Annotated in this window: 56 protein-coding genes and 1 riboswitch (2 of these 57 running past the window's edge); of the genes, 16 read left to right on the top strand and 40 right to left on the bottom strand. The window is 65.2% G+C overall.

Going from position 1 to position 57,671, the window contains the following annotated elements; all coding sequences use genetic code 11:
- On the bottom strand, window positions 1-882 hold the 5' portion of the coding sequence (locus tag AB0P23_RS03615) for a proline--tRNA ligase (protein WP_167327077.1). The gene continues 870 nt to the left of window position 1, outside the view; 882 of the gene's 1,752 nt are visible here — the first part of the coding sequence; its start codon is at window positions 880-882; the stop codon falls past the left edge of the window.
- 70 nt (window positions 883-952) lie between these two features.
- Here AB0P23_RS03615 and yaaA point away from each other — a divergent pair, with 70 nt between their 5' ends.
- The 4 genes from yaaA (at window position 953) to mgtE (ending at window position 5,259) form a co-directional block, all read left to right on the top strand.
- Entirely contained in the window at window positions 953-1,696 is a 744-nt protein-coding gene (gene yaaA, locus AB0P23_RS03620; protein ID WP_027496738.1) for a peroxide stress protein YaaA, read from the top strand.
- Window positions 1,693-2,904 (top strand): DUF2786 domain-containing protein, encoded by a 1,212-nt coding sequence (locus AB0P23_RS03625; protein WP_027496737.1) that lies wholly within the window; start codon window positions 1,693-1,695, stop codon window positions 2,902-2,904. The genes yaaA and AB0P23_RS03625 overlap by 4 nt, the downstream gene beginning before the upstream one ends.
- 64 nt (window positions 2,905-2,968) lie before the next feature.
- Window positions 2,969-3,868, top strand: coding sequence for a nuclear transport factor 2 family protein (locus AB0P23_RS03630; RefSeq protein WP_027496736.1), 900 nt, complete (start codon window positions 2,969-2,971; stop codon window positions 3,866-3,868).
- A gap of 44 nt (window positions 3,869-3,912) precedes the next feature.
- Window positions 3,913-5,259, top strand: a complete 1,347-nt coding sequence (mgtE, locus tag AB0P23_RS03635; protein ID WP_051365126.1) for a magnesium transporter — start codon at window positions 3,913-3,915, stop codon at window positions 5,257-5,259.
- 13 nt (window positions 5,260-5,272) lie between these two features.
- Here mgtE and AB0P23_RS03640 read toward each other — a convergent pair whose 3' ends face one another.
- The 10 genes from AB0P23_RS03640 to mqo form a co-directional block, all read right to left on the bottom strand.
- Window positions 5,273-6,760, bottom strand: coding sequence for an MFS transporter (locus tag AB0P23_RS03640; RefSeq protein ID WP_032372610.1), 1,488 nt, complete (start codon window positions 6,758-6,760; stop codon window positions 5,273-5,275).
- A gap of 7 nt (window positions 6,761-6,767) precedes the next feature.
- Window positions 6,768-8,048 (bottom strand): uroporphyrinogen-III C-methyltransferase, encoded by a 1,281-nt coding sequence (cobA, locus tag AB0P23_RS03645; protein WP_048318323.1) that lies wholly within the window; start codon window positions 8,046-8,048, stop codon window positions 6,768-6,770.
- Window positions 8,015-9,697, bottom strand: coding sequence for an ATP-binding cassette domain-containing protein (locus AB0P23_RS03650; RefSeq protein WP_032366426.1), 1,683 nt, complete (start codon window positions 9,695-9,697; stop codon window positions 8,015-8,017). The genes cobA and AB0P23_RS03650 overlap by 34 nt, the downstream gene beginning before the upstream one ends.
- Window positions 9,698-9,769: 72 nt before the next feature.
- Window positions 9,770-11,437: an alkaline phosphatase D family protein gene (locus AB0P23_RS03655; protein WP_363796821.1), complete on the bottom strand. Its 1,668-nt coding sequence runs from the start codon at window positions 11,435-11,437 to the stop codon at window positions 9,770-9,772.
- Between the two features lie 37 nt (window positions 11,438-11,474).
- Window positions 11,475-11,864, bottom strand: a complete 390-nt coding sequence (locus AB0P23_RS03660) for a cobalamin biosynthesis protein (RefSeq protein WP_052062837.1) — start codon at window positions 11,862-11,864, stop codon at window positions 11,475-11,477.
- Window positions 11,855-13,249, bottom strand: a complete 1,395-nt coding sequence (locus tag AB0P23_RS03665) for a cobyrinate a,c-diamide synthase (protein WP_032372613.1) — start codon at window positions 13,247-13,249, stop codon at window positions 11,855-11,857. Before AB0P23_RS03665 ends, AB0P23_RS03660 begins: the two co-directional genes overlap by 10 nt.
- Window positions 13,243-13,863, bottom strand: a complete 621-nt coding sequence (cobO, locus tag AB0P23_RS03670; RefSeq protein WP_027496729.1) for a cob(I)yrinic acid a,c-diamide adenosyltransferase — start codon at window positions 13,861-13,863, stop codon at window positions 13,243-13,245. Before cobO ends, AB0P23_RS03665 begins: the two co-directional genes overlap by 7 nt.
- An 11-nt stretch (window positions 13,864-13,874) precedes the next feature.
- The gene (locus tag AB0P23_RS03675; RefSeq protein WP_363796824.1) at window positions 13,875-15,818 is read right to left on the bottom strand and encodes a magnesium chelatase subunit D family protein; all 1,944 of its coding nucleotides are present in this window, start codon (window positions 15,816-15,818) and stop codon (window positions 13,875-13,877) included.
- Between the two features lie 39 nt (window positions 15,819-15,857).
- A riboswitch (cobalamin riboswitch) is annotated at window positions 15,858-15,993 on the bottom strand.
- Window positions 15,994-16,044: 51 nt separating this feature from the next.
- The gene (locus AB0P23_RS03680) at window positions 16,045-16,521 is read right to left on the bottom strand and encodes a GNAT family N-acetyltransferase (protein WP_027496727.1); all 477 of its coding nucleotides are present in this window, start codon (window positions 16,519-16,521) and stop codon (window positions 16,045-16,047) included.
- An 11-nt stretch (window positions 16,522-16,532) separates the two neighbouring features.
- On the bottom strand, window positions 16,533-18,053 hold the full coding sequence (gene mqo / locus AB0P23_RS03685) for a malate dehydrogenase (quinone) (RefSeq protein ID WP_027496726.1): 1,521 nt from the start codon (window positions 18,051-18,053) through the stop codon (window positions 16,533-16,535).
- A 191-nt stretch (window positions 18,054-18,244) separates the two neighbouring features.
- Between mqo and AB0P23_RS03690 the strand changes: the two genes are divergently transcribed.
- Together AB0P23_RS03690 and mtr are read left to right on the top strand one after the other, a co-directional pair.
- Entirely contained in the window at window positions 18,245-19,285 is a 1,041-nt protein-coding gene (locus AB0P23_RS03690) for an alpha/beta hydrolase (protein WP_032372615.1), read from the top strand.
- The gene (gene mtr / locus AB0P23_RS03695; protein ID WP_283550149.1) at window positions 19,282-20,667 is read left to right on the top strand and encodes a mycothione reductase; all 1,386 of its coding nucleotides are present in this window, start codon (window positions 19,282-19,284) and stop codon (window positions 20,665-20,667) included. Before AB0P23_RS03690 ends, mtr begins: the two co-directional genes overlap by 4 nt.
- A gap of 7 nt (window positions 20,668-20,674) precedes the next feature.
- Here mtr and AB0P23_RS03700 read toward each other — a convergent pair whose 3' ends face one another.
- Window positions 20,675-21,241, bottom strand: coding sequence for an alpha/beta hydrolase (locus AB0P23_RS03700; RefSeq protein WP_206497917.1), 567 nt, complete (start codon window positions 21,239-21,241; stop codon window positions 20,675-20,677).
- A gap of 106 nt (window positions 21,242-21,347) precedes the next feature.
- Here AB0P23_RS03700 and AB0P23_RS03705 point away from each other — a divergent pair, with 106 nt between their 5' ends.
- The 3 genes from AB0P23_RS03705 to AB0P23_RS03715 are packed head-to-tail and all read left to right on the top strand — an operon-like array spanning window position 21,348 to window position 23,349.
- Window positions 21,348-21,710, top strand: coding sequence for a GntR family transcriptional regulator (locus AB0P23_RS03705; RefSeq protein ID WP_027496722.1), 363 nt, complete (start codon window positions 21,348-21,350; stop codon window positions 21,708-21,710).
- Window positions 21,707-22,657 carry an ABC transporter ATP-binding protein gene (locus tag AB0P23_RS03710; RefSeq protein WP_032372618.1) on the top strand — a complete coding sequence of 317 codons (951 nt, stop codon included), beginning with the start codon at window positions 21,707-21,709 and terminating at the stop codon, window positions 22,655-22,657. The genes AB0P23_RS03705 and AB0P23_RS03710 overlap by 4 nt, the downstream gene beginning before the upstream one ends.
- Complete coding sequence (locus AB0P23_RS03715; protein ID WP_027496720.1) at window positions 22,654-23,349, top strand: hypothetical protein; 696 nt, start codon at window positions 22,654-22,656, stop codon at window positions 23,347-23,349. Before AB0P23_RS03710 ends, AB0P23_RS03715 begins: the two co-directional genes overlap by 4 nt.
- Here the strand turns inward: AB0P23_RS03715 and AB0P23_RS03720 are convergent.
- Window positions 23,333-24,862 (bottom strand): cobyric acid synthase, encoded by a 1,530-nt coding sequence (locus tag AB0P23_RS03720; protein ID WP_363796827.1) that lies wholly within the window; start codon window positions 24,860-24,862, stop codon window positions 23,333-23,335. The genes AB0P23_RS03715 and AB0P23_RS03720 overlap by 17 nt on opposite strands.
- 78 nt (window positions 24,863-24,940) lie before the next feature.
- Window positions 24,941-25,816, bottom strand: coding sequence for a type I methionyl aminopeptidase (map, locus tag AB0P23_RS03725; RefSeq protein ID WP_045841850.1), 876 nt, complete (start codon window positions 25,814-25,816; stop codon window positions 24,941-24,943).
- Window positions 25,817-25,955: 139 nt separating this feature from the next.
- On the opposite strand from map, the gene AB0P23_RS03730 reads away from it, so the two are divergent.
- Entirely contained in the window at window positions 25,956-26,825 is an 870-nt protein-coding gene (locus AB0P23_RS03730; RefSeq protein WP_032370795.1) for a LuxR C-terminal-related transcriptional regulator, read from the top strand.
- A gap of 22 nt (window positions 26,826-26,847) precedes the next feature.
- On the opposite strand, the gene AB0P23_RS03735 is transcribed toward AB0P23_RS03730, so the two are convergent.
- The 5 genes from AB0P23_RS03735 to dxr all read right to left on the bottom strand — a co-directional run bounded on the left by AB0P23_RS03735 (window position 26,848) and on the right by dxr (window position 33,251).
- On the bottom strand, window positions 26,848-28,638 hold the full coding sequence (locus AB0P23_RS03735) for a penicillin-binding transpeptidase domain-containing protein (protein ID WP_155289462.1): 1,791 nt from the start codon (window positions 28,636-28,638) through the stop codon (window positions 26,848-26,850).
- Window positions 28,639-28,742: 104 nt separating this feature from the next.
- A complete protein-coding gene (locus tag AB0P23_RS03740; protein WP_206497919.1) occupies window positions 28,743-29,579 on the bottom strand; it encodes a GNAT family N-acetyltransferase in 837 nt (278 codons plus the stop codon).
- 116 nt (window positions 29,580-29,695) lie between these two features.
- Entirely contained in the window at window positions 29,696-30,859 is a 1,164-nt protein-coding gene (gene ispG / locus AB0P23_RS03745) for a flavodoxin-dependent (E)-4-hydroxy-3-methylbut-2-enyl-diphosphate synthase (RefSeq protein ID WP_027496714.1), read from the bottom strand.
- A gap of 37 nt (window positions 30,860-30,896) precedes the next feature.
- The gene (locus AB0P23_RS03750; RefSeq protein WP_032372620.1) at window positions 30,897-32,108 is read right to left on the bottom strand and encodes a M50 family metallopeptidase; all 1,212 of its coding nucleotides are present in this window, start codon (window positions 32,106-32,108) and stop codon (window positions 30,897-30,899) included.
- A 3-nt stretch (window positions 32,109-32,111) separates the two neighbouring features.
- On the bottom strand, window positions 32,112-33,251 hold the full coding sequence (gene dxr, locus AB0P23_RS03755; RefSeq protein WP_032372843.1) for a 1-deoxy-D-xylulose-5-phosphate reductoisomerase: 1,140 nt from the start codon (window positions 33,249-33,251) through the stop codon (window positions 32,112-32,114).
- Window positions 33,252-33,373: 122 nt separating this feature from the next.
- On the opposite strand from dxr, the gene AB0P23_RS03760 reads away from it, so the two are divergent.
- On the top strand, window positions 33,374-33,895 hold the full coding sequence (locus AB0P23_RS03760; protein ID WP_032366411.1) for a DUF1990 domain-containing protein: 522 nt from the start codon (window positions 33,374-33,376) through the stop codon (window positions 33,893-33,895).
- A gap of 1 nt (window position 33,896) precedes the next feature.
- Here AB0P23_RS03760 and puuE read toward each other — a convergent pair whose 3' ends face one another.
- Window positions 33,897-34,796, bottom strand: coding sequence for an allantoinase PuuE (gene puuE / locus AB0P23_RS03765; RefSeq protein ID WP_206498045.1), 900 nt, complete (start codon window positions 34,794-34,796; stop codon window positions 33,897-33,899).
- Between the two features lie 217 nt (window positions 34,797-35,013).
- On the opposite strand from puuE, the gene AB0P23_RS03770 reads away from it, so the two are divergent.
- Entirely contained in the window at window positions 35,014-35,283 is a 270-nt protein-coding gene (locus tag AB0P23_RS03770; RefSeq protein ID WP_027496710.1) for a DUF2631 domain-containing protein, read from the top strand.
- A gap of 4 nt (window positions 35,284-35,287) precedes the next feature.
- On the opposite strand, the gene rlmN is transcribed toward AB0P23_RS03770, so the two are convergent.
- On the bottom strand, window positions 35,288-36,439 hold the full coding sequence (gene rlmN, locus AB0P23_RS03775; RefSeq protein WP_206497920.1) for a 23S rRNA (adenine(2503)-C(2))-methyltransferase RlmN: 1,152 nt from the start codon (window positions 36,437-36,439) through the stop codon (window positions 35,288-35,290).
- A gap of 166 nt (window positions 36,440-36,605) precedes the next feature.
- On the opposite strand from rlmN, the gene AB0P23_RS03780 reads away from it, so the two are divergent.
- Entirely contained in the window at window positions 36,606-37,046 is a 441-nt protein-coding gene (locus AB0P23_RS03780; protein ID WP_032372845.1) for a lipopolysaccharide assembly protein LapA domain-containing protein, read from the top strand.
- A gap of 78 nt (window positions 37,047-37,124) precedes the next feature.
- Window positions 37,125-37,979, top strand: coding sequence for a CoA ester lyase (locus AB0P23_RS03785; protein WP_027496708.1), 855 nt, complete (start codon window positions 37,125-37,127; stop codon window positions 37,977-37,979).
- Window positions 37,980-38,000: 21 nt separating this feature from the next.
- Here the strand turns inward: AB0P23_RS03785 and AB0P23_RS03790 are convergent, their stop codons facing one another.
- The 6 genes from AB0P23_RS03790 to rpsB form a co-directional block, all read right to left on the bottom strand.
- A complete protein-coding gene (locus AB0P23_RS03790; RefSeq protein WP_197077486.1) occupies window positions 38,001-38,720 on the bottom strand; it encodes a class I SAM-dependent methyltransferase in 720 nt (239 codons plus the stop codon).
- Window positions 38,721-38,736: 16 nt separating this feature from the next.
- Window positions 38,737-39,651: a phosphatidate cytidylyltransferase gene (locus tag AB0P23_RS03795; RefSeq protein WP_027496706.1), complete on the bottom strand. Its 915-nt coding sequence runs from the start codon at window positions 39,649-39,651 to the stop codon at window positions 38,737-38,739.
- 36 nt (window positions 39,652-39,687) lie between these two features.
- Window positions 39,688-40,245: a ribosome recycling factor gene (gene frr, locus AB0P23_RS03800; protein ID WP_027496705.1), complete on the bottom strand. Its 558-nt coding sequence runs from the start codon at window positions 40,243-40,245 to the stop codon at window positions 39,688-39,690.
- A 55-nt stretch (window positions 40,246-40,300) separates the two neighbouring features.
- The gene (gene pyrH / locus AB0P23_RS03805; RefSeq protein ID WP_027496704.1) at window positions 40,301-41,029 is read right to left on the bottom strand and encodes a UMP kinase; all 729 of its coding nucleotides are present in this window, start codon (window positions 41,027-41,029) and stop codon (window positions 40,301-40,303) included.
- 164 nt (window positions 41,030-41,193) lie between these two features.
- Window positions 41,194-42,018 carry a translation elongation factor Ts gene (gene tsf / locus AB0P23_RS03810; RefSeq protein ID WP_027496703.1) on the bottom strand — a complete coding sequence of 275 codons (825 nt, stop codon included), beginning with the start codon at window positions 42,016-42,018 and terminating at the stop codon, window positions 41,194-41,196.
- A 159-nt stretch (window positions 42,019-42,177) separates the two neighbouring features.
- On the bottom strand, window positions 42,178-43,068 hold the full coding sequence (gene rpsB, locus AB0P23_RS03815; RefSeq protein WP_032366407.1) for a 30S ribosomal protein S2: 891 nt from the start codon (window positions 43,066-43,068) through the stop codon (window positions 42,178-42,180).
- 387 nt (window positions 43,069-43,455) lie between these two features.
- Between rpsB and AB0P23_RS03820 the strand changes: the two genes are divergently transcribed.
- Entirely contained in the window at window positions 43,456-43,911 is a 456-nt protein-coding gene (locus tag AB0P23_RS03820) for a M23 family metallopeptidase (protein WP_256988781.1), read from the top strand.
- A gap of 3 nt (window positions 43,912-43,914) precedes the next feature.
- Here AB0P23_RS03820 and AB0P23_RS03825 read toward each other — a convergent pair whose 3' ends face one another.
- The 13 genes from AB0P23_RS03825 to AB0P23_RS03885 form a co-directional block, all read right to left on the bottom strand.
- Window positions 43,915-45,108 (bottom strand): AAA family ATPase, encoded by a 1,194-nt coding sequence (locus tag AB0P23_RS03825; protein ID WP_241257856.1) that lies wholly within the window; start codon window positions 45,106-45,108, stop codon window positions 43,915-43,917.
- Between the two features lie 222 nt (window positions 45,109-45,330).
- Complete coding sequence (locus tag AB0P23_RS03830; RefSeq protein WP_032372622.1) at window positions 45,331-46,257, bottom strand: tyrosine recombinase XerC; 927 nt, start codon at window positions 46,255-46,257, stop codon at window positions 45,331-45,333.
- A gap of 69 nt (window positions 46,258-46,326) precedes the next feature.
- On the bottom strand, window positions 46,327-47,109 hold the full coding sequence (locus AB0P23_RS03835) for a siderophore-interacting protein (protein WP_283541513.1): 783 nt from the start codon (window positions 47,107-47,109) through the stop codon (window positions 46,327-46,329).
- 98 nt (window positions 47,110-47,207) lie between these two features.
- The gene (gene dprA, locus AB0P23_RS03840) at window positions 47,208-48,329 is read right to left on the bottom strand and encodes a DNA-processing protein DprA (RefSeq protein ID WP_283541514.1); all 1,122 of its coding nucleotides are present in this window, start codon (window positions 48,327-48,329) and stop codon (window positions 47,208-47,210) included.
- A complete protein-coding gene (locus AB0P23_RS03845) occupies window positions 48,326-49,831 on the bottom strand; it encodes a YifB family Mg chelatase-like AAA ATPase (protein ID WP_032391538.1) in 1,506 nt (501 codons plus the stop codon). The genes dprA and AB0P23_RS03845 overlap by 4 nt, the downstream gene beginning before the upstream one ends.
- Window positions 49,831-50,187 (bottom strand): YraN family protein, encoded by a 357-nt coding sequence (locus tag AB0P23_RS03850; RefSeq protein ID WP_206497923.1) that lies wholly within the window; start codon window positions 50,185-50,187, stop codon window positions 49,831-49,833. The genes AB0P23_RS03845 and AB0P23_RS03850 overlap by 1 nt, the downstream gene beginning before the upstream one ends.
- 351 nt (window positions 50,188-50,538) lie before the next feature.
- Window positions 50,539-50,883: an Lsr2 family protein gene (locus AB0P23_RS03855; RefSeq protein WP_027496695.1), complete on the bottom strand. Its 345-nt coding sequence runs from the start codon at window positions 50,881-50,883 to the stop codon at window positions 50,539-50,541.
- 397 nt (window positions 50,884-51,280) lie between these two features.
- Complete coding sequence (locus AB0P23_RS03860; protein ID WP_008717288.1) at window positions 51,281-51,586, bottom strand: DUF2469 domain-containing protein; 306 nt, start codon at window positions 51,584-51,586, stop codon at window positions 51,281-51,283.
- A gap of 37 nt (window positions 51,587-51,623) precedes the next feature.
- Window positions 51,624-52,385, bottom strand: a complete 762-nt coding sequence (locus tag AB0P23_RS03865) for a ribonuclease HII (RefSeq protein ID WP_080729283.1) — start codon at window positions 52,383-52,385, stop codon at window positions 51,624-51,626.
- Complete coding sequence (gene lepB, locus AB0P23_RS03870) at window positions 52,382-53,173, bottom strand: signal peptidase I (RefSeq protein ID WP_027496693.1); 792 nt, start codon at window positions 53,171-53,173, stop codon at window positions 52,382-52,384. Before lepB ends, AB0P23_RS03865 begins: the two co-directional genes overlap by 4 nt.
- A 184-nt stretch (window positions 53,174-53,357) precedes the next feature.
- Window positions 53,358-53,699, bottom strand: a complete 342-nt coding sequence (gene rplS, locus AB0P23_RS03875; RefSeq protein WP_027496692.1) for a 50S ribosomal protein L19 — start codon at window positions 53,697-53,699, stop codon at window positions 53,358-53,360.
- Between the two features lie 133 nt (window positions 53,700-53,832).
- A complete protein-coding gene (locus AB0P23_RS03880; RefSeq protein ID WP_032366591.1) occupies window positions 53,833-54,687 on the bottom strand; it encodes a hypothetical protein in 855 nt (284 codons plus the stop codon).
- A gap of 116 nt (window positions 54,688-54,803) precedes the next feature.
- The gene (locus AB0P23_RS03885) at window positions 54,804-57,155 is read right to left on the bottom strand and encodes a Tex family protein (RefSeq protein WP_032400568.1); all 2,352 of its coding nucleotides are present in this window, start codon (window positions 57,153-57,155) and stop codon (window positions 54,804-54,806) included.
- A gap of 68 nt (window positions 57,156-57,223) precedes the next feature.
- On the opposite strand from AB0P23_RS03885, the gene AB0P23_RS03890 reads away from it, so the two are divergent.
- Window positions 57,224-57,671 carry the start of a serine hydrolase gene (locus AB0P23_RS03890; RefSeq protein WP_052061548.1) on the top strand. It continues 509 nt past the right edge of the window, so 448 of the gene's 957 nt are visible here — the first part of the coding sequence; the start codon lies at window positions 57,224-57,226; its stop codon lies off the right edge, out of view.

Raw genomic sequence — 57,671 nt, forward strand, 5'->3', positions numbered from 1 at the left:
CACCTTGAGCAGGATGTTCTTGAGCGTGTCGGCACCGGTGACGGCACGACCCAGATCTGCGCCGTTCGCCCACTCGACCAGCGTCGCGATGGTGGGAGTGTTGCCCGTCTCGTAGTCGACCGCGGCAGGCTGCCCCTCGATGGCGATGGGGTCCGGTGCCGGGGTAGTGACGGCCTCGACGTTGGCCGCGTATCCCGATTCGATGCACCGAACGTAGGTGTCCTCGCCGATGTCGCTCTCGGCCAGGAATTCCTCGGACGCACTTCCGCCCATCGCGCCGGACGTCGCGGCGACGATGACGTAGCTGACCCCGAGCCTGGCGAAGATGCGCTGGTAAGCGTCGCGGTGTGCGGCGTAGGACCGCTTCAGTCCGTCCTCGTCCATGTCGAAGGAGTAGGAATCCTTCATGACGAACTCGCGTCCGCGCAGAATGCCGGCGCGAGGACGCTCTTCGTCGCGATACTTTGTCTGAATTTGGTACAGCGTGACCGGCAGGTCCTTGTAGGAGTTGTATTCGGCCTTGACCGTCAACGCGAACAACTCTTCGTGGGTCGGACCGAGCAGCATGTCGTTGCCCTTGCGGTCCTGCAACCGGAACAATGCGTCCCCGTATTCGGTCCACCGGTTCGTCGTCTCGTACGGCTCACGCGGCAGCAGGGCGGGCAGCGAAATTTCCTGTGCCCCGATGGCGTTCATTTCCTCGCGCACGACGCGTTCGACCTGTCGCAGCACTCGGAGACCCAGCGGCAGCCACGAGTAGACGCCCGGCGCGATACGACGAACGTAGCCGGCGCGAACCAACAGCTTGTGGCTGTCGACCTCGGCGTCGGCCGGGTCGTCGCGAAGGGTACGAAGGAACAGCTGCGAAAGACGGGTGATCACGGGTTGTCAGACTAGTCGGTGGTGCAGCGCCTGCGGATAGGCGGCCGCGAAGTGAGTAGCCTTGACCCCCGTGCTGATTCTGCTGCCTCCCTCCGAGACGAAGTCCGACGGCGGTTCCGGAGCACCTCTCGATCTGGACCGGTTGTCGTTGCCGTCCCTGCTTCCGCTCCGCCGAACGCTTGCCGACGCCCTGGTCCGGCTCTCCGACGACGTCGACGCGTCCATCACCGCTCTCGGTCTCGGTCCGACCCAGGTGGACGAGATCGAACGAAACGCTCGCCTGTTCGCCTCGCCCACCACTCCGGCCCTGCGCCGGTACACAGGAGTGCTGTACGACGCTCTCGGGGCGTCGACCTTCACCCGTGCCGGACGCGCGCGTGCGGATGCCAGGCTGTGGATCGGGTCGGCACTGTTCGGGGCCGTTCGCGCGTCCGACCCGATTCCGTCCTATCGACTCTCCGGCGGGTCGTCCATTCCGAACTTCGGGACGTTGCGAGCGCACTGGAAGCCTCGACTGTCCGAGGCCCTTCTCACCGAGGCCGAGGGAATCGTCGTCGACCTCCGGTCCGGCACCTATCAACAGCTCGGGCCCATCCCCGGGGCGATCACGGCAACGGTGCTCACCGAGAAGCCCGACGGCAGTCGTTCGGTGGTGAGCCACTTCAACAAGCATCACAAGGGATTGCTCGCACGCGCGCTGACCCTGACCACGGCCGAGCCCAAAGATGTGAAAGCTGTTGCGCGCGTGGCGTCGAAAGCTGGTCTTCGAGTCGAAGTGGCGTCGGACACCGAACTGATCGTGCTCACCGAATGAGCGCCGTTCCGGAACTGCTGCGACAAGGAGCCGACGCATCCGTCGGCAAGAACAAGAGTCAACGCATCGCCGACGACATCGCCGATCGTCTGGTCTCGATGCAAGCGAACGAACTCGGCACGCTGGCACTGACCAACATGGTCGGCACGCTGTACGAGAACGGTTGGCAACCACTGGATCTGATGCATGTGGTCCGGCGTCAGCACACGGTGGCCGTGACGAATCTCGCTGCCGCGGCGCTGCTGCACCATGCCGATCTCATCGAAGCGGACTCCCGCGCCCCGCACGATTGGGTCGATCAGATGTCGGCGATCTGCGAACAGTTCCCGACGGTCGCAGCCCGAGTGGACGCCACTCCCGACTTCCTCACGGCGTACCTCGTGGCGTCCGGCAAGTCCGACTACATCGCCGCCAGCGATCAGTGGCTCGACGTGCTCACGCTGCTCGGCCAGTGGCAAACCCTCCCCCGTTGGCCGCAACTGGGTGCCAAGCCTTCGCAGTGGCCCCGCACACGCTCGTCGGTGCCGACGACCACCGGCTCGGATTCACCGAACAGCAAGATGCTGGCCAAGATTCGCGGTCTGCTGGCCAAGGCCGATGCCACCGATTTCGCGGAGGAAGCCGAGACGCTGACCGCCAAGGCGCAGGAGTTGATGACGCGATACTCGATCGACACGCTGCTGTTGGCCGAGGGTCATCTCGACGTTCGCGGTCGACGGGTGCACATCGACGGTCCGCACGCACCCGCCAAAGCCCAGCTCTTGCACGTCGCCGGTACTGCCAACCGGGTCAAGACGATCTGGGACGCGGAGTACGCCGTTGCGACGCTGGTGGGCGCGCCGGTAGACGTGGAACAGGCCGAGCTCGTCTTCACCTCGTTGCTGGTGCAGGCAACCCGAGCTCTCGGCCACTCGCCCGAAGCCAAGAAGCGAAAGAAGGCCGGCTCGGCCGCATTCGGCAAGGCGTTCCTCTACGCCTACGCCATCCGAATCGGAGATCGTCTCACCGATGCCGACGCGCATGCCCTCGACGAGGCGAGACAGGAATCGGGCGACCTGCTGCCGATTCTCGCGGCACAGACCGTTGCCGTGGAAGCGGAGTTCGACCGCCTCTTTCCCACCGCCAAGCCGATGCGCGGCCCGCGCCTCGATGCCGAAGGATGGGATTCGGGACGAGCCGCGGCCGACCGAGCCGATCTGTCCCGCTGAAACATTCCACGAGGTTCGTCGACCGATTCGGGAACTGTTGTAGCTTCAAGTCAGTTGAGCAGACATGAACCGAACACGCGCAGCTGCTCGACTCACCGTGCCCGTTCTGGTCGCACTGTCCGCCATCGCGGCGTGCGGTACGTCGCCCTCCACCCCGGAGCCGAACGACGTCTCCGTCGCCGCGCAGTCGCCCGACGACCGCTCCGACAGCGTCACCGAATCACGCAACGAAGAAGCAGCGCTGACGCTCTTCGAATCTGCATTCACGGCCGAAGAACCCGCCGCCGCCGCGTCGGTCGTGGCGGAGAACGCCGTCGATCGACCTGGACCAGCGGTGGGGCCCGACGCGATCGTCGCCCGATTCGAGGCCACCCGGACACGGATTCCCGGTGCACGAGCCGTCGTCAAGCATGTCGCGGCCGATGGCAGATGGGTCGCAGTGCACTGGCAGGCCACCGCTGATCCGGAATCCGAGACCACCGGTGAAGCGAACATCGACCTCTTCGCCTTCGACGGCGGCAAGGTCACCGAGCACTGGGCCATGACGCAATCCGTGCCGGCGACGTCGATGAGCGGCAACACCATGTTCAGTGACCTCTACCGCTACCCGACCGCGCCCACCGAGCCGACCGAGGACGAGGAAGAGCGCCGACGCATGTCGGTGACGGCTACCTACGACGCGCTCTTCCGCGAACACGACGCGTCCGTGCTCGCGACCGACTTCGCCCCGTCCTACCTGCAACACAATCCGATTGCGGGCAACGGCACCGCGGCACTGCAACAGTTCTTCGCCGGCGGCGCGCAGTTCCCTGCCTCGGAATCGGTCGTCTCGCTGGCCGACGGCGATCTGGTGTGGACGTTCGCGAAAGCGCCGGGCGCAGCAGAATCCGACCCCTTCGTCGCGGGAGACATCTTCCGGTTCGACGGCGCCATCGTCGAGCACTGGGACGTCGTTCCGGAGTAGCGACCGCTGTCGGTCGATGACCGCCGGCAAGGCAAAATGGACCGGTGCCCGAGACTCTCGACGACATCGTGACCAGGACATCGGAACTACTGGCCGAGCGCGACGTGGCCGCGTTGTCGACCCTGATGGCGGGTCTGTCCACGACGAACGCGGTCAGAATGCTCGAACGGGTCGACTCGGCGCAGCGGGCGGTTCTGTTTCGGCTGTTACCCAAGGACGAGGCCGTCGTCGTGTTCGAGCGCTTCGACGCGACCATTCGCAGCGAGCTGTTCGAAAGTTTGCGTAGCGACGACGTCATCGCCCTGTTCGAGAACCTCGATCCCGACGACCGAGTGGAACTGCTCGACGAGCTGCCCTCCAACATCGCGCATCGCATGATGCTCGGCCTGTCGCCGGCCCAACGGGCGCTCACTGCACCGATGCTGGGCTACGACCGGGGTTCGGTAGGCCGTCGAATGAGTCCGGAGTACGTGCGCCTACGCAACGACACCACGGCAGCCGAGGCTCTCGACGCGGTGCGACGGACCGGTCCCGACGCAGAATCGGTGTACCTGCTGCCCATCACCGACGACCGTCGTACGTTGCTCGGTGTGGTGACGCTCGCCGATCTCGCGACGGCGGATTCGACCACGCCGGTGGGAGAGCTCCATTCGTCGCACCCTGTGGTGCGGGCGGACTCGTCGGCGGAGGTCGCGGCACGTCTGTGTTTCGAGCATCGCAGTCCGGCGGTGGTGGTGGTCGACTCCGAACAGCGCCTGATCGGCATCCTCACCCTCGAGCAGTCCTCTCGCATTCTCGAGGAGGCCGAGGACGAGGACGCAGCCAGGGCGGGCGGTGCGGAACCGCTGCGTCGGCCGTACCTGTCGACGCCGGTCCTGTCCATCGTTCGTTCGCGCGTGGTCTGGCTGCTCGTGTTGGCGTTGTCGGCCATCCTCACCGTGCAGGTGCTCGAGATCTTCGAGCACGCGCTGGCCGCGGTAGTGACGCTCGCGCTGTTCATTCCCCTGCTCACCGGCACGGGCGGAAACACCGGTTCGCAGGCCGCGACCACGGTGACCCGCGCGCTCGCCCTGGGTGACGTCCGCCCGCGCGACATCGCCGCTGTGCTGTTTCGCGAGGTCCGCGTCGGCGCGACGATGGGAGCGATGCTCGGGACGTTGGGGTTCGTCATCGCCGGACTCGTCTACGACTGGCACCTGGGCCTGGTCATCGGCACGACGCTGCTGTCTATATGCACGCTCGCCGCGACGGTCGGCGGTGCGATGCCGCTGATCGCCAAGAAGATCGGCGTCGACCCCGCGGTGTTCTCGACGCCGTTCATCTCGACCTTCTGCGATGCGACCGGCCTGATCGTCTACTTTCTCATCGCGAAGGCCGTACTGGGAGTCTGATCGGCCCCGCTCGTCAGCCCTTCTGGGCGTCCTCCTGCGCGGCCTGCGCCTGGGCCACCTGCTGCGGGGTGAATCGGATGAACAGTGCGGCGATGCCGGCGATCACGGCGCAGACTGCGCAACAGAACAGCGCGAACATGTACCCGGAGCTCAGTGCGTCGAGCTGACTGTCGTTCATCAGAGTCGCCGGCCCGGATATGCCGCCGAGGGACAGTGTCCGCGACGTGACCAGTGCCCCGATGACGGCGAGCGCCAGAGGACCCCCGAGGGTCTGGGCGACCAGCGAGATTGCCGTCAGCGGACCGATTTCGGTGGGGCTCACGCCCGCGATGGCGCACAGCGGCAGCGGCACGACCGTCAGACCGACGCCGAAGCCGATGCCGATCACCGGGAAGAACAACCCCGGGAAGTACGCCGAATCCGCGTCCATCGTCGTCACGGACACCAGCAGCCAGCCGACCATGATGACCGCACCACAGAGAATCAGCCAGCGCGGAGCGATCCGAGTCACCAGTTGCGACGCGAGGAACGCCGCGGCACCGAGACCGAAGGCGAACGGCACGAAAGCCAGGCCGGCATGCAGCGGGCTGTAGCCCAGAATGTCCTGCACGAACAACGCCACATATGCAGCGAGACAGAACATGACCCCGCCGGCGAAGAAGATCGCGACGAAAGTCGCCACTCGATCGCGACTGACGAACAACGAGAACGGCAGCAGCGGGTTCTCGGCCCGTCGCTCGACCAACAGGAACAATCCGAGGAACAGCAGTCCGGCGATCAACGACACGATGACGATCGGGCTCGACCAGCCCAGCTCGGTACCCTCGCTCAGCGCGAGGACCACACCCGTGCAGCCCAGGGTCGCCAGGATCGCGCCCGGCACGTCCAGGGCGAGCTTCGCCCCGACGGTCTCCTGCAGCGACACGACGGCGAGCACGACGATGACGATGCCGATCGGTACGTTGATCAGGAAGATCCAGCGCCACGACACCTCGGTCAGAGCGCCGCCGATGATGAGCCCGGCAATGGACCCGACACCGGTCATGGCGGCGTAGATGGCGATGGCCTGATTTCGCACCGGGCCCGGAGCGAACGTCGTGGCCACCAGTGCGAAGGCCGTGGGCGACGCCACCGCCGCACCCACCCCTTGCAGTGCCCTCGCCGCAACGAGCGTGGCTTCGTTGACTGCCAGTCCGCACAGCAACGAGGCGATCGTGAACAGGACGACGCCGGCGAGGAACATCTTCTTTCGCCCGAAGGCGTCGCCGAGCCTGCCGCCGAGCAACATCAGCCCACCGAATGCCAGCGCGTAGGAGGTCAACACCCAGTTGCGCCCGGCGTCGGACAGACCCAGATCGGCCTGCAGCGGAGCCAAGGCCAGGTTGGCGACGGTGCCGTCGAGAACCACCATCAGTTGCAGCCCGCTCAGGACGATGATCGCCATCCCGAACGCTCGAGTCGTCACCGGGTACTTGATCTCGGCGGCGGAGGTGTTGGACATCGATGACTCAGGCACGAGCGTTCACGTTACCGGCGTGTACAGAGAACCCGGCCACAGTGCCGATGACGACGATCGCCGGCGGCCTGATCTCGGCCTCGCGGACCGCGTCGGCGACGGTGCTCAACGTGGCCCGAACTTCACGTTGGGTGCGCATGGTGCCCTCCTGAACGACGATGACGGGGGTGTCCGACGGGCGGCCGCCCGCCACGAGTACATCGGCGAACAGCCCGATGCGCTCGACGGCCATCAGCAACACGATTGTGCCCTTGAGCTTGGCCAACGCGTCCCAGTCGACCAGAGAATCGGGGTGATCGGGGGCCACGTGACCGCTCACGACGACGAATTCGTGGGTGACGGCGCGATGCGTCACCGGGATTCCGGCCGAGGACGGAACCGAGATCGCGCTGGTGATGCCCGGTACCACCGTGACCGGAATGCCCTCGGCGGCCAGCGCTTCGAGCTCCTCGTAACCGCGACCGAAGACGTACGGGTCACCGCCCTTGAGCCGAACCACGAACTTGCCGGCCTTGGCACCGTCGATCAGCGCCTGGTTGATGGCTTCCTGCGCCATAGCCCGGCCGTACGGAATCTTCGAAGCGTCGATGACCTCGACGTGTGGTCCGAGTTCGGCGAGCAACTCGGGTGGAGCCAGCCGATCGGCCACCACGACGTCCGCGTATGCCAGCAGTCTGCGGCCCCGGACGGTGATCAGATCCGGGTCGCCCGGCCCGCCGCCCACGAGCGCGACACCGGTCAGCGGCGCGTGCGCCGAGTCGGCCACGACGCCGGACTGCAGCGCTTCGACGACGGCATTGCGCACGGCGGCCGATCGGCGATGTTCGCCGCCTGCCAGCACTCCCAGCGTGAGGCCGTCCCATTCGGCCGACGCCGGAGTGACGGCTGTGCCGTCCTTGGCGATGTCGGCACGGACACAGAAAATCTTGGACGCGGTCGCTTCCGCAACAATGGCGATATTGGTCTCGGCCTCGTCGGTGCAGGCGATGGCGTACCAGGCGTCGGCCAGATCGCCGTGGCGGTAATCGCGCAGTTCGAGCGTCACCTGCCCTGCCGTCGCCATTGCCTCCACGGCCGGAGTGGCCTCGCGGGTGACCACGTGGACCACTGCTCCGGACGAGATCAACAGCGGTAGTCGACGCTGTGCGACGGTGCCGCCACCGACCACGACGACGCGCCGCCCTTCGAGATTCAGGCCGACCAGATAGGGAGAGTCAGTCGCGTTCACGAGAGGAAACGCTACCGCGCGCGCTGGACTCGCTTCTCGTCCCATACGGGCTCGGCTGCTTCGTAAACCTGCCCGGTGGCACCGAACACCAGGAATCGATCGAAACTGCGGGCGAACCACCGGTCGTGTGTCACCGCGATCACGGTGCCCTCGAATGCCGCGATGGCGTCTTCGAGCGCATCGGCCGACATCAGGTCGAGGTTGTCGGTCGGCTCGTCGAGCAGCAGCAGCGTGGCGCCGGAGAGCTCGAGCAGAAGAATCTGCACACGTGCCTGCTGCCCGCCCGACAGATTGTCGTAGGACTGTTCGGCCGCGCGGGCCAGACCGTATCGGTCCAACGCTCGGCCGGCGGCCTCACGGCCCATGCCGTCCCGGTGCTCGTTGCCCATGTGAAGGATCTCGAGCAGCGTGTTGCCGGCGAGATCCGGACGCGTGTGCGTCTGCGCGAACAGACCGGGCCGTACCCGGGCCCCGAGTACCGCTGTCCCGGTGTGCGGAACGGGCGCGAGTGCGAGTTCCTGGACCGGCTCGTGCTCCTTCTCGGGATCGGTGCCGCCGTTGGCGAGCAGACGCAGGAAGTGCGATTTGCCCGAGCCGTTGGAACCCAATACCGCCACGCGATCGCCGTACCAGATCTCGGTGTCGAACGGTTTCATCAGTCCGGTCAGTTCCAGGGCCGTGCACACGAGCGCACGCTTGGCCGTTCGACCACCGCGCAACCGGACGGTGACGTGCTGCTTGAGCGGCACGGCCTCGGGCGGTCCGGCCTCCTCGAATTTGGCCAGTCGCGTCTGCGATGCGTGGTAGCGGGCGGCGACGCCGTCGTTGAACTTCGCCTTCTCGCGCAGACGCAACACCAGCGCGCGCAGTTTGACCAATTCCTCGTCCCACCGCCTGCGCAGTTCGTCGAGTCGCGCGTTCCGGTCTTCCCGCGCTGCGTGATACGTCGCGAACCCACCGCCGTGCACCCACGCGGTGGCCCCGCTCACCCCCGGCTCGAGGGTCACGATCCGATTGGCAGCGTTGGCGATGAGCTCCCGGTCGTGGCTGATGAACAGGACGGACTTGTCGGAGTCGCGAATCGTTGCTTCCAGCCAACGTTTGCCGGGCACGTCGAGGTAGTTGTCCGGCTCGTCGAGCAGCAGCAGATCGTCGGTGCCGGCGAACAACGACTCGAGCACGAGCCGCTTCTGCTCACCGCCACTGAGCGTCGAAGCCGCGCGCCACTTCGCCCGATCGAACGGCATACCGAGTGCAGCCGTGGTCACCTTGTCCCAGAACGGTTCCAGGTCGTAGCCGCCCACGTCGCCCCAATCGGACAGGGCCTGCGCGTACTTCATCTGGGTCTTCTCGTCGTCGACCTCGATCATCGTGTTCTCGGCGGCGTCGAGCGCAGCAGCTGCGGACCGCACGGCTGGGGACGCGACCGACAGCAACAGGTCACGCACCGTCGAGTCGTCTCGCAATTGCCCGACGAACTGCCGCATCACCCCGAGCGAACCGGAGCTCGACACCGCGCCCTCGTCGGGAGCCTCGTCGCCCGCCACGATGCGCGTCAACGTCGTCTTACCGGTTCCGTTGGGCCCGATCAATGCGGTCTTGGCACCGTCGCCCACCCGGAAGCCGACGCCGTTGAGCAGCTGCCGTCCGTCAGGCAGGAAGTACACGATGTCGTTGAGTTCGAGATGGGCCACAACGAACCAGCCAACCCCATAAGCCCCTCGATGGCCAATCGTTTTCACCCGAGCATGGCGGGGATGCCTGCTCTAGGCGAGCGCCAGGCTGGACGTTCGTGTCAGGACCTGCTTCCCGGCATCGTCGACGTGGGCATGGTGGACCTGCAGTCGCGCCGAGTCGCCGTGCAGGGTCAGCAGCATGACCCCGTTGTCGAACCACGGGCCCGCCTCTGCCTGCCACTCGACACCCGACGGGCCCACATGGGCGGCCCGCGCGAGCTTCGACAGGATCCTCGCCGCCGGGCGTTTGACGGCAAGTTTGTTGACCGCGCGGATCGGCAGATTCAGCGGATTGCGGAACGGAGACATCGTCAGCTGATACCTCGCAGGCACGTCGCGCCCGCCGACACCGAAGTCGGCGTTGGCGACGTACGAGCAGTGCACGTCTCCCGAGAGCCACATGATCGACGCGGGCTTGTCGTCACCGCGCGAGAGCTCACGCGTCAGGGCAGCCATGTCGTTGAACGAGTTGGTGAATGCGGCCCAGTGCTCGAGGTCGAGTCCGATTCGCATCTTTTCGGCCACCTTGGCCGACCTCGGCCCCCAACTCCCCTGTGCCACAGCCTCGTTCCACTGTTCGAGATGATGCAGTGCCGGCAGCATCAGGTACGGCAGTGACGATCCGAACAGCAGATGCCGGGGCGTCGTCTCGAGTGCGCGCTCGCGGACCCACGCCCATTCCTTCTCGTCGACCATTTCGCGGTTCTCGGGGTCGAGATTTCGTGAGCAGCGTGAGTCGATCATGATCAGACGGGTGTCGCCGAAATCTCGATAGAAGCTCCACCGGCCGGTCTCGGGGGCTCGATCGACACGTAACGCGAAGTCGGCCAACAGTTTCTCGCGATCCGCGTCGGTCTCGGCGGAGCGAACGGCGGCGTACATCTCGTCCCCCGCCAGTTCTTTCGGCGAGAGATTGCCCAGATGTTGATACACCCAGTACGACGAGTACGCCCCGATCACGCGGTCGTTCCACCACGGCCGGGTCTCGATGTCACGACGCCAGGAGGCCGACGAATTCCAGTCGTCGCGCAGATCGTGATCGTCGAGAATCATGCACGACGGGATGCTCGCCAACAGCGTCCGCACCGGCTCGAGTCCCCACGATTCCCGATAGAGCCACGAGTACTCCTCGAAGTCGCAGATCTCGTTCTCCGCGTCGGTGCCGATGGCACTGGTCGGTCCCTCTCCCGACTCCCGTCGCGCCTGCAGTCGTTCGACTATCTCGGGCGACGGGTCGTCGGCGTACACCTGGTCACCCAGAAGCAACAGGGCCTGGGGCCACTGGCCCGGATCCTGCTCGATGAGGGCAGATCCGAGCCCGGCGAGTGCATCGGCACCGATCGTCTTCAGAGACTTCGCGCTGTAATCGTCGCCGCGCCGACAAGACCCGAACGCAAGCGTGACCGGCCCCGCTGCGTCCACGGTGTGGATGCTGGCTCGCTTGCCGTCCTCCGGCCACACCGTGTGCTCGTCGACGAACACCTCGTAGCTCACCGGCGCGTTGGCGGGCAGGCCCTCGAGTGGAACGAGCGCGAAGTGGTGACCGTGCACTCCCCACGTTCGTTCCGATGCTCGGACGCCGACATCGGTGACGACGGTGACGGTGCACGGGTGCGCCATCTCGAACCACAGGGTCGCGGTCTCGGTGCCGACATAACGAACGATCGGGCCGAGTAGAACCAGACTGTCGGAACTCATTCGACCCACAGTGCCCTCGTCGGCTCGCTTTCGCCAGTCAGTGCGGCAGATCCGCCGGTTCTTCGTCCGTCGCGGCCACCGCGACGACCACGGTGGCACCGACTGCCTTCGGAACCAGCAACCGCCGCGCCGAGCCGGCCAACAGAGCCGACGCTTCCGCGACGCTGGCAGTACCGACTGCGTCTCGCACCCGGTCCGACCCGGATTCGGTGACGACTGCGGACAGGTCCGCCGCCGAGAACGTCGCTCCTCGAACACCCATTCTCGACGCGATCGCTGCCACCAGTTCTGCTTTTCGGTCGATCGATGCGATGCTCACCACCGACCAGTTCTCGTCGATCACCTCGGTGATCGCCTGCAGTACCTCGTCGGGTCCGACCCCTGCTCTGGTGCCGATTCCGATGACGACGCCGCGCCTCACACGCACGCGTAATCGTGTGCGGCAGACACGAATCGAGTGATCGACTCGGGGTTTCCCGCCGCGTGCGTGTGCAGATACGACGCGTGGACACCACCCTGCACGAAACCCTCGCGTGCGGCGGTTCTGCCGTCGACCCCATGCTTGTGCCAACCCCACGCCGCCGGTGCGCTCTCTCGGACGTCCACCAGTTTCGTTCGGTGGAATTCGTGGCCGGTGACGCGGCTACCCGCGTCGAACAGCGTCGACGATTCGAGGGCGACGGCATCGCGGTACCCGAGAGTGAGCGTGTTCCCGAATTCCGCGTCGACGTCGACTACTCCGGCCATGGCGTGGCCGTCCAATCTCCGTGCGAGATAGAGCAATCCGGCGCATTCGGCATGTATGGGCAATCCACGGGCCGCCGCTGTCCTGATATCGGCGAGTAGCACTTCGTTCGCCGCGAGGGCGGCGGCATGTTCTTCCGGGAACCCGCCGGGAAGTACCACTCCTGCTGTGCCCGAGGGTAATCCGTCGCGCAGCGGATCGAAGACCGCAACATCTGCGCCGGCGGCCCGGAGCAGTTCGACGTGCTCGGTGTAGCCGAAGGTGAACGCCGGGCCGCCGGCGACAGCGATCACCGGTGCGCCGCCGGACGGTCCGACCTCGAGCGCAGGGTTCCAGGCCGGGACGGTCACCGACGAACGCGCCAGAGCCTCGACCGCCTCGATGTCCACGAACTGTGCGACCAATGCACTCATCGCGTCGACCGCATCGGTAGCGGCACCGCCGTGCTCCACCGCGGTGATCAGCCCCAGATGCCGTGACGGAACGACCAATTCACTCATCCTCGGCAGGGAGCCCAGAACCGGAACACCCACTCGTTCGCAGGCCTGACGGAGCACCTGTTCGTGCCGATCACTGCCGACGCGGTTGAGAATCACACCGCCGATCCGCACACTCGAGTCGTAGGTGGAGAATCCGTGCAGCACGGCGGCGAGGGATTGACTGTGCCCGCGTGCGTCGACCACGAGCACCACCGGCGCGCCGAGCATGGCCGCCACTCGCGCGGTCGAGCCCTCGGCGGACGCCTCCCCCGGACCGGTCATGTCGATCTTGCCGTCGAACAGGCCCATGACGCCTTCGACCACCGCGATGTCGCAGCCGCTGCTGCCGTGCAGAAACAGTGGGCCGATGCGGTCGGCACCGACCATGACTGCGTCGAGATTTCGACCGGGCAGGCCCGCGGCGAGCGAGTGGTAACCGGGATCGATGTAGTCCGGGCCGACCTTGAACGGAGCGACCCGACGGCCGGCACCGCGCAGGGCACCCATCAGTCCGGTGGCGACCGTCGTCTTTCCGCTGCCCGACGCGGGTGCCGCGATCACCACAGCCGGACACGACCGGTTCACCATTCGATGCCCCGCTGCCCTTTTCGACCCGCATCCATCGGGTGCTTGACCTTGGTCATCTCGGTGACGAGGTCGGCGGCCGCGATCAACTCCGGCGGAGCGTCGCGGCCGGTGATGACGACATGTTGGTTGCCCGGCCGATGTGTCAGCACCTCGACCACCTCCGCGACGTCGACCCAGCCCCACTTGAGTGGATAGGTGAATTCGTCCAACACGTAGAAGCGATGGGATTGCTGCTCGATGCGCCGTGCGATCTCACGCCAGCCTTCGGCCGCGGCGTCGGCGTGGTCGACCTCGCTGCCCTTCTTGCGAGTCCACGACCACCCCTCGCCCATCTTGTGCCATTCGACAGCGCCGCCGATTCCGGTGCTCTCGTGCGCGTCGCCCAGAGCACGAAATGCCGCTTCCTCGCCCACCTTCCACTTCGCACTCTTGACGAACTGGAACACGCCGACGTCGAAACCCTGGTTCCAGGCCCGCAACGCCATTCCGAACGCAGCGGTCGATTTCCCTTTGCCGGGACCGGTGTGGACGGCGAGCACCGGCAGATTGCGGCGCTGACGCGTCGTGAGGCCGTCCTCCGGAACGGTTCCCGGAGCAGGTACTCCCTGTGGCATCGCGTGTCCCCCTACGCCGCTGCGCGAACGACGGCAGTGACCTGCTCGGCCGACAGGTCCGCGAGCGCCACGTATCCGCCTCCGAGACAGCCGGCGAAGTCCGCGGCCAATCCCAGGCGCACCATGCCCGACTCGCAGTCGACGACGACCGACGCGATCTTGTCCGCCGCGATGCGGCGGGCGGCGATTCGCGCCCGACCGACGGGATCGGTGCCGCCCGTGGCACGCCCATCCGTCAGAGCGACCACCAACGCGCGCCGCAGCGGGTCTCGAACCTTCTCGCGCAGCACCAACTCTCGCGCGGTCAGGAATCCCTGCGCCAACGGAGACTTGCCCCCGGTCTTCATCTTTCGCAGCCGCGTCACGGCGACATCGACCGAGGACGTCGGCGGCAGTACTGTCTCGGCCTCGGTGCCGCGCACGGTGATGACCGCGACCTTGTCGCGCCGTTGATAGGCGTCACGGAGCAGTGAGAGCACCGCACCCGTCACCGCCGACAGTCGGTCTCGCGCAGCCATGGATCCCGACGCGTCGACGACGAAGACGATGAGATTGCCCTCGCGTCCCTCCTTGACGGCTCCGCGCAGGTCCTCGGGCGCGAGCCGCAGCCGCCCGGACGTGCGCCCGCGCACCACCTGCTGCTCGGCTGCCGCGAACAACGTACCGATCAGATGCAGACCCCGGCCCGGTTCGACGGTGGGACGAACCGACCGTCCGTACGAGGACCTCGACCGCGAGCGCCTACCCGGAGCACCTTCACCGACCCCCGGGAGTTCGATGAGCCGCGCCTTGAACTGCGCGCCCGGCGTTCCCGCCTGCCGATCGCGGCCCGCACCGGTCGGGGCCTTGTCCTGGCTGTCGGCCGGTTCCTGCGGCGTGTCGGATTCCGTACTCGACGGCGCGTCGGGAGTTTCGGCCGCGTCGGGCTTCGGTGCTCCTCCATCACCGTCGGGATCCGGCTCCGGCTCGGGATCGGGTTGCTGCTCGGCCTGTTCGGCGGCGTCGCGCATGGCGTCGTCGAGCTGCTTGTCGTCTATACCCGGCTCGTCGAAGGGGTCGCGTCGACGCCTGTGCGGTAGCGCCAATTCGGCCGCGACGCGCACGTCCTCCTCGGTCACCTCGCTCGCGCCTCGCCACGCGGCGTGGGCCGAGGCCGTACGCGCGACCACCAGGTCTGCGCGCATACCGTCGACGTCGAACGATGCGCACAGCGCGGCGATGCGCCGAAGTTCCTTGTCGCTCAACACCACATCATCGAGGATCGTGCGTGCGGCTACGATCTGCGCTGCAACGGCGGCGTCCTCGTCGACGTACGCTGCCGCGAACGCGTGGGGATCACGCTCGTAGTTCATTCGCCTGCGCACGACGTTCATGCGCACGTCCACATCACGCGACGCGGTGACCTCGACCGCCAGACCGAATCGGTCGAGCAACTGTGGCCGGAGCTCTCCCTCCTCGGGATTCATCGTGCCCACGAGAACGAATTGTGCTGGGTGAGAATGCGATACGCCGTCTCGTTCGACGTGTACGCGACCCATCGCCGCCGCGTCGAGCAGGACGTCCACAAGATGGTCGTGCAACAGGTTCACTTCGTCGACGTAGAGCACGCCGCGGTGTGCTGCTGCGAGCAGGCCGGGTTGGAATGCTCGTTCCCCGTCGCGCAGTACCTTCTCGAGGTCGATGGACCCCACCACGCGGTCCTCGGTCGCTCCCACCGGAAGCTCGACCAGCTTGGCCGGGCGGGCACCGTCCTCGTCCTCGACGGCCGGCAGCAGAGTTGCGAGCGCGCGAACCACCGTCGATTTCGCGGTCCCCTTCTCGCCGCGCACCAGCACACCGCCGATACCGGGGTGCACCGCGCACAGGATCAACGACAACCGCAGCTGATCCTGGCCGACGATCGCACTGAACGGATACCCCGGTTCGGGGACACTGCTCTCTCGCTGCACAACCAATTCCCTTCGTGCTCGGAGTTCCGCGCCGAGCGTTCGGTGGACTACACGAAGCCGGGCGGCGATCTGGCTGACAGGAGAACACTCCTGATCACAGTGGCGGGACCGCGCCTGATTCTCACAGGACTTCTCCGCACTCGACTTCGAACGGAACACTACCGCCGAACGAACGAATGCCACACACGCCTGGACGTGTGTGGCATTCGTAGCTTCGGATCCGAACGGGCTGTTACGCCTCGCTCCAGGCGGTGCCGCCACCGCGACGCATCGGAGTGTGCGGAATACCGTCCTCGAGTACTTCCTCGCCGTCGGGCAGGAAGCCGTGCTTGGCGTACATGTCGACGAGGTAGCTCTGCGCGTTGATCCGGCACGGTGCCGAACCGACCTCGGCCAGGGCGGCCCGCAGAATTCGCGTGGTGTGTCCCTGTCCCCTGGCCGAGCGCTGGGTGCACAGGCGGCCGATACGGAACGCCTTCTCGCCGTCGTCGTGCTCTTCGAGCAGACGCAGAGTGCACACCACTTCACCGTCTCGTTCGAGCCAGAAGTGCCGCGTCTCGGTCAGCAGGTCGCGTCCGTCCAACTCCGGATAGGCGCAGGCCTGCTCGACCACGAACACCTCGACACGCAGCTTCAACAGGTCGTACAACGTGCTGTTGGACAGGTCTAGTGCCCACGATCGTTTGAGAGCTGCTGCTTGCGTATTCATACCTTTTGCTATCACACACCCGTGTGCTGTGCGAGCTCACGCGAACTTTCCAGCTCCAGCGTCTTCGAGGTCCAGGCCCAGACCTCGTCGAACAGCGAGCTGTTCTGAGCCAGTTTGACCCCCAGGGACGGGACCATTTCCTTGAGCTTGGGCTGCCACGCGTCGTACTTGTCTCCGAAGCACCGCTGGAGCACGTCCAGCATGGCCGGTACGGCTGTCGATGCGCCGGGAGAGGCACCGAGCAGGCCCGCGATGCTGCCGTCGGCAGCGTTGACCACAGCGGTACCGAACTCGAGAACGCCGCCGCGTCCCTTCTTCCGGATCACCTGGACACGCTGACCGGCCGTGACCAGCTCCCAGTCCTTGGCGACGACGGTCGGCGCGAACTCCCGCAGAGTCTCGACCCGATCGGCCTGCGACTGAGCCAACTCGCTCACCAGGTACTTCACGAGCCCGAGCTCGGTCACGCCGACGCCGAGCATCGACATCAGGTTGCCCGGCTTGACCGAGCCGGGCAGATCGGTGATCTTGCCCTGCTTGAGGAACTTCGGTGACCATCCCGCGTACGGGCCGAACAACAATCCCTGCTGGCCGTTGATGACGCGCGTGTCGAGGTGCGGCACCGACATCGGCGGTGCTCCCACCGAGGCCTTTCCGTACACCTTGGCCGAGTGCTGCTCGATCAGTTCGGGGTTGGTGCACCGCAGCCATTCGCCGCTGACGGGGAATCCGCCGAAGCCCTTGATCTCGGCGATGCCCGACTTCTGCAGCAGGTGCAGCGCGCCGCCGCCCGCCCCGACGAACACGAACTTGGCGTTGACGGTCTTCTTGGCACCGGTGCGCTGGTTCGCCACCTTGACGTCCCACGTGCCGTCGGACTGCTTGGTGATGTTGCGCACATCGTGCCCGAAGTGCACGGTGCCACCCGCCGCGGACAGGTAGTTCAGCAGCTGCTTGGTGAGTGCACCGAAGTCGACGTCGGTGCCTTCCTGACTCCAGTTGAGCGCGACCGGATCGGAGAAGTCACGGCCACGAGCCATCAGCGGCAGTCGCGCGGTGAACTCGTCCTTGGAATCGATGTACTCCATGCCGGCGAACAGGGGGTTGCCGACGAGCGCCTCGTAGCGCGCCCGCAGGTACTTCACGTTGTCCTCGCCGTGCACGAAGCTCACGTGCGGGATCGGGTTGATGAAGTTCTTGGCGTCGGAGAGGACGCCGGTCTCGATGCCGTGGGCCCAGAACTGCCGCGAAACCTGGAACTGCTCGTTGACGTTGAGCGCCTTGGCGATATCGACGCTGCCGTCTTTGTTCTGCGGCGTGTAGTTGAGCTCGCAGAGCGCCGAGTGCCCGGTGCCCGCGTTGTTCCACGCGTCGCTGCTTTCGGCCGCTGCGGCGTCGAGACGTTCGTAGACGTCGATCGACCAGTTCGGCTCGAGCTGACGGAGCAGCGCACCGAGGGTGGCGCTCATGATTCCGGCACCGACCAGAACGACGTCGGTCTTGATCCGCTTACCCTGCTCATCTGTGGACACTGGAGAATCGACTTCCTTGTCTGTAAAGGTCTCGGCCGGTGGCGGTATCGGTCCGAGAACTCTTCTGTAGAGGGTTACTCACCCGATGCGGTCAGGTTACTAGCTGGGCCTACCCCATCGGACACCACGTCAACCTGCTCTCGATTGTGCTCCTCGGACGCTGTCGGCGGCGCCCACTACAGTTGTGATCTGTGACTACCTGGGTTCCCGATGTCCTCGGCGACGGCTACGAACAGACGACCATCCCACTCGGAGACGATCCGGACGGCGAGGGCCAGGTCGAGGCCACTCTGGTGCGGTATCAACCGCCGGGTGTCGCCAACTTCGACCGCGCGGTCATCTATGTCCACGGATTCACCGACTACTTCTTCCAGCGACACATCGCCGAGCATTTCTCCGCCAAGGGATACGCGTTCTACGCGCTCGACCTGCGCAAATGTGGACGATCGCGCCGTGAGGGCCAGACTGCACACTTCGTGACCGATCTGGCGATGTACGACGCCGAGCTGAACGAGGCGCTGAGCCTGGTGCGCGCCGAGCGCGCGGACGCGCCGGTGCTGCTGATGGCGCACTCCACCGGTGGCCTCGTGTTGCCGCTGTGGCTCAACCGTCTCAACCGTCAGGAAGGCGGCTCGTCCGGGTTGGGCCTGGCAGGCGTCGTCCTCAACAGCCCCTGGTTCGACCTGCAGGGCCCGCCTGCGATACGTAGCGTCGGTACCGCGGCGATCGACGTCATCGGCAGATTCCGGGCCAAGACCCCGGTTCCCGGGGGCGGCTTGGACACCTACGGCCTTTCCCTTGCGGCATCGGAGCAGGGCGAGTGGGATTACGACCTGGACTGGAAACCCCTCGCCGGCTTCCCCATCACCTTCGGCTGGATCCGTGCGGTCCGGCACGGGCATGCCGAGCTGCACCGCGGCCTCGATATCGGAATTCCCTCGCTGATCCTTCGCTCGAAAGTGACGCATTTCTCTCGCCGCTACAGCTCGGCCGTCGACGCGGCCGATGCCGTTCTCGACGTCCGGCAGATCGCCCGTTGGGCCGGCTGCCTGGGTGATCGAACCTCCATCGTCCCCATCGAGGGCGCACGCCACGACGTCTTCCTGTCCACCGAGGGCCCTCGCGCCCAGGCCTTCGAGGAAATGGACGAATGGCTCGAGTGGTTGCACCGAGGAGAGAAGACCGACCACGCGTCGGGCAAGGACCACACCGAGATCGGACACATTTCATGACTGAGCACTTCGACGTCGTCATCATCGGCTCCGGCTCGGGAAACTCGATCGTCGATCAGAGGTTCGACGACAAGAAGGTCGCCCTGATCGAGGAGAATTCGACGTTCGGCGGAACCTGCCTCAACGTCGGCTGTATCCCCACCAAGATGTACGTCTACGCGGCCGAGGTCGCCCGTACCGTGCGAGATTCCGCCAAGTACGGCATCGATGCACACGTCGACGCGGTCCGCTGGCCGGACATCGTCGAGCGGGTCTTCGGACGCATCGACCCCATCTCCGAGGGCGGTAAGCGATACCGGGCCGAGGGCAGCCCCAACGTGACGCTGTTCCAGGGTCACGCGAGCTTTGTCGGGCCGCGCACCATCGACACCGGAACCGGCGCGACCATCACGGCCGACCGGATCGTCATCGCGGCCGGCTCGCGTCCCATCGTGCCGCAATCGATCGAAGATTCCGGTGTCGACTACCACACCAACAACGACGTCATGCGTCTACCGGCACTGCCCGAACACCTCGTGATCCTCGGATCCGGTTACATCGCAGCCGAATTCGCGCACGTCTTCTCCGCACTCGGGTCGAAGGTGTCGATCGTCGCGCGCAAGGATTCGCTGCTGCGCGCGTTGGATGCCGATATCGCGAAGCGATTCACCGAGCTCGCCCGGGCCAAGTGGGACGTTCACCTCGACTCCGGTGACACGCGCGGGATTTCCGAGGGCGGACTGCACGGCGTCGAACTCTCGGACGGCACCAAGGTCCTCGGAGACGCGTTTCTCGTGGCCGTCGGCCGCCAGCCCAACGGCGACCGACTGAATCTCGGTGCTGCCGGGATCGAGCTGGACGACGAGGGCCGCATCGTGGTCGACGAGTTCGGCCGCACCACAGCCGAGGGCGTCTTCGCACTGGGCGACGTCTCCTCGCCGTACCAGCTCAAGCATGTGGCCAATCAGGAAGCGCGCGTCGTCCAGCACAACCTGTTGCAGGACGCCTGGCACGGCGACACGTCCGCGTTGCGTACCTACGATCACCGCTTCGTTCCCGCTGCCGTGTTCACCGATCCGCAGATCGCGGAGGTGGGTATGACCGAGGAACAGGCCCGAGACGCAGGGCTCGACATCACGGTGAAGGTCCAGAACTACGGCGACGTCGCCTTCGGCTGGGCGATGGAGGACAGCGAAGGGCTGTGCAAGATCATCGCCGAGAAGGGCACCGGCAAGATACTCGGGGCTCACATCATCGGAGCTCAGGCCCCGACTCTCATCCAGCCGCTCATCCAGGCGATGAGCTTCGGACTGTCCGCCCAGGACATGGCCCGTGGTCAGTACTGGATCCACCCAGGACTGCCCGAGGTGGTCGAGAACGCCCTCCTGGGCCTCGACCTGTAGGTTTCGATCACCAGGGGCTGGTGCGGAGCACGATCTCCGTGGCCAGCGCCGCCGGGGCGTCGGCCGCGACATGTTCGACGCCGTCGAGCGCGACGACCCGAAAGTCCGAGTAGACGAAGCGGCCGCTGTTGTCGGCGGACGGACGCATCTCGGAGTTGCCGATGACCAGCGTCGTCGGCAACTCGATTGCGGGGCAATCGGCGTCCCGCACGATGCCCCGATGGTCGGCGATCGCCGGGTGGCAACGATCCACGGCGATGAGGCTGGCAAACCGACCGAAAGTCTTCGCCGCCAGTCTCCAGGCCGATTCCGCACCGGCACCGCTCCCGACGAGGTGGACCCACGACAGCTTCAGCTCGTCCAGCAAGGCGAGAACAGCGTCGTACCCCACTCCGTCGATGTCTTCGACCGCAACGGTTTTCAGATCCGAGTTGTGCAAGCGCTCGCTCACCGAGTCGTAGACATCGACCGAATCGCCGATGTCCGGCAACAGGAGCACGGCGTGCCGACTGTCCGGTCCCGCTACTCGTACCGAAACAGACCCGCCCGCAGCACTCACATGCGTGAACTCCATGGGGACGACGGTACTGCCTCTTGCCAGAACCACGCACCGGTCCTATGGTTAGTTACATGAGTAATGAACCAGTGAGGTACCGAACCTCGCCGCCGCGGCGGTGGCTCTGATGGACGAGGGCAGGCCGATCTTCCTGCAGATTGCCGAGCTCGTCGAGAACTCGATCATCGACGGCTCCCTGGCCGAGGAAGAACAGGTTCCCTCCACCAACGAGCTCGCCGCGTTCCACCGCATCAATCCGGCCACAGCGGGCAAAGGGCTCGCGAAGCTCGTCGCCGACGGCGTCGTCTACAAGAAACGAGGGATCGGAATGTTCGTCACCACAGGCGCACGGGACGCACTCCGGTTCCGTCGACGCGATCTGTTCGCCCGTCAGTACATCGACCCGCTGGTCACCGAGGCACGCAAGCTCGGAATGACCGTGGACGAACTCAAGACCATGCTCGACAACTGGGAGGCAGCGCGATGAGCATCCACGATATCGGTACGCCCGACGAACTCCGCCGCGTCGTTGCGTCGGCCACACACCTGACCAAGAAGTTCGGCTCGTTCACCGCCGTCGACGACGTGAGCTTCGAGATCGAACGCAACAAGATCTACGGCTTCCTCGGCCGCAACGGAGCAGGCAAGACCACCGTCATGCAGATGATGACCGCCCAGATGCGCGAAAGTGATGGTGAGATCTCGGTATTCGGCGAACGCCCGTGGGAGAACCCACGCGCTCTGAGTCACGTGTGCTTCGTCAAGGAAAGCCAGAAGTATCCCGACGATCTGAAGGTCAAGAACGCCATTGCGCAGGCCTCCCACATTCTTCCGCACTGGGACAACGACTTCGCTGCCGAATTGCTGCGCGATTTCGACCTCCCGTTGGGTCGCAAGATCAAGAAGCTCTCTCGCGGGATGACGTCGGCACTCGGAATCGTCATCGGTCTCGCGTCCCGAGCGCCACTCACCTTCTTCGACGAGCCCTACCTGGGGCTGGACGCAGTCTCACGACACATGTTCTACGACCGGCTGCTGGCCGACTACGCGGAGAACCCCCGAACGGTCGTTCTGTCGACACACCTCATAGACGAGGTCAGCAATCTGATCGAGCACGTGATTCTCATCGACAAGGGAAGAATTCTGCTCGACGCCGAGTCGGACGATCTGCGCGAGAGAGCATTCGAGATCACCGGTCCGACCGAGGCCGTCGACCGGTTCGCTGCAGAGCATCGAGTCTTGCACAGAACTGCCCTCGGCTCGACAGCCCGAGCGACGATCGACGGGCGACTGAACGATCACCAGCAATCCCTCGGCGTGGCGTCCGGTCTCAGCATCGAACCGATTCCGTTGCAGCAGTTGATCATCGATCGAACCACTGCCCATTCCGGATCTATCCACGAGTCGACCACCGCCGAGGAGGCCTTGTCATGAAGCGAATATTGAACGTAGCTCGGGTCCACAACACCTCCTGGGCAACCACATTCGCGTGGCCCCTGGGAATTCTCGTCGCAGTGTTCGTGATCACCTACGGCATCTTCTCGGTCGTTCCGGAAAGCGATTCGGATTTCAGCTTCAGCGGCGGCGTGTTCTCGGTGTATGGGTTCGCTATTGCCTTCTACGTCACGGCTATCACCCAGTGCTTCCCGTACGCCCTGAGCCTGAGCATCACACGTCGCGAATTCCTCACTGCGACAGCACTGGTGGGGGTAGCACAATCGGTCGCCCTCGGCACGATCGTCTACCTGTTGTCGGTCGTCGAAGCCGCGACCGGCGGCTTCGGGCTGAAGATCCGCATGTTCGGTCTGGCCCGCTACGCCACCGACAACCCGCTCCTGCAGTGGCTGACTCTGGTGATCGGGCTACTGCTGATCGGGTCCATCGGGGCGTTCGTCGGAGTCGTCTACCGGCGCTTCCGCACGAACGGTCTGTTCACGCTCGGACTCGCCGGCCTCGTCGTCTTCGGAGGCGGCGCGATCGTGATCACGTGGCAGAACTGGTGGCCCGACGTCGGGACGTTCTTCACCGACACCCCACGCGTGCTTCTGCTGGTGGTCGTTCCGCTCGTGATCACCGGGATCTTCTCGACCGTCAGTTGGATGGGCTTGCTCAAAGCATCTGCGTGACGATCTTTCTCGTCGAGCCGTCGACGCCGTTCTCTATCAGATCGAGAACGGCGTCGATATCGATGTTGCTGTCCACCAGATCGGCCAGCAGATCCAACTGCTGTTCCCGTAGGGCCGCAACCGACGTGTCGGACGCAACCTCGAATCCCGCGCGACCCGCCTTCTCTGCCACCCAGGCGAGAAAGGATCGACGGAAATCATCGGATTCGAGGAGTCCGTGCCAGTGAGTTCCCACGACACCGCCACGCACACTGCCCTCGCCGACGCCCCCCGCGGTCGTCAGCAGCGCATCGTCGTCGTTCCGGACCACTCGTCCATGGTGAATTTCGTACCCCCGCACGGGATCCGAGCCGAATGTGACGGAACGACCACTCACCTGCACGAGTACCTTCTCGGCCGCGAATTCGATGTCGAGATCGAGCAATCCCAGTCCCTCGACCCTTCCGACGCCCGACTCCACGGAATCAGAGATGGTTCGGCCCAACATCTGGTAACCGCCGCAGATGCCGAGAACCGGCCTCCCCGCAGCGGCGCGCTCGGAAAGGGCACGAGCAAGACCGGTGCGCCGCAACCATTCCAGATCCGACACCGTGGACTTGCTGCCGGGGACGACCACCAAATCCGCATCCTCGAGCCGAGAAGGCTCGGTGACCCAGTGCACCGACACTCCGGGCTCGCACGCCAGCGCCTCGACATCGGTCGTGTTGGAGATCCTCGGCAATCGCACCGCCGCCACCCGCAGCCACTGCGAGCCGAGCGGAGGACGGGGCCTGCCGACGGGCGCATCGGGAACGGTGCCGAGCGAATCCTCCGCGTCCATCCACAACCCGTCGGCGAACGGAACGACTCCGTACGTCGGCCGCCCGGTCAACGCCCGCAACTGGTCGAGCCCCGGTGCCAACAGAGCCGGACCACCCCGAAACTTGTTGATCACGAACCCTGCCACGAGAGCCTGATCCTCGGGTGACAACACCGCCACCGTCCCGAACAGGTGTGCCAGCACTCCCCCGCGGTCGATGTCGCCCACCACGATCACCGGCAGCGACGCCGCCCTCGCCAACCCCATGTTGGCCAGATCGGTGGCGCGTAGATTGATCTCGGCCGGTGAACCGGCACCCTCGCAGATCACCACGTCGAATTCGGCACGTAGCGAGGACAACTCGTCGGCGACCACATGCCGGAGCGCCTGCCGATGTTCGATGTAGTTGCTCGCACTCACCTGGGCCACCGCACGCCCGCGCACCACCAACTGCGACGTCCGATCACTGCCGGGCTTGAGCAACACCGGATTGAACCGCACGCTGGGCTCGAGGCCACAGGCGGCCGCCTGCATCGCCTGAGCCCGGCCGATCTCGCCGCCGTCCAACGTGACGACCGAGTTGTTCGACATGTTCTGCGCCTTGAACGGGGCCACCCGAACACCCCGCCGCGCCAGCATCCGGCACAGGCCGGCGACCAACACACTCTTGCCTGCATCGGAGGTAGTGCCGGCGACCAACAGAGCGCCTTTCACGGCAGTCTCACACTTCTATTCACTCCGCAGGCTCCGCTCACGGCAGTATCAGACTTCTGTTCACTCCGCAGGCTCCGCTCACGGCAGTGTCAGGATCTCGCAACCCGTCTCGGTCACCACGAGCGTGTGCTCGAACTGTGCGGTCCACTTCTTGTCGTGCGTGACCACCGTCCAGCCGTCGTCCCACATCTCGGCGTTGATCGTGCCCAGGTTGATCATCGGTTCGATGGTGAACGTCATGCCCGGCTCGATGATGGTCTCCACGGACGGCTGGTCGTAGTGCAGCACGACGAGGCCGTTGTGGAACGTCGTGCCGATGCCGTGGCCGGTGAAGTCCTCCACCACGCCGTAGCCGAACCGGTGCGCATAGGACTCGATCACTCGCCCGACCACGTTCAGGGCGCGCCCCGGCTTGACCGCCTTGATGGCACGCATCGTCGCTTCGTGGGTCCGCTCGACGAGCAGGCGCGCCTCCTCGGACACGTCACCCGCCAGGAACGTCGCGTTGGTGTCGCCGTGCACACCGTCGATGTACGCGGTGACGTCGATGTTGACGATGTCTCCGTCCTCGATCACCGTCGAATCGGGGATGCCGTGGCAGATGACCTCGTTCAGCGAGGTGCAGCACGATTTCGGAAAACCCTTGTAGCCCAACGTGGACGGGTAAGCGCCGTGGTCGACCATGTACTCGTGTGCAATACGGTCGAGCTCGTCGGTGGTCACTCCCGGTGCCACGGCCCGGCCCGCTTCCTGCAGAGCGCGAGCCGCGATCTTCGACGCCACGCGCATCTTCTCGATGACCTCGGGGGTCTGCACCCACGGCTCGCTGCCTTCGTTCACGGTCGACTTCCACGCGTATTCGGGTCGCTCGATCGACTTCGGCACGGAGAGGACGGGCGAGACGACGCCTGGCACGAGTGGCTGACGGGGCTTGCTCTCGGCGGTGACAGACATGCCGTCCAGAGTAGTCGTCGCATCCGTGTCCAGAAGAACCAGCGCTGCTGGTCGAGGCCACCGAATCCGCAACCGCGCGACGGGATATGATCTGGGTCACGTTCGCCGTCGACGTACCCGAACCGAGGAAGGAAGCGTCGTGGTCCATTCCAGTCTGTTGCGCCCCCGGGACGGCGATGCCCTTCGCGCCGAACTACGCCAGGTCGCCGCGACGTCCGCCGTGCCCGTCGTGTTCGGCGGGGAAGTGTCCTCGGAAACGCTGCACCTGAGCGAATTTCACGGCACCCGCACGCGTGGGCTGGACGGGCTCGCCATCCCGCCCAGGTCCGGTCTCGGTGGCCGGGTCATGGACCAACGTCGGCCCGCGGCCGTCAGTGATTACGGCGCGTCGATGTCGATCACCCACCACTTCGACCGGCCGGTCCTCGGCGAGGGCCTCAAGTCGATCCTGGCGGTGCCGGTTGTCGTCGCCGGAGCAGCCCGCATGGTGATGTACGCGGCGGTGCGAGAACGCGGCCCCCTCGGTGATCGAGTCGGCGACATCATGACCGCCGCAGCCCGGCGCCTCGGTCAGGAGATCGCCATCCGCGACGAGGTCGACCGCAGGGTGCGCCTCATGGAGAGTGCGCGGGCCACGTCGGACGGGCACCTCTCGCGAACGGCCGAGTTGCGCGGTGTGCACGACGAGCTCGCCGAGCTCGCTCGGTCGATCGGAGACGCGGCGGTCAAGCACAGACTGGACGCGGTCACCGCGCGACTGGCAGCAACACTCGGTCGGACGGCGAACCAGGACAGCGACTCCGGCGACTCGCAGGCATTGACGCCACGCGAGATCGACGTCATCTCGCAGGTCGCGCTCGGTTGCACCAACGTCGAAGTCGCGGCACGGCTGTCGATCGGTGCCGAGACGGTCAAGTCCTATCTCCGCAGCGTGATGCGAAAAACCGACTCGCACACTCGATACGAAGCGGTTCTCGCGTGTCGTCGACTCGGGCTGCTGTCGGGCTGAACCCGGCCCACCGGCGCAGCGCTCAGTACCCCGGCGGAAGCTGCTCGAACATCTCCCGGGTGACGGCGACCGCATTGTCCGAGCTGCCGCCGCGTACCACCAAAGTCGCGAAGGCGATGTCGCCTCGGTAACCGACGAACCACGAGTGCGATCCGCCCTCGACCTCTGCTTCTCCGGTCTTGCCGTACACCTCGCCCTGGTCGGCGATGCGCTCTGCGGTGCCGCTGGTGACCACCGAGCGCATCATGCCGCGTAACCCGTCGACCATGGCAGGTTCTATCGGTGGATGATCGCCGGTGATGGCGGTTTCCCGTCCGACCAGAAGATTGGGAACCGGTGTGGAGCCGTGGGCAACCGTCGCGGCGGCCAGTGCCATCCCGAAGGTCGAGACGACCACCTTGCCCTGGCCGAATCCGTCCTCGGTGCGCTGGACGAGTTCGTCCGCGGGCGGGACCGAACCCGAGTCGGTCGGCAAGCCCACGACGTCGTAGTCCGGACCGACGCCGAACTGGGACGCGGCCACGGTCAACGCGTCGGGCGACATCTCGCTCGCCAGCTTCGCGAAGGAGGTGTTGCACGATCGGGTGAACGCGGTGCTCATGGTCACGTCACCGAGGGCGAACTCGTTGTAGTTGGGGACGCTTCGTTCGCCGATCTCGATACGACCGGGGCACGGAACGGTGCTCCCCGGGGTCGCGAGTCCGCTGGAGATCGCCGCCCCGGCGGTGATGATCTTGAACGTCGAACCTGGTGGGTAGAGACCGGCCGACGCGACCGGTCCGTCCCGATCGGCGGCCGGATTCTGCGCCACAGCGAGGATGGCCCCGGTGGACGGCTGAATGACCACCGTCATGGCCTGCTCGGCCCTGGCGTTCACTGCTCGTTGGGCCGCGACCTGAATATTCCGATCGAGGCTGATCGAGAAGGATGGTGCCGGCTCGGGCGGGGTGTCGGTGAGGACGTCGATGTCGACGCCGTTGCGGTTGCTGGTCACCACGCTCCAGCCGGCCTTGCCGTCGACGTCGTCGATGACGGCCTTCTTGACCTGGCCCACCAGGTCCGGCGCGAAGGTGGGGTCGGTGGACACGAGATCCGATTCGTCGGACGCCGTGACTCCTGGAATCTCGGTGAGCGCCGCCGAGATGGGTTCGAAGTCGCTGTCTCGCAGCAGCGCCACCGGGTAGTCGCCGTCGACGGAAGTCGCCGACTCCACGATCGACTGAGCCGTGATCGACGCGTCGAACGGTGTCAGCAGTGTCGACAGCGCCGTCGCCGAGGCCACGACGTTGTTCGCGGCCGACGCGTCGAACTTGATTCGATGTACGACCCCGGGCACCAGGACGTCGGTGCCGGAGCGCTCGTTGACCCGAGCGCGTGGTGCAGCCGTCGAGCGCAAGGCCATGGTCTGCGTGTCACCGAGCTTCGGGTGGATGTCCGAGGCGGTCCACCGCACCACCCACTCTCCTGCACTCCGACCCATGTTCAGTTGGCCGTCGTACGTCCACACCCGATCCTTGGGCAGCTGCCAACGGTAGGTGTAGCCGACTGTGGCGGTGTCGCCGTCGACTCGAACCGACGTCGTCTCGGCGTCGAGGGCCTCCGCTTGCAGGTTGGTCCACGCCTCGCTCAGCGCAGTGGCTGCGGCGTCCGGCTTGTCGGTATCGGCGGCGGCCGTGGGGATGTCGTTGGCCTCGAAGGCCGCGAGGAATGCCTGAGCTGCGGGCTCCGGACCGTCGGGCTTGGGAGTACACCCGGTGAGGTAGGCACCGACGACGGCACCGATCACGGTCACCACGCCCAGCCGTCCGCGCATCCAGGTCGCATCACGTGATCTCATTGCGCCCCATCGTAATACGGCCGGTGCGTCGACCACGGCAACGAATCGCGTTTCGGGACAAGCCGATCGAGCGACCGTTCTCAGTCCAGCAGCACCGTGGTGAACGTCGCCACTTGCGTCAGACCGATTTTCGCGTAGGCCCGGCGCGCGACGTAGTTGAAGCTGTTGACGTACAGGCTCGCAGTACGCCCCTGGCGGACGACCGAGTTCACCACGGTCGCCGTTCCGGATGCACCCAGGCCGTGCCCGCGTCGGTCCGGGTGCACCCATACCCCTTGGATTTGCCCGACCGTCCCGGACTGCGAGCCGATCTCGGCCTTGAACACCACGCGGCCGTCCTCGAATCTGGCCCAGGCACGTTGCGCTGCAATGAGACTGGCGATCCGACGCCGGTATCCCCTACCGCCGTCGTTCAGTCGCGGGTCGACGCCGACCTCTTCGATGAACATGGCAACGGCCGCGGTCAGATACACGTCCAGCTCGTCGGGTCGAACGAGCCGAACGAGAGGATCAGGCGAGATGGACGACGGTACCGACGTGGCCAACAACGGTTGCTCACCGCGTACCTCTCGCGCCGGACCCCAATCCGTCTCGAGCATTTCCCACAACGGAAGCGTCAACTCCGCTCTGCCGACCAACGACGAGCACAGACGCGGCCCGCGGCACGCGCGGTCCGCGAAGGAACGAAGATCGTCGCTGGAACCGAGCAACGGAACCAGATTCGCACCGTAGAAGCACAGCGACTCGTCCGGACCGCCCCTGCTCCACATCTCGCCGTGGAACGACCTCGGATCGAGGCCGGATTCCTGCACGCGCGCGGCAACCATGCAGGTTGCAACGGGGTCCCCGTCGAGCACCCGGAGCACGTGCGCGACGTCCCGATTACCGAGAGGCTTCGCGCCGAGGAGCTTGAGCACCTACCGACCTCCTGACCCACCTACCGCGTACGCACCGATTCTGAAGCGAATCATTCCAGACAATGTGTTCCCCCGGTGGCAGAGCGGCAAACCGGACGCCGAACAGGTGTACCCGCTCAGCTGACGGTGACCACCGGCGCGCCACCGCTGGCGATCTCGTCCTTCTCGAACTCCTCGGCGATGCGCATCGCTTCCTCGATCAACGTCTCCACGATCTGCGCTTCGGGAACCGTCTTGATGACCTTGCCCTTGACGAAGATCTGGCCCTTGCCGTTGCCCGACGCGACACCGAGGTCGGCGTCGCGGGCCTCGCCCGGCCCGTTCACGACGCAGCCCATGACCGCGACGCGTAGCGGGATCTCCATTCCTTCGAGTCCCGCAGTCACCTCGTCGGCGAGGGTGTAGACGTCGACCTGTGCGCGCCCACACGACGGGCAGGAGACGATTTCGAGTTTGCGCGGGCGCAGATTGAAGGACTGCAAGATCTGGTTGCCCACCTTGATCTCCTCCGCCGGCGGTGCCGACAGGGAAACTCGGATGGTGTCGCCGATGCCCTTGGACAGCAGGGCCCCGAAGGCCACAGCGGACTTGATGGTCCCCTGGAAAGCCGGTCCCGCTTCGGTGACACCGAGGTGCAGTGGGTAGTCGCACTGCGCCGCCAACTGCTCGTACGCAGCAACCATGATGACGGGGTCGTTGTGCTTGACCGAGATCTTGATGTTGCCGAAACCGTGCTCCTCGAACAGGCCCGCTTCCCACAACGCGGATTCGACGAGCGCCTCGGGTGTCGCCTTGCCGTACTTCTTCATCAGCCGCGGGTCGAGAGAGCCGGCGTTCACACCGATGCGGATCGGAATGTTCGCGTCACCGGCCGCCTTGGCGACTTCCTTGACGCGGCCGTCGAACTCCTTGATGTTGCCCGGGTTGACGCGCACCGCCGCACACCCGGCGTCGATGGCCGCGAAGATGTACTTCGGTTGGAAGTGGATGTCGGCGATCACCGGAATCTGGCTCTTCTTGGCGATGATCGACAGCGCGTCGGCGTCGTCCTGTGTGGGGCACGCAACACGAACGATGTCGCAACCCGACGCCGTCAGCTCTGCAATCTGCTGCAGGGTGGCGTTGATGTCGTGGGTCTTGGTGGTGCACATCGATTGCACCGAGATGGGGCTCTCGCTTCCGACACCCACCGACCCGACCTGGAGCTGCCTGGTCTTTCGACGTGGCGCGAGTACGGGCACCGGCGGTGCGGGCATTCCCAATCCGACTGACACGGACACAGTGGCCTTCTTTCCTAGCTACGACTGTCGAGTCTACTTAGAACAATTGAATGGGGTTGACGATGTCCGCCGTGAGCGTCAACAAGGAGAACCCGATGAAAACGATGATGACCACGTAGGTGACGGGCATGAGCTTCATGTAGTCCACCGGTGCCCCGTCGGGCAGGCCGCGACGGTTGCGGAAAATGTTGCGGATGCGCTCGTAGATCGTCACGGCGATGTGGCCACCATCGAGCGGCAACAGCGGCACGATGTTGAACACACCGAGGAAGAAGTTGAGTGACGCCAGCAGCCCGACGAACGTCTGCCAGTTGTCGTTTTCCACGGCCTGGCCACCGATGACGCTGGCTCCGACGACACTCATCGGAGTGTCCAGCCCTCGTTCACCACCGAAGATCGAATCCCACAGCGCCTCCACCTTGCTCGGCAACTGCACCAACGCTTTCCCGGTCTGCACGAAGATGTCCCCGGTGAAAACAAAGGTCTCGGGCACCGCTTCGATCGGGTTGTATCGAATGTTCGGCGGTGGACCGCCGGTGACGCCGATCGCTCCCACGGTTGTCGAGTTCTTCGCTTCGGTCTCAGGATCGACGACGTAGCGCTGAACCTGAAGGATCGGAACGCTCAGAGTCTGCGAAGCACCGTCGCGATCGACTGTCAGATCGGCCGACCCGGTGGAGTCCCGAATGGCGAGAACGACGTCGGACCAGGCCTCTGTCGGCTGACCGTTCACCGCAGTGATGATGTCGCCCGTGCGCAGTCCAGCTTCGGCAGCCGGACCGTCTCCCGAACACGGCGCAAGTTCACCGTCCTCGGTCTGGGACGTGCTGACACAACCGATGCCCTGGACCGTCGTTGTCGGCGTCACCCGATCCGGCGTGCCCCAGCCGAGCACCAACACGTAGACCAGCACGATTCCCAGCACGAAGTTCATGGCGATGCCGCCGACCATGACGACGATGCGCTTCCACGTCTTCTGGCGGTACATTGCGCGCTCGACCTCGTCGGGCGCGAGCTCGTCGATGGCGGTCATACCGGCGATGTCGCAGAACCCGCCTGCCGGAATGGCTTTGAGTCCGTACTCGGTCTCCCCGCGACGGAAGGAGAAGATCTTCGGGCCGAACCCGATGTAGTAGCGGCGAACCTTCATGCCGAGCGCTTTCGCGGTCCACATGTGTCCAGCCTCGTGCAGCGCGATCGAGACACCGATTCCCACGGCGAACAGCACGACACCCAGAGCGAACACCATGTGTCAGAGGCCTTTCGATTTCAGTAGTTCACGGGCGTGGGCCCGGGCCCAGGAGTCCGCCGCGAGTACGTCGTCGACGTCCCTGGGAGCCGTCGACCAGTCCTGCCCGCCGTCGCCCAATACCGCGCGCACCGTCTCGACGATCTGCGGAAATTCGATCCTGTCGGCCAGGAACGCTTCCGCGGCAATTTCGTTGGACGCGTTGTACACCGCAGTCATGCACCCACCCATGATCCCGGCCTCACGCGCCAGCTGCACCGCCGGAAACACTCGGTCGTCGAGTGGCTCGAAGTCCCAGGAGAATGCGGTCGTGAAGTCGAGTGCACGGGCGACGTCGGGCACTCGATCCGGCCAGCCGAGGGCGAGCCCGATCGGCAACTTCATGTCCGGTGGACTGGCCTGAGCGATGGTCGAACCGTCGACGAACGTCACCATCGAGTGCACGATGGACTGCCGGTGCACGGTGACGTCGATCTTCTCGTAGGGCACACCGAACAGCAGGTGCGCCTCGATCAGTTCCAGACCTTTGTTGACCAGTGTCGCCGAGTTCAACGTGTTCATCGGCCCCATCGACCAGGTGGGATGCGCGGCGGCCTGCTCCGGCGTGACCGACTTCAGTTCGCTCTCGCTCCACCCTCGAAACGGACCTCCCGATGCAGTGAGAACCAGTCGATCCACCTCGCCGCGCGTACCGCTGCGCAGGCATTGGGCGAGCGCGGAGTGCTCGGAGTCGACCGGCACGATCTGACCGGGGGCTGCGGCGGCGAGAACCAGCTCGCCTCCGGCGACCAGGGATTCCTTGTTGGCCAACGCCAGGCGCGCACCGCTGTTCAGCGCGGCCAGGGTCGGTTCGAGGCCGAGAGAACCCACGAGGGCATTGAGCACGACGTCCGCCGGGGTCGACTCGACCAGCTCGGTCACTGCTCGCGGACCACTCAGCACTCCGGGGAAATCGAGCTCGGCGGCGGCCTCGGGCTGGGCGACGGCTACCCGTCGGACACCGGTCTCCGCGATCTGGCGACGGAGTAGTTCGATGTTTCCACCGCCCGCAGCCAGCCCGACCACGACGAAGCGGTCCGGGTTGGCGGCGATGACGTCGAGCGCTTGGGTTCCGATCGACCCGGTACTTCCCAGCAACAGCACACGTATCGGCTCGGGGCGATCCGAGTTGGTCGTTCGCTCACGATGGTCTGGCACCGGTCCATTGTTGCCTACCGAGGCTGAGAAACCCCTATGTGCCGACGCAGGCTGGCACGCTGGGGTGCATGGACTTCTCGAAGTACCGCTCGGCACCGTTCAATTACGACGATGCGGGGGCCACCGCCGGCCCACTGCCCACCGGATACCACCACGTCACGATGTCGAGGGTCGTGGGATCGGGGCTGGACGACTTCGTGGCGGCGGCCGATGCGTTGATGCGATGGGACATGCACCGAGGAGCAGGACTGAAGGTCCGTTCCGAGGCCGAGACCGCTGTGCCCGACTCGGTGGTCGTTCTCACACTCGGACCGGTGCGCATTCCGTGTCGTGTGGTCTACGTCATCGACGAGGCGAACCGTCAGGGTTTCGCCTACGGAACACTCGACGGGCATCCCGAGTCCGGCGAAGAACTCTTCTACGTCGACTACTCCCCCGCGGACGGTGCCGTCACCGCCCACATATCGGCGTTCTCGCGTCCCGGTCGCTGGTACACCAAGCTCGGCGGCCCGGTGGGCAGACGCGTCCAGGCAGCATTCACCGACCGCTATCTGAGCGCGCTGGCATCCGCGTGCCGACAGGCCGACTGACTCAGGCCTCGGGCGGGTGCACAGCTCGCCAGTGTTCGGCGATGTCGATTCTCTTCGCGACCCAGACCTTGTCGTGCGACTGCACGTGATCGAGGAAACGTTCCAGTGCAGCCATGCGGGCCGGCCTGCCCACCAGCCGGCAGTGAAGTCCGACCGAGAGCATCTTGGGACTCCCACTCGCGCCCTCGGCATAGAGAACGTCGAAGGCGTCACGTAGATGCGCGTAGAACTCGTCGCCCGTCGAGAATCCTCCCGGCGATGCGAAACGCATGTCGTTGGTGTCCAGGGTGTACGGCACCACCAGGTGATCGACGACCCCGGCGTCTCGGGGCACCTTCTCCCAGTACGGCAGATCGTCTGCATAGGAGTCGGAGTCGTACACGAATCCGCCGTGCTCCACCACGAGCGATCGGGTGTTCGGAGAGTCGCGCCCGGTGTACCACCCCAGTGGCGCAGACCCCGTCAGCTCGCGCAGGATGGTCACGGCCTCCGCCATGTGCTCGCGCTCGACGTTCGCGTCGATCTGCTGATACGACAACCACCGCAAGCCGTGACATGCGATCTCGTGGTCCAACTCCAGCAGTGCCGCAACCACTTCCGGGTTCCGCTCCATGGCCTTGGCGACCGCGAACACCGTCAGCGGTAACCCACGCTTCTCGAATGCGCGCAGCACGCGCCACACTCCGGCTCTGGATCCGTACTCGTAGAGCGATTCCATGCTCATGTGTCGATTCGGAAACGCCTGTGCGCCGATCATTTCCGACAGGAACGTCTCGGACTTCGTGTCGCCTTCGAGCACGTTGTTCTCGGCACCCTCCTCGTAATTGAGGACGAACTGGACGGCGATGTTCGCCTCACCCGGCCACTGCGCGAGCGGCGGCGTGCGGCCGTAACCGACCATGTCGCGGGGATAGCTCAGCGGGGACCGACTCGGACGATGGGGAAGGCGCTCGGGGGTCACCGCCGCAGTCTCTCATTCGAGCCCACACACGCGCTGGGTGAGCGATGCAACCCTGATCACTACGACGGGCGGTCGTATGCCAATATTGTTCCGACAACGCGTCTGGCACCGTTCGTGCCGGGACCCACGTGAACGCATCACCCGAGAGGATCGACCGGTGGCAAATACCGAACTGGAATCCGCTTCGTACGACCCGGTCGTCGATACCCGCAACGAGGTGCCCGAGGTGCCGTCCGCCGCGTGGGGATGGAGCGGCGAGTCGAACAAGGCGATGCGCGTCGCAGCCATCGTCGTTGCCGCGTTCCTGCTGTTCATGATCATCGGAAATCACACCGGCAAGGTCGAGGACCTGTGGTTGGTCGGATTTGCCGTGGCGCTGGTCGGACTCGTCGTGCGCGACGTCATCGTCCGCCGCAAGCCCCGCTAGCGGCTCAGTTCTCGGCGGCGAGCTGACCGCACGCCGCTGCGATCTCCTGACCACGGGTATCGCGCACGGTGCACGACACGCCCTGCGCGATGACCCGTCGAACGAACTCCCGCTCCACCGGCTTCGGGCTGGCATCCCACTCGCTACCCGGAGTCGGGTTGAGGGGAATCAGGTTGACGTGTACCCGGGATCCGAGCGCTTTGTGCAGCTTCTTGCCCAGCATGTCCGCTCGCCACGGCTGATCGTTGACGTCCCGGATCATCGCGTACTCGATCGAGACGCGTCGACCGGTCTGATCGGCGTAGTACCGGGCAGCGGAGAGAACCTCCGCCACCGACCAACGATTGTTGACCGGGACCAACGTGTCTCGCAGCTCATCGTCCGGCGTGTGCAGAGACACGGCCAAGGTCACCGACAGACCCTCGTCGGCCAGCTTTCGAATGGCCGGAGCAAGGCCGACCGTCGACACGGTGACCGAACGCTGTGACAGTCCCAGCCCGCCGGGGGCTGGTGAGACGATCTTGCGCACTGCCGCGACAACGCGCTTGTAGTTGGCCAGCGGCTCGCCCATCCCCATGAACACGACGTTCGACAGACGACCCTCACCGCCGGGGACGACGCCGTCGCGCATGTCCGCGGCCGCCGAACGGACCTGATCGACGATCTCGGCCGTCGACAGGTTCCGCGTCAGGCCGGCCTGACCGGTGGCGCAGAACGGACATGCCATTCCGCAACCGGCCTGACTCGAGATGCACAGCGTCGCGCGATCCGGATACCGCATGAGAACACTCTCGAGCAGAGTCCCGTCGTTGGCCTTCCACAGGGTCTTTCGAGTGTCACCGTCATCACACGCCAAGTGCTTGATCGGCGTCAGCAAGGTGGGAAAGAGATCGGCACCGACCTTCTCCCGAGCCTCGGCCGGAAGATCGGTCATCTTGGTGGTGTCGGCCTCGAGCCGCGCGTAGTAGTGCCGCGCAAGTTGGTCGGCCCGGAATGCCGGTAGACCGAGTGCCTTCACTGCCTCACGCAGGCCCTTTTTGTCCAGGTCGGCGAGGTGACGCGACGGCATTCCCCGACGCGGAGCTGTGAAGACCAGCGGAAGATTCGGTCTCTTCTGCTCGGTCGTGCTGTCCGTTGCGGCTGCGGAATCACTCATGCTCGACCCCCGCGTCGTTCCTGCTGGCTCAACTCCATACCCACCATTGTCCACCCGTTCTGCTCACAGTCCTATTCGCGACGGTTTTCGACGGTGCCCTGACGGGTATCGACGCCGGGACCGATTGCGCGTGCATTCGGACCACGCGTGCGAAAGGATCATCGACATGGCCACCAGAGCAGACGACAGCAACGAGGCACCGTTCGACACATCGGCGTCGACCAAGCCGGGGTTCGACCGGCCGACGAGTGCCGCCGGCGACCTCACCCCGATCACCACCCCGGATTCGGACGGCCATTCCGCGCCCGACCCCGAGTTCGTTCCGGAACAGCAGCACACCCCCACCGATGTGGCGCACACCCGCACCGCCGCCCTCTGGACCGGCCTGGTGGTCGGGGCCGTCGTCCTTGTCGTTCTCCTGGTGTTCATCGTGCAGAACCTCGACTCGGTCACCGTCCAGATCTTCGCCTGGCAGCTCGACCTACCCCTCGGAATCAGCATGCTGCTGGCCGCGATCGCGGGCGCGCTGGTGATGGCCATGGCCGGCGGTGCCCGAATCCTGCAGGTCCGGCGCGCAGCGAAGAAGAACCAGCGTCACGGTTCGTGAACACTATGTACAGAAGCTGGCACCGATGCTCTGAATCGATAAGGTTGGCGGTGCCCGACTTCACTCGAGGAGCATGACGTGACTACTTTCATGGAGACACCGGTGGCATCCGGCGTTGCACCCGACCGCGCACGATCGTGGCTGTTGGTTCCGGCCACCAAGCCCGATACGTTCGACGCTGCTGTCGCATCCGGTGTCGACGCCGTCATTCTCGACATCGAGGACGCAGTCGCTCCGGCGAAGAAGCCTGCTGCTCGCGAGACCGTCGTGCGCTGGCTGAGCGAGGGCAACTCGGCCTGGGTGCGCGTCAACGACGCGACGACCCCGTACTGGGCCGACGATCTTGCCGCGTTGTCCGGGCTGCCCGGCCTGGTGGGGGTCATGCTCGCGAAGACCGAGAGCGGCGGTCAGGTCGAGGCGACAGCCGCCCGCCTCGCCGACGGCACCCCGATCCTCGCGCTGGTCGAATCGGCAGCAGGACTCGAGGCCGCCACCGAAATCGCGCGCGCGGACTCGACATTCCGTCTCGCCTTCGGCAGCGGCGACTTCCGACGCGACACGGGCATGAGCGACGACCCGCTCGCCATGGCCTACCCGCGCTCGCGACTGGTCGTCTCCTCGCGCGTCGCACGACTACCCGGACCCATCGACGGTCCGACACTGACCGCGAACGACAGCATCCTCGGGCGCGATGCAGCCCTGACGCTCTCGATGGGCATGGCAGGCAAACTCTGTATGCACACCGATCAGGTGGCCATCGTCAACCGCGAACTGGCCCCCTCCCCGACAGACGTGTCCTGGGCTCACGATGTCATCGACGCTCTCGGTGCCGACGGTGCTCACGTCAAGGACGGCAGCGATCTGCCGCGTCTGGCAAAGGCTCTCAAGATCAACGAACTGGCTCGAATCTTCGGAATCTCCGCCGCGTCCTGATCGCTCGCTGCCGAGCCAGGCTCAGATCGACTCGACGCCGGTCGGCTTGTATCGAACGTGGATGCGATAGCGCACATTCAGGGTGAGGCCGTCGACCTGCCGTGCCGCAGCGCGCGCTACCCGCGGTGAGAACTCGATTCCCAGCACATCCCGCAAAACCCGGCGGTCGGGAAACGCCCACCTCGTGTCGACGCGTCGCATCTCGAATCCCTGGGCATCGAAGAACGCCTCGACGGCCGCAGGATCGTAGTGCGGGAGATCCGCACGCATCCAGTCCCCGTACGGAGACGACGTGGCGTCGAGGTCCACGACCACCAACGCCCCTCCGGGCCGCAGAACTCGCATCGCTTCGCTGATACCCGGGCCGCAGCCGGGGCCGAAGAAATACGCGGTTCGCGCGTGGACGAGATCGACCGAACCTGTGTCGACGGGCAGCGCGTCCGCTCTACCCGCACGCACGGCGACGTTCGCAAGTGACTCGACGCGCGTGCGGGCTGCGGCCACCAATGGGGCGTGCGGTTCCACACCGATGACGTACCGGGCGTCCGCAGCGAAGATCGGAAGATGGAAACCGCTGCCGCAGCCCACGTCCACGACGTTCTCGGCCGTCCAATCGACGGTCGATCGAATGGACGCGAACACAGCGCCGTCGACGTCCTGAGCCCTGTTCTCCGCCTCGTACAGATGCGGCCAGTGCCAGATGTTGGGACTGGGAATCACCCCGCCGCGATCACCGCTCATCGTCCGGCGGAGTCGGTCAGAGCAACACGGTGAAGACGAGCCACGCAACGAACGCAGAGGGCAGCAACGAGTCGAGTCTGTCCATGATGCCGCCGTGGCCGGGCAGCAACGAGCCCATGTCCTTGATTCGAAGGTCGCGCTTGACCTGCGATTCGATGAGGTCGCCCAGTGTTCCCGTCACGACCAGCACGACTCCTAGCAGGACACCGATCATCGAGTTGGCCTCGAGAATCAGGGTCACCGTCAGCAGGCAACCGATGACGCAGAAGATGAGCGATCCGACCAGCCCTTCCCAGGACTTCTTCGGGCTGATGGCCGGTGCCATCGGGTGCTTGCCGAACAGCACACCGGCGATGTAACCACCGACATCCGAGCACACGACGCCGATGACGAAGACCAGGATGCGACCGGCACCGTTGTCCTGCAGGACCATCAGAACGGCGAACGAGGCCAACAGTGGTAGCCAACACGCCACCAGAACGGTGACGGAGAGTTCTTCGAGATAGTTCTTGGGAGCAGTACCGAAGCCTTGTCTCAGCAACAGCCACACCATGCAGACCACGACGGTGCCCACAGCCGCACTGAGCACTCCGACGGCACCGAACGGCCAGCCCAGCCAGATCATGGCCTGACCACCGAGGATCAGCGGGATGCGCGGAACGAGAACACCGCCCTCGCGGAGCCGCTTGGACACCTCGTACGTCGCGACGGCCAACGCCACGGCCACGACACCGATCCATACCAGCGGCACGAACACGAGCACGAGGATCAACCCGATACCCAAACTGCCGCCGACGCCGATCGCGGCAGGCAGATTTCGACCCGCCTTGCCGGCGGACTTCGTGGCGGCGACCCCGGACGAGCCAGCGGGCGTGCCGCTGCCCTCCTGCCGATCCGGTCCCACCACTGTCGTCAACTCCTCGATATTCATCGTCGTTCCACCGTGTTGCGCAACTATCGAAGGAGGTCAGACCTCCATCAATTCACCCTCTTTGCGCTTGACCAGTTCGTCGACGGAGGCGGTGTACTTCGCGGTGGTCTTGTCGAGCTCGTTCTCGGCGCGTACGACGTCGTCCTCGCCCGCCTCGCCGTCCTTCTGGATGCGCTTGAGCTCTTCCATCGTCTTGCGGCGCACGTTGCGAATGGACACCTTGGCGTCCTCGCCCTTGCCCTTGGCCTGCTTGACGAACTCGCGGCGTCGTTCCTCGGTCAGCTGCGGCACGCCGATACGAATCAGGTTGCCGTCGTTGGTGGGGTTGACGCCGAGATCGGAATTGCGGATAGCGGTTTCGATCGGCCCGAGCTGATTCGACTCGTACGGCTTGATCACCACCAATCGCGCCTCCGGCACGCTGATGCTGGCCAGCTGGGTGATCGGCGTCGGGGCACCGTAGTACTCGATGACGATGCGCGAGAACATTCCCGGGTTGGCCCGCCCGGTGCGGATCGAGGACAGATCGTCACGGGCAACCGATACGGCCTTTTCCATCTTCTCTTCGGCGTCGAAGAGAGCTTCGTCAATCACGATCTGTCCTCCATCGTCTTCGTTCTCGGTTCGTTCGCGGTCGTGTCGGCGGCATTCACGACGTGACCAGCGTGCCGATGTTCTCGCCCGACACGGCGCGAGCAATGTTTCCCTGAATCAGCAAATTGAACACCAACATCGGCATCTGATTGTCCATGCAGAGGCTGAAGGCAGTCGCGTCGGCAACTTTGAGGCCTCGCTCGAGGGCTTCTCGGTGGGTGATCGTGTCGAACATCGTCGCGTCGGGATCGAGCCGTGGATCGGCCGAGTAGACACCGTCGACGGCCTTGGCCATCAACAGCACCTCGGCACCGATCTCGAGCGCCCGCTGCGCCGCCGTCGTATCCGTCGAGAAGTAGGGCATGCCCATACCTGCGCCGAAGATGACGACACGCCCCTTCTCGAGGTGCCGTCGCGCGCGCAGCGGGAGGTACGGCTCGGCCACCTGGCCCATCGTGATCGCGGTCTGGACTCTGGTGGCAACACCCTGCTTTTCCAGAAAATCCTGCAGCGCAAGACAATTCATGACCGTGCCTAGCATGCCCATGTAGTCCGAGCGAGATCGGTCCATCCCCCGCTGCTGCAATTCGGCACCGCGGAAGAAGTTTCCGCCACCGATCACCACGGCGACCTGAACTCCGGTGGCCACCACCTCGGCGATCTGCTCGGCAACGTTGTTCACGACATCCGGATCGAGCCCCACCTGGCCACCACCGAACATCTCCCCACCCAGTTTGAGCATCACGCGTCGGAACCCGGGACGGTCAGGGGCCGGATCGGTCATAGCTCTCCTCGGTACTCGTCGAACACTACGGTTTACTCACCGATCATCCTGCCCTATCGGCACCCGATCGGTGGACACGGCTCCGACCTGCCTCGCGCACGAACGATGCCGTCCACTCGATGAAATCGAATGAACGGCATCGCCTCGATCGGATCGAGCGCAGACTAGCTGGCGCCGACCTCGAATCGGGAGAAACGGGTGATGGTCACGCCGGCCTCGTCGAGGATGGCCTTGACGGTCTTGTTGCCGTCCTGAACCGACTTCTGCTCGGTGAGAACGACGTCCTTGAAGAATCCGTTGACGCGACCTTCGACGATCTTCGGCAGAGCCTGCTCCGGCTTGCCCTCTTCGCGCGCGGTTTCTTCTGCGATCCGACGCTCGGCGGCGACCAGATCCTCGGGAACCTCGTCACGGGTGACGTACTTGGCCTTGAGCGCTGCGATCTGCATCGCCGCAGCGCGCGCAGCATCGCCGGCGGCGTCGCCGTCACCGGTGTACTCGACCAGCACGCCGACGGCAGGCGGCAGGTCCGCGCTGCGCTTGTGCAGGTAGGTCGCGGTGTTGCCGTCGTAGGACACGACGCGGCGAATTTCGAGCTTCTCGCCGATCTTGGCCGACAACTCGTTCAGAGCCGTCTCGACGGTCTTGCCGTTCAGGTCGAGTGCCTTGAGAGCGTCGACATCAGCAGGCTCGCCTGCTGCAGCCGTCGCCGCGACGGACGCGGCGAACGTCTGGAACTCGTCGTTCTTGGCCACGAAGTCGGTCTCGGAGTTGATCTCCACGAGCACTCCACCCTCGGCGACGACGAGGCCTTCGGCGGTGTTGCGCTCGGCGCGCTTGCCGACGTCCTTGGCACCCTTGATACGCAGGTACTCGACGGCCTTGTCGTAGTCGCCGTCGTTCTCGGCGAGTGCGTTCTTGCAGTCCATCATTCCGGAGCCGGTGAGCTCGCGGAGCCGCTTGACGTCGGCGGCAGTGTAGTTCGCCATCGTGGGCGAGCCTCCTCAAAAGTCTGAATACGGGCGTTGACGAAAGTGCTGTTCTCGAATCGTGATCGACGGGCTCGCTGTGGAGCCGGACCGATCACAACCCTGACATACCGAAGCGGCCCCGGCCCACCCCTGAGGGTGAACCGGGACCGAATTCGATCAAGCCTGAGCGGCCGGCGCTTCTTCTGCTGCCGGTGCTTCTTCTGCTGCCGGGGCGTCGGCGGCCGGCGCATCGGCTGCGGGAGCCTCTGCTGCCGGAGCGTCAGCGGCCGGGGACGCCTGTGCGAGCTGCTCGAGCTCCCACTCTGCGAGCGGCTCGCCTGCGCCGACCTCGGGCTTGGCGTCGGTTGCGGTGTTCTGGCCTGCACGGGCCTGCACACCTTCGGCCACTGCGGATGCGACGACCTTGGTCAGCAGCGCAGCGGAACGGATCGCGTCGTCGTTACCCGGGATCGGGTAGTCGACCACGTCGGGATCGCAGTTGGTGTCCAGGATCGCGATGACCGGGATCTTCAGCTTGCGCGCTTCGCCGACGGCGATGTGCTCCTTGTTGGTGTCGACGATCCAGATGGCCGACGGAACCTTGGCCATGTCGCGGATGCCGCCGAGGGTGCGATCGAGCTTGGTCATCTCACGCGTGAGCATGAGGATTTCCTTCTTGGTGCGTCCCTCGAAGCCACCGGTCTGCTCCATTGCCTCGAGCTCCTTGAGGCGGACCAGGCGCTTGTGCACGGTCTGGAAGTTGGTGAGCATGCCACCGAGCCAGCGCTGGTTCACGTAGGGCATGCCCACGCGAGTTGCCTCAGCGGCGATGGACTCCTGTGCCTGCTTCTTGGTGCCGACGAACAGAACGGTGCCGCCGTGGGCGACCGTCTCCTTGACGAACTCGTAGGCCTTGTCGATGAAGGTCAGAGTCTGCTGCAAGTCGATGATGTAGATGCCGTTGCGGTCGGTGAAGATGAATCGCTTCATCTTCGGGTTCCAGCGACGGGTCTGGTGTCCGAAGTGTGTGCCGCTGTCGAGCAGCTGCTTCATTGTTACTACAGCCATGGCTGAATAACTCTCTTTCATGGTTCGGTTGACGCAGAGTGTCGGTGACCTCTGCCCTGGCGACCGCCGAAGTTGTCGGACCTGAACCACAGGGGGATCAGGACCGCCGACAACCGGTTCTCGTATCGTGAACTCTGCCGAGGCAGTCGATACGATGACGCGGACGCGCGAAGTCGACCCGTGCACGCACAGGCCGCAACAAGGAGTGTAGACCTGCGGCGGCCCCCGTCATAACCAGGCCCGACTGTCAAGAGATTCCGGTGCCTGTGGACGAATCTTTCGGTTGTCCACAATTCGTGCTGGGCCTCGTTTTCCAGCACATTCACAGGCCATCGTCGACGAGTGAACACTCTTCGTACCGGGTGCATCGCCTGCGTTCTTGCCGCGATCGTGCTGACCACGCCGGCCGCGGCAGCCGAATCGGACTCGTTCGCGTGGCCGATACGGCCGCACCCTCGCGTCGTGACACCGTTCGACCGCCCGGAACACGATTGGCTCCCCGGCCATCGCGGGGTCGACCTCGCCGCGGCGGACGGCACCTCGGTTCTGGCCGTCGCCGACGGCACGGTCGTGTTCGCAGGCCTCGTGGCCGGTAAGCCGGTGGTGTCGGTGGACCATCCGGGCGGACTTCGATCGACGTACGAACCCGTGACGGCGGCGGTCCGGGCCGGAGCACGAGTACGACGCGGCGACATCCTGGGTTCGCTGACGTCGGGACACGACGGCTGCACGGCGACATGCCTGCACTGGGGCATCAAGCGGGGCCGCGAATACCTCGATCCGACGGCCCTGGTGCGTGCCCGTCCGATCAGATTGAAACCCGTGCAGGAGCCGGGTCGGTGACGGTCAGCGCCCAGGGCCGGAGTGACGACCGGACGCGGCAGGAAAGTCGTCCGCAACCATGGCGGCAAGCTCGACGAAAGCGCTCCTGGTCTGGGGACGCAGCTTCTCGAGATCGACCACGGCCCCCTCGGCGAGGTGCTCGTCGAACGGAACCACCAGCACCGCGCGGCAGCGTTCCAGGAAGTGCTGCTGCAACAAGTTCATGTCGACCGCGGACGAACCCGGTCGGACCGAACTGATCACCACGACCGTGCGCTCGACCAGGTGGCCGTATCCGTGCAGTTCCAGCCAGTCCAGAGTCGCGGCTGCGCTGCGTGCCCCGTCGACGGCCGGCGAACTGACCAGAACCAGCGCATTGGCCAGCTGCAGCACCCCGTTCATCGCCGAGTGCATGATGCCGGTTCCGCAGTCGGTGAGGATCAGGTTGTAATAGACCTGCAGCATGTCGATGACTGCGCGATAGTCCTCTTCGCCGAACATCTCCGACGCCGAGGGATCCCGCTCACCGGCCAACACTTCCAGTCGGCTCGGTGCCTGCGAGGTATGAGCGCGAATGTCGGAATACCGGCGAATGTTCGGGGCTGCGGCCAACAAGTCGCGAACAGTCGACGCGGTCTGACGCGGTACCCGCTCTCCGAGTGTCCCGAAATCCGGGTTCGCGTCGACGGCAATGACGCAATCTCCGCGCAGCGACGCGAACGTCGACCCCAGACCCAGAGTGGTCGTCGTCTTGCCGACCCCGCCCTTGAGCGACAGGAACGCGATGCGGTAGTCCCCCAGCACCGGCTGCCGTATGCGATCGACCTGGTTGCGGTAGCGCTCCTCGGCCGTCGACTCGCCGGGGTTAATGACGCCACCGGTCAACCGGTGCACACCGCGACGCCACCCCGACGACGAGGTGCGCTTGGGTCGTTTGAGCAGCGATTCGGCACCCAGGTCCTGACTGCTCGGACGATACGGATTCGGGGCACCTGCCCACGGCTGCGGGGACCAGGGTGCCTGCTGGGCCGGCTGAGCCTGCGACCGATCGTCCCCGACGGGCGGAACGGGCGGCATCTGTGCCTCGGGATAGGCGGCCGGCGGGCCCGGTCGAAGCGGCACGGGCGGGTTGTACCGCGGGGGCACGGGAGGTCGCTGCGCAGAATCGGGCGTCTGCCACGGCGGGGGCTGCCGGGGCGTGGAGCGTGGAGTGGACATCGGTTCGACCGGTACGGATTTGGCGGCATCGTCGCCCCGGCCGTCGAGTGGACTGCCGTCGCCTGTACTGCCGGGTCGTGCCCCGTTCACCGGCGCACTGTGGCCATGCGTCGACCACGGCTCCGATTTACCTTGCGGTCGGTCGCGGTCCACGGTCCCCCGTATTCGGTGTAGTCGATCCTGGGCAGACGCTACCAAACGATGCGCCGCCCAGCTCGACGCTCATGCTCTGGGATGCGCCTGATCGTGCACCGCCCGCAACCGTTCGACGGATACGTGAGTGTAGATCTGCGTGGTGGCAAGAGATGCATGTCCGAGCAGTTCTTGCACCACCCGGAGATCTGCACCTCCTTCCAGCAGATGCGTGGCTGCCGTATGGCGCAGGCCGTGCGGTCCCAGGCTGGGGCCGCCGGGGACTGTCTCCAGCACAGCATGCACCGCCGACCTGGCCTGTCGCTGGTCGAGTCGTCCACCCCGACGCCCGAGCAACAGGGCCGGTCCGGATCGATCGACGGCCAGGGCAGGCCTGCCGTCGGTGAGCCAGGCGTCGAGTGCATGCGCGGCCGGCAGACCGTACGGTGCCGAACGTTCCTTGTTGCCCTTGCCCACCACCCGAACGACTCGTCGATCGGTGTCCACGTCGTCGACATCGAGACCGCACAGCTCCCCCACGCGGACCCCGGTCGCATACAACAGTTCGACGACGAGTCGATCGCGCAGCGCTATGGGATCGAGTTCGGCGGCACCCGACTCGGCAGCGTCCAGCGCTCGCGTCGCTTGATCGTGACGCAGCACTCCGGGCAGGGTGCGGTGACCCGACGGGGACGCGAGACGTTGCGCGGGGCCAACCTTCACAGCCCCGACCCGTTCGAGCCACGCCCCGAACGTTCGCACCGACGAGGTGCGCCTGGCCATCGATGTCCGGGCCGCGCCGGCCGCCGAGTACCCCGCCAACCACGAACGTACGACACGCAGATCCAGATCGGCGATTGTCGCGCCAGGTGAGGACGCGGCCAGGTGCGCCAGTAACGAACGCGCGTCGGCAACGTAGGCCCGGATGGTGTGCTCCGACCGTTCCCGGCCGAGGCGCAGGTGTTCGGCGAACTCCTCGACGTGCACCTCCAGGTGCGGCGGCAGCGAATCGGTCATCGGCTCAGCTTGGGCGCTGACGTCTCGCTCGACAACCGGACACGCCGTCGGGTGGACGTCGGTGCGCGATCAGGCGTCGACTCCCGCCTCCGCCTGTGCCAGCTCACGCTTCCAGGCTCGGAAGGTTTCCTCGGTCCGCCCCCGACGCCAGTAACCCGAGATCGACGCCCACTCGGCCCCGACCCCACGTTCCTTGCGGATGTACGGACGGAGGTTGTGCATGACGGCCTGCGCCTCACCGTGGACGAACACCTGCGCCTGCCCGGGTAGCCATTCGGTGTTCTTGACGGCCTCGATCAGCGGTGCGTTGTCTCCCGCCCGGTCGTCGCCGATCTCGTTCGACGACGCGCCCCGGTGCACCCAGGTGACGTCGACGACTGCGAGAGTCTCCATGTAGATCTCGTCGTGACGATCGCCGACCTCGATGAACACCTTGGCAATGGCGTCATCTGGGAGGGCCTCGACCGCAGCCGAGATGGCCGGGATAGCCGATTCGTCGCCTGCGAACAGGTGCCAATCGGCATCGGGGCGAGGCGCGTATGCCCCCGACGGCCCGAAGAACGACATCTCGTCGCCCGGCTTCGCGCGTGTGGCCCACGGTCCGGCGACGCCCTCGTCGCCGTGCACCACGAAGTCGATGGCGATTTCCCGCGCGTCGGTGTCGACGGATCGAACGGTGTAGGTCCGCATGATCGGATCGTCCTCGGTGCCGAAGAACAGCTTGACGTACGCATCGGTCCGGTCGATAGCGTCGAACTCCTCGAAGCCTGGACCACCCAGATACACCCGGTGCATGTGCGGGGTCAGCGCTTCCGTGCGCACTACGGTCAACGTGGTTTTCTTACGCGGCACTACAGACCCCTCTTCGAGCGAACGACGCCGATGCTCACTGCACCGACTAAGCATTACCTAACACCCTACCTTCACTGGGCCTCGGTAGGGCCGTCACCTCAGCCGCGCACCACCCGGGCCCACCCGGTCTCGTCGTTGCTCACGAATCCGTCCATCTCCATCACCGGTAGCGCGGCACGGACCTTCGACAACGGAACCCCGGAACTCTCCGACAGTTCACGGGTGGACAACGCTCCCGTGGCCGGCAGCGCGTCGTAGATCAACAGTGCGGTCTCGGACAGCGCATCGATTTCCCGGAACAGATCGGGACGGGGTTCCTCCGGCGAGCCGAGCGCCCCGGCCTCGGCCACCACATCGTGCGAGCTCGACACCAGAACGGCCTCACCCTCACGAATCATGCGATGGCATCCCTTCGACGTCGGAGAGGTGACGGGCCCCGGCACCGCAAGAACGGGGCGGCCCAGTTTCGCCGCCCACGCCGCGGTGTTGCGCGCCCCGCTCCGCCATCCCGCCTCGACGACCACCACCGCCGATCCGAGTGCCGCCACCAACCGGTTGCGCGCCAGGAACCGGTGCTTGGCCGGAGTGGTGCCCGGCGCGTATTCACTGAGAACGACACCGCTCGAGGCGATCTGACGCAACAGGCGGGAGTGGCCCGCCGGATATGCCCGGTCGACGCCGCAGGCGAGCACAGCCATCGTCGTCCCCTCGACTCCGAGCGCCGCACGGTGCGCTGCCGCATCGATACCGAAAGCAGCTCCCGATACGACGGTCCAGCCGTCCAGCGCCAGATCGGCGGAGATCTCGGCAGTGACGTGGTCGCCGTACGGACTCGACGCTCGGGTTCCGACTATCGACACCGATCGTTCGGTGTCTGCTCCGACAGACCGGTTTCCCAACGCCCACAGTGCGATCGGCGGCGACGTGTCGACACCCGCGGTGAGGCCGGACCCATCGAAGCCGAGAAAACGCCACGCAGGCCACTCATCGTCGTCAGGGGTGATCAGCCGTCCACCGAGAGCGGCAATGTGGTCCAAATCTGCTGCTGCAGTGTCGACATGAGCCCGTGCTGCCAGTCGCTCACCCAAGTGTCCGGCGCGTACGGCTGCGGCGGTGACCTCGGGGCCGTGGGCAGCGGCGTGGTCCGTCACCGTGCGATGCGGACCCTGTGCCACCCGAGACAGATACGCCCACGCCAGCCGACGTGCGTCATAAGTCATGCCACTCCCCTGTCTCGAAAATCCAGTGCGGCACCGACCTCGTCTGCACCGGGCACGGTGCCGCCGGCGAGATCGTTCAGAGTCCACGCCACCCGTATCGCACGATCGGCGCCGCGCGCGGTCAGCGATCCGTTGCGCAATGCCCGCTCGATCGGTGCCAGCGTCGACCGAGCGAGCCGAAACCGTTGGCGCAGTGCTGGTCCGGGGACTTCCGCATTGGTCCTCCACCCGAACTCCAACCAACGATGAGCGGCAGCATCCCTCGCTCCCGTCACGCGGGCGCGAATATCGGCCGTTCCTTCTCCGACGTCGTCGACCAGCGCCCCGGTCGCGACTCCCATCATCTGAATTCGGAGATCGACCCGGTCGAGGAGCGGTCCGGACAGTTTTCCCAAGTACTTGCGGCGAGCAGTGGGCGCGCACACGCAGTCGGCCTGCCGCGCCGGCGCGCACGGACACGGATTGGCCGCCAGGACGAGTTGGAACCTCGCCGGGTACCGGGCCACCCCGTCTCGACGCGCAATCCGAATTTCACCGTCTTCGAGTGGGGTTCGCAACGCTTCGAGTACCCGGATGCTCATCTCGGCGCATTCGTCGAGAAACAGGACTCCGCGATGCGCGCGACTGACTGCGCCGGGCTTGGCCATTCCGGTGCCTCCTCCGACCAACGCACTCACCGACGTCGAATGGTGTGGGGCGATGAACGGCGGCGATGTGATCAGCGGCCGCGCACTCGTCAGCAGCCCCGCCACCGAATGGATCGCGGTCACCTCCAGCGCCTCGGATTCGGTGAGCGGCGGGAGTATCCCCGGAAGACGTTGCGCCAGCATCGTTTTCCCGATGCCCGGTGGCCCGGTCAACATGATGTGATGCGCACCGGCCGCAGCGACCTCCAACGCCCATCGGGCATCCGCCTGACCGGCAACGTCACTGAGATCCGGATAGCTCTCCTGATGCCAGTCGGTCGGGGTGGGCGATTCCAGCGCCTGCTCACCACGAAGCCACGCAACGACATCCGCCAGGCAATCGGCACCCAACACCTCGATACCGTCAACCAGACCCGCTTCTGGCAGACACCGACTCGGCACCACCACCCGCTGCCACCCCGCCGCCTTCACCGCGAGCACTCCGGGCAGTACCCCGCGGACCGCACGCAACCTGCCGTCCAGAGCCAACTCACCCAGAAACACTGTCTCCGACAGGCTTCCCCGCGGAATGGCCTTGGCGGCGTCGAGGACCGACAATGCCAACGCGAGGTCGTACACCGAGCCACCCTTGGGCAACGTCGCCGGAGACAACGCGAGAATCACTCGACTGTCCGGCCAGGTACCACCCGAATTCTTCACCGCGGCCTTGACCCGATCACGCGATTCGTTCAGCGCGGTATCGGGCAGTCCCACCAGATGGGTCCCCGGAAGACCCTGACCGATATCGGCTTCGATCTCCACCAACACTCCGTCGACGCCGTTGACCGCCACCGAATGGGCTCGCCCCAGGGGCATCAGAACGCCGCCCTGACGTGAGTGAGAACGGGGTCGTCACCGCGACCGATCACGATGGCGATCACGTCGAATCGGATGTGCACCCACGGCCCTCCGCGAAGCGAAAGCCACTGCAACGCCAATCCTCTGATCCGAGTCTGCTTGGTGTACGTCACCGCTTCCGCCGGCGTTCCGTAACCGATTCCCGAACGCGTTTTGACTTCGACGAACACCATCGTCTCGCCTTCGCGCGCAATGATGTCGAGCTCCCCCGAACGATGCCGCCAGTTCCGCTCGATCACCTCCAGGCCGATGTGCTCGAGATGGCGCGCTGCAAGTTCCTCACCGCGTGCCCCGAGTTCTTGATTGGTCGGCATGTCGAATTCCTCCACTCTGCGGCCGCACAGCACGGCCGGATCCGGTCGTCATGACGGTGACACGACCGAAAGGAGGTGATTCCGAGAAAGTGCAGGTGCCGCATTGCCCTGTGGACACGCGCAATCCTGTGGAGAGAACCGTCGAATCGCAGGGCCGAAACACCTGTTTTGTCGTACCTGTGTGCTTACCGGCGTTCACGCCCTGTCGATCGCCCGACAAATGGTTCGAACATGCAAAAGCTCCGTCCGGATTACCGCACGGACGGAGCTGAAGCACGGAATCGGTAATCGAATTCGATGACCGAACTACCGCTGACCGAAGACAGCGGGCATATCAAGGCTGGGAGGCGGTCAGTGCGCAGCCTCGTAGGCGGCCTGAACTTCCTGGCTGATCCGACCTCGGGCGCTGACCTCGTGGCCGTTCTCGCGAGCCCACGCTCTGATGTCCTGCAGATCGACCTTTCCTCGAGCCGGTGCAGGCGCGGCACCGGTCTTACGGGGGCGGCGACCGGAAATCTTCTCGGCGTGCTCGATCCAGAAAGCCAGCTGCTCGTGCAGTTCGTTCGCATGCTTGAGATTCAAGTCGATGCGGTACTGGTTTCCACCGATACCGAATTCGATCGACTCCCCCTGGCCTTCTTTGATTACCGAACCGTCGACATCGTCGATCATCTGGACAAGCGTCTTGCGTGCCATGTCGTACCTCTTACGCGTCTGGGAGAATGTGGTAATTCAAGTTCTACCACCGATTATCGGACCGAGGCAAAGACCCAACGATGTTCACATCGGCGTAGGGTCGAAAACATTCGGTACGAAAACGTGTGAATACCGGAAGCTATTTGCATCATTAAATCGAAACACTATGGGAGACAACAGAATTCGGCGTTCACATTTCGACGATTCTCCCGCGCTCGACGTAACACGGCAACGGGCCTCAGCCCGAAACAGCACACGCGGAATTATTCGGTCGGTTGTCCAGCTTTTCGCTGATCGGTGCGCTTCGGAACACTTCACACGGGGAATCCGCCGAGCGGAACCGTCCAGGTGCACCCGTCAGGCACCGGGCACACCTGCCGATCCGACCCGGAACCGACTATTCGGGGAGACGCAGATCAGGTTTGTCCAGCTCTTCGATGTTGACGTCCTTGAACGTGATCACCCGCACGTGCTTGACGAAACGAGCCGGTCGGTACATGTCCCATACCCACGAGTCCGACATCCGCAATTCGAAGTAGATCTCACCATCGGCATTGTGCGGAATGAGTTCGACGGAGTTCGCGAGATAGAAACGACGCTCGGTTTCGACGACATAGTTGAACTGTCCGACGATGTCCCGATACTCGCGGTACAGCGAGAGCTCCATCTCGGTTTCGTACTTTTCGAGATCTTCGGCACTCATCGGTCTCTTTCATCCTCCAGTCGGGCGTGAAATTCAATCATGGCGCACCGTCGTCGGTGCAGTCCATTCGCCCCAGTGCGTCGACCTCGCTACGCGAGCGACCGGCTGCCGCGGCAGCCACGTTGGCATAGGACATTCGATGCTCCCGGCTCGGGCCGAGCGTGGTCATCGCGGTCGAATGCGCACGTGTGCTGTACCCCTTGTGCACGGCGAATCCGTAACCGGGAATGTCGGTGTCCATCTGCACCATCAACCGGTCTCTGGACACCTTGGCCAGCACACTGGCCGCAGCGATGCAGGCAGCTGTGGCATCCCCTCCGATGACGGGTAGAGACGGCACCGGAAGTCCGGGAACCCGAAAGCCGTCGGTGAGGACATACCCGGGAGTGAGGCCCAGGCCCGCCACCGCGCGGCGCATTCCCTCGATGTTCGCCACGTGTACCCCGATGCGGTCGACCTCGGCCGCGTCGACGAACACCACACTCCACGCAAGTGCCAATTTCTTGATCCGGGGAAAGAGCTCCTCCCGGCGACGCTCGGTCAGCTTCTTGGAATCGTCGAGGTCCGCGAGGGCAGTGTGCGACCGAGAGCCCAGGATGCACGCCGCGACCGTCAACGGCCCCGCGCAGGCTCCCCTGCCTGCTTCGTCGACACCCGCAACCGGACCGAGCCCGTTGCGTTCGAGTGCCGATTCCATGGTCCGCAGCCCCGCCGCCCTCCTGATGATGGGACGAGGCGGCCACGACGAGCGGCTCAGAGATGCGCGCGCACGAGGCGCGGGACGAGGACGGGCCGTCATCGACCCTGAATGTCCGGCGAGTCCAGGAGGCCGGTTCGCGATGGCGGCAACGCGGTGGCCACGGCCTTACCTATCACGTTGTCCAGCGGAACGGTGCCGGTGAACTCGTCGGTGACGTGATACCGCGAGTCTCGCGAATTGCTGCGATTGTCGCCCATGACCCAGATGTTGCCCTCGGGCACCGTTACAGGGTCGAAGCACCGGCCCGACTTCAATTCGGTCTCGCACGTCATCGTGTCCGGAACGAACGGGAAATCCATCTGTATGTACGGCTCGTCCAACGGCTTCCCGTCCACGAGCACCCGTCCCTGAGCGTCACAGCACTCGACCGTCTGACCGCCGGTGGCAATGACGCGTTTGACCAGATCGTTCTCGTCCGGAGCGACGACTCCGATCAAAGAGCCCACTTCCTGGGCCCCGCGGATGACCGAATTGTCGGAGCGCTGCGAGACGAATTCGTCGTTCCAGGAATCGGGGCCGCGGAACACGACGATATCGCCGGGCTTCGGATCGCCGAATCGATAGCCGATCTTCTCCACGACGATGCGGTCCCCGGTGCAGCCGGCGCAGCCGTGCAGTGTCGGTTCCATCGATTCGGATGGGATGAGATAGACCCGGGCGACGAACGTCTGAAGCAGAAAACTCAGCACGAGAGCTACCAGAATGAGGATGGGAAGTTCACGCCAGAAGGACCGCTGCTTGCGATCCGCACGCTTGTTCCGGGGAGACTCGTCGTCGGGCTCGTTCGTCGAACCCTGTGGGGTCGGATCCTGTGGGGACTGCGTCACCTGGACAGGTTAGCCGGAACCGTCGCCCGCGGGCCGGTCGGTCCGCGCCTGCGGCGTTTTCACCGAGCATCGCTCGTACCGGTACGTCCGAAATGTCAGGGCGGTGGCTCCAACGCACCATGCCGCGTCACCGATGTTCGGTGACGCGGCATGGTTGCTGCTCGAAGCGGTCGATACGACCGGGTCAGCGCTTTTCTTTGATCTTGGCGGCCTTGCCACGCAGATCGCGGAGGTAGTACAGCTTCGCGCGACGAACGTCGCCGCGAGTGAGGACCTCGAACTGCGCGATGTTGGGGCTGTGCACCGGGAAAGTGCGCTCCACGCCGACGCCGAACGACACCTTACGAACGGTGAACGTCTCGCGGACGCCACCGCCCTGACGTCGAATCACGACGCCCTTGAAGATCTGAATACGCTCTTTCGAGCCTTCGATAACCTTGACGTGCACGTTCAGCGTGTCGCCGGGGCGGAAATCGGGGATGTCGCTACGCAGCGACTGATTGTCGAGAAAGTCCAGGGTGTTCATCGGTTGTGCCATCCTTGCGTTCTGCGCTTGAGCAGAGGAACCGAGCGGCTCGCCACCGGGGCGGCACAACTGGTTCGTACTCCGAGTGAGGTGTGTGCCTCGCGAGAGGCAACCCGCCTATTGTGCCAGACCGTCAGGCGTTCGAGGAAATCGCCCCGACCGAGGACTGGGCCACGGTTCCGGCCTGGGGTGCAGGCACGACGGTCCGCGCGAGCTCGTCCTCGGTGGCCTCGACCGCGTGAACAATGCTGGGCTTGCCCGCGATCGCATCCTGCAGGTAGATCTTGGCCCGTATCAACGGCCTGCGCCACTTCTTCTCTCGCCGCAGCGCACGCTCCATCTTCTTCGGTCTGCTCGTGTAGCGCCACCTCGCCCAGGGTGCACTCGGCCTGCTGAGTCGGACCGCGGCCAGAATGAGGATGGGCAGAACGAACAGCCCGATCAGCCCGGTCCAGATCTTGCCCTTGAGCAGCACGACGACGCACAGACTCAGGTTGAGCAGTGCCAGCACACCGAGTGTTCCGCGAACCCAGGGATCGGGATCGGCCCGGAAATCGGCGGGGCTGAGCAGCTCCAACGGGTGAAGTCCCAGTAGCAGGAACCCGGTGAAGGCGACGGCTGCGAATACCGCATCGACGGATGTTCGGCCCTGCTCGGACCAGTAGACGTCGCGGAGATAGAAGATGAGTGCAAATTCGTCGAGCACGAGGGCAGCACCGCTGCCGAAGATCGCCGCCAGCACGGCACCGATGGTCTGCGACCCGTCCACGTACACCGCGATGAGCCCGATCCCCGCCAACAGCATCAGCACGATTCCGAACACGACATGGTGAATGTGCTGGCCGCCAGGGGTGATGTTGCCAGGCCACCACTTCACATCCGCGCGAATCATTCTGACGCTCAGGCGAATCAGCAGAAATCCCACGAGTAGGCCGAGCAGGAAGCAGAGCAACGGAAGGCGGCCGTGCTCGACGACACCGTGCTCCAACCACCTCACGCGCTCCACATCCTTCCCGCCGCACGCCCGAAACAACGGCTATCGCCGAATCAGCCTATTCTCGTTCTTCGCCGCCGGGGTCGGCATCGACCGGGAAAGTCCGAGCGCTACTTCCCGAAGCCCGCTTTGCGCAACGCGTCGGCCATGGAACCTGCCGCAGGTGTCGCTGCGGGGCCACCGCCGCGTCGGTCGCGTTGCGGGCGGTTGCCCTGGCCGCCATTGCTCTGACGGCCGTTGCCCTTGCTCGAGGACGTACCGCGGGAGCGGTCACCCTGCTGCCCACGAGGTGCGTCCTTGCCACCGCTCGCACCGGGCTCGTCGTCCAACCGCAGACTCAGGCCGATGCGCTGACGTGGGATGTCGACCTCCATCACCTTGACCCGCACCACATCGCCGGATTTGACGACCTCACGCGGGTCCTTGACGAAGTTGTGCGACATCGCAGAGACGTGAACAAGTCCGTCCTGATGCACGCCGACGTCGACGAAAGCACCGAACGCCGCCACGTTGGTCACGACACCTTCGAGCGTCATCCCCGGCTTCAGGTCGGCGACCTTCTCGATACCGGCTGCGAAAGTAGCGGTCTTGAACTCCGGACGCGGGTCGCGTCCAGGCTTCTCCAGCTCGGAGATGATATCGGTGACGGTGGGCAACCCGAATCGTTCGTCGACGAATTCCGCGGGGTCGAGGCGGCGCAGGAGTGCGGTGTTGCCCACCACCTCGCGCACGCCCACGCCCGCCTTGCCGACGATGCGGCGCACGATGGGATAGGCCTCCGGGTGCACGCTGGAGCGGTCGAGTGGATCCTCTCCCCCGGAGATGCGCAGGAACCCGGCGCACTGCTCGAAAGCCTTGGGACCCAAGCGCGGTACGTCCTTGAGGGTGCTACGGCTGGAGAACGGACCGTTCTGGTCGCGGTGCGCCACGATGCTCTCGGCGAGCGAACCGGCGATACCGGAGACCCTCGACAGCAAGGGCACCGACGCTGTGTTGACGTCGACACCCACCGCGTTCACCGCATCCTCGACCACAGCCCCGAGAGAACGGGCGAGCAGAGTTTCGGAGATGTCGTGCTGGTACTGGCCGACACCGATGGACTTGGGGTCGATCTTGACCAGCTCGGCCAACGGATCCTGCAGCCTGCGAGCGATCGAGACCGCGCCGCGGATGGAGACGTCGAGTTCGGGCAGCTCACTCGAGGCGTACGCCGACGCCGAGTAGACCGAGGCACCCGCCTCGGACACCACCACCTTGGTCAAATTCGCCGCCGGGAATTTTGCAATCAATTCTGCTGCTAAAGAATCGGTTTCGCGTGAGGCCGTACCGTTTCCGATGGCGATGAGCTCCACCTTGTGCTTGGCCGCGAGCCCGGCGAGTGTGGCCACGGCCTGGTCCCACTTGCCCTGCGGCTTGTGGGGATAGATCGTGTCGTAGTCGACGACCTTGCCGGTGGCGTCGACGATCGCCACCTTGGTTCCGGTGCGAAAGCCGGGGTCGAGTCCCATCGTGGTGCGGTTTCCGGCGGGTGCAGCCAACAGGAGGTCTTTGAGGTTGCTCGCGAACACGTCCACGGCGTCCTTCTCGGCCGACTGGCGCAGTCTCATGCGCGTATCGAGTGAGACGGTGACCAGCATCTTGGTGCGCCATGCCCAGCGAACGGTATCGAGCAGCCACTTGTCGGCCGGGCGGCCGCGATCTGCGATTCCGAACTTGGTGGCGATACGCCCCTCGTAGACACTGGGCACACCGGGAGTCGGCTCGTCCCGCTCGGGTTCGAACCCGAGGGACAGAATCTCTTCCTTCTCACCGCGTAGCGTCGCGAGGATGCGATGCGAGGGCAGGCTCGTGAACGGTTCGGAGAACTCGAAGTAGTCCGAGAATTTCGCGCCTTCCTCCTCTTTTCCCTTGCGCACGGTGGCGACCAGCTTGCCGGAGGTCCACATCAGTTCACGCAGCTCACCCACCAGGTCGGCATCCTCGGCGAAACGCTCGACGAGAATTGCTCGTGCCCCGTCGAGCTGCTCCTGATCGAACTGCGCCGGGTCGGTGGACGGATCGGTGAACAGGGCGTCTGCGACGGGTTCGTGGCCGGCCTCCCGCGCAATCTGTGCCTTCGTCCGGCGCTTGGGCTTGAACGGCAGGTAGATGTCCTCGACGCGGGCCTTGGTCTCGGCCAGCATCAGCGACTGTTCGAGCGCGTCGTCGAGTTTGCCCTGCGAACGAATCGATTCGATGACGGCATCTCGCCGCTCGTCGAGTTCTCGGAGGTATCGAAGTCGCTCGTCGAGTTGGCGCAATTGCGCGTCGTCGAGTGTGCCGGTGACCTCCTTGCGGTAGCGCGCGATGAACGGGACCGTGGACCCGCCGTCGAGGAGTTCTACAGCGGCACGAACCTGTTCTTCGCGAACATCGAGTTCTTCGGCTATGCGCTTGTTCACAGATTTCAGAGCAGTGGTCACGGCGATGGACCCTACCGCTAGTGTGGGACAGGTCGGTCAGCGGTTCTATGTGCGGGAGAGTTCTGTAGATGGTCAGGGGGGCTCGGTTACTGACCGCCACCTGCGCCGCACTGTTGGTCCTGAGCGCGTGCTCCGTACCGCCCGATGATCAGGCCGGCGATCCCGGTGGCAGGGATTCGGCCGAGACATCGGCATCACCGTTCCCGGATATCCAGAAGGTCGACGGCGTGGCCTTGGAAGCGCGTATTCCGATGGCGGTGGAATCGGCGCAAGCCCGAGGTGCCGATGTGAACTTCGCGTTGCTGGATCGAGAGACCGGTTCCTACTACAGCAGCGATGCCGACGAGCCGATCGAAACGGCGTCGGTCTCCAAGCTCTTCATTGCCGACGAGGTGATGTTCGAGGCGCAGTCGCAGAACCGCCCCGTCTCCGCCGACGAGCTGGCCACGATGACCAGCATGCTCGAGTTCTCCGACGACAATGCCGCATACACGCTCTGGTATCGATACGGTTCGT

Source organism: Rhodococcus sp. NPDC077669 (assembly GCF_040686915.1).
Lineage (GTDB): Bacteria > Actinomycetota > Actinomycetes > Mycobacteriales > Mycobacteriaceae > Rhodococcoides > Rhodococcoides fascians.

What these genes read in the sequence shown, in the direction of transcription:
- AB0P23_RS03625 (WP_027496737.1), top strand. Translation starts at nt 1,693, where the DNA reads ATGAGCGCCGTTCCGGAACTGCTGCGACAAGGAGCCGACGCATCCGTC.
- AB0P23_RS03630 (WP_027496736.1), top strand. Translation starts at nt 2,969, where the DNA reads ATGAACCGAACACGCGCAGCTGCTCGACTCACCGTGCCCGTTCTGGTC.
- AB0P23_RS03640 (WP_032372610.1), bottom strand. Translation starts at nt 6,760, where the DNA reads ATGTCCAACACCTCCGCCGCCGAGATCAAGTACCCGGTGACGACTCGA.
- cobA (WP_048318323.1), bottom strand. Translation starts at nt 8,048, where the DNA reads ATGGGACGAGAAGCGAGTCCAGCGCGCGCGGTAGCGTTTCCTCTCGTG.
- AB0P23_RS03655 (WP_363796821.1), bottom strand. Translation starts at nt 11,437, where the DNA reads ATGAGTTCCGACAGTCTGGTTCTACTCGGCCCGATCGTTCGTTATGTC.
- AB0P23_RS03665 (WP_032372613.1), bottom strand. Translation starts at nt 13,249, where the DNA reads ATGGTGAACCGGTCGTGTCCGGCTGTGGTGATCGCGGCACCCGCGTCG.
- cobO (WP_027496729.1), bottom strand. Translation starts at nt 13,863, where the DNA reads ATGCCACAGGGAGTACCTGCTCCGGGAACCGTTCCGGAGGACGGCCTC.
- AB0P23_RS03680 (WP_027496727.1), bottom strand. Translation starts at nt 16,521, where the DNA reads ATGAATACGCAAGCAGCAGCTCTCAAACGATCGTGGGCACTAGACCTG.
- mtr (WP_283550149.1), top strand. Translation starts at nt 19,282, where the DNA reads ATGACTGAGCACTTCGACGTCGTCATCATCGGCTCCGGCTCGGGAAAC.
- AB0P23_RS03700 (WP_206497917.1), bottom strand. Translation starts at nt 21,241, where the DNA reads ATGGAGTTCACGCATGTGAGTGCTGCGGGCGGGTCTGTTTCGGTACGA.
- AB0P23_RS03710 (WP_032372618.1), top strand. Translation starts at nt 21,707, where the DNA reads ATGAGCATCCACGATATCGGTACGCCCGACGAACTCCGCCGCGTCGTT.
- AB0P23_RS03715 (WP_027496720.1), top strand. Translation starts at nt 22,654, where the DNA reads ATGAAGCGAATATTGAACGTAGCTCGGGTCCACAACACCTCCTGGGCA.
- map (WP_045841850.1), bottom strand. Translation starts at nt 25,816, where the DNA reads ATGTCTGTCACCGCCGAGAGCAAGCCCCGTCAGCCACTCGTGCCAGGC.
- AB0P23_RS03735 (WP_155289462.1), bottom strand. Translation starts at nt 28,638, where the DNA reads ATGCGCGGACGGCTGGGCGTGGTGACCGTGATCGGTGCCGTCGTCGGT.
- AB0P23_RS03750 (WP_032372620.1), bottom strand. Translation starts at nt 32,108, where the DNA reads ATGGTGTTCGCTCTGGGTGTCGTGCTGTTCGCCGTGGGAATCGGTGTC.
- AB0P23_RS03760 (WP_032366411.1), top strand. Translation starts at nt 33,374, where the DNA reads ATGGACTTCTCGAAGTACCGCTCGGCACCGTTCAATTACGACGATGCG.
- puuE (WP_206498045.1), bottom strand. Translation starts at nt 34,796, where the DNA reads ATGGTCGGTTACGGCCGCACGCCGCCGCTCGCGCAGTGGCCGGGTGAG.
- rlmN (WP_206497920.1), bottom strand. Translation starts at nt 36,439, where the DNA reads ATGAGTGATTCCGCAGCCGCAACGGACAGCACGACCGAGCAGAAGAGA.
- AB0P23_RS03780 (WP_032372845.1), top strand. Translation starts at nt 36,606, where the DNA reads ATGGCCACCAGAGCAGACGACAGCAACGAGGCACCGTTCGACACATCG.
- AB0P23_RS03790 (WP_197077486.1), bottom strand. Translation starts at nt 38,720, where the DNA reads ATGAGCGGTGATCGCGGCGGGGTGATTCCCAGTCCCAACATCTGGCAC.
- AB0P23_RS03795 (WP_027496706.1), bottom strand. Translation starts at nt 39,651, where the DNA reads ATGAATATCGAGGAGTTGACGACAGTGGTGGGACCGGATCGGCAGGAG.
- pyrH (WP_027496704.1), bottom strand. Translation starts at nt 41,029, where the DNA reads ATGACCGATCCGGCCCCTGACCGTCCCGGGTTCCGACGCGTGATGCTC.
- tsf (WP_027496703.1), bottom strand. Translation starts at nt 42,018, where the DNA reads ATGGCGAACTACACTGCCGCCGACGTCAAGCGGCTCCGCGAGCTCACC.
- rpsB (WP_032366407.1), bottom strand. Translation starts at nt 43,068, where the DNA reads ATGGCTGTAGTAACAATGAAGCAGCTGCTCGACAGCGGCACACACTTC.
- AB0P23_RS03825 (WP_241257856.1), bottom strand. Translation starts at nt 45,108, where the DNA reads ATGTCCACTCCACGCTCCACGCCCCGGCAGCCCCCGCCGTGGCAGACG.
- AB0P23_RS03830 (WP_032372622.1), bottom strand. Translation starts at nt 46,257, where the DNA reads ATGACCGATTCGCTGCCGCCGCACCTGGAGGTGCACGTCGAGGAGTTC.
- dprA (WP_283541514.1), bottom strand. Translation starts at nt 48,329, where the DNA reads ATGACTTATGACGCACGTCGGCTGGCGTGGGCGTATCTGTCTCGGGTG.
- AB0P23_RS03845 (WP_032391538.1), bottom strand. Translation starts at nt 49,831, where the DNA reads ATGCCCCTGGGGCGAGCCCATTCGGTGGCGGTCAACGGCGTCGACGGA.
- AB0P23_RS03850 (WP_206497923.1), bottom strand. Translation starts at nt 50,187, where the DNA reads ATGCCGACCAATCAAGAACTCGGGGCACGCGGTGAGGAACTTGCAGCG.
- AB0P23_RS03855 (WP_027496695.1), bottom strand. Translation starts at nt 50,883, where the DNA reads ATGGCACGCAAGACGCTTGTCCAGATGATCGACGATGTCGACGGTTCG.
- AB0P23_RS03860 (WP_008717288.1), bottom strand. Translation starts at nt 51,586, where the DNA reads ATGAGTGCCGAAGATCTCGAAAAGTACGAAACCGAGATGGAGCTCTCG.
- AB0P23_RS03865 (WP_080729283.1), bottom strand. Translation starts at nt 52,385, where the DNA reads ATGACGGCCCGTCCTCGTCCCGCGCCTCGTGCGCGCGCATCTCTGAGC.
- rplS (WP_027496692.1), bottom strand. Translation starts at nt 53,699, where the DNA reads ATGAACACCCTGGACTTTCTCGACAATCAGTCGCTGCGTAGCGACATC.